At 72.6% G+C, this 56,540-nt stretch carries 53 protein-coding genes (1 of these 53 cut by a window edge); 25 read left to right on the top strand and 28 right to left on the bottom strand.

The genetic code is table 11. The features are described 5' to 3' along the window. On the top strand, positions 1-338 hold the 3' end of the coding sequence (locus BLU95_RS40210; protein WP_093864391.1) for a helix-turn-helix domain-containing protein. Its footprint begins 502 nt before the window's first position; 338 of the gene's 840 nt are visible here — the last part of the coding sequence; its start codon lies beyond the left edge, outside the window; it ends in the stop codon at positions 336-338. Between the two features lie 231 nt (positions 339-569). Here the strand turns inward: BLU95_RS40210 and BLU95_RS40205 are convergent, their stop codons facing one another. Then, a complete protein-coding gene (locus BLU95_RS40205) occupies positions 570-1,124 on the bottom strand; it encodes a hypothetical protein (RefSeq protein ID WP_159425251.1) in 555 nt (184 codons plus the stop codon). Positions 1,125-1,536: 412 nt separating this feature from the next. Next, positions 1,537-2,187 (bottom strand): helix-turn-helix domain-containing protein, encoded by a 651-nt coding sequence (locus tag BLU95_RS40200; RefSeq protein ID WP_093865472.1) that lies wholly within the window; start codon positions 2,185-2,187, stop codon positions 1,537-1,539. A 121-nt stretch (positions 2,188-2,308) separates the two neighbouring features. Between BLU95_RS40200 and BLU95_RS40195 the strand changes: the two genes are divergently transcribed. The 3 genes from BLU95_RS40195 (at position 2,309) to BLU95_RS40185 (ending at position 5,145) form a co-directional block, all read left to right on the top strand. Continuing rightward, the gene (locus tag BLU95_RS40195; protein ID WP_093864389.1) at positions 2,309-3,298 is read left to right on the top strand and encodes an alpha/beta hydrolase; all 990 of its coding nucleotides are present in this window, start codon (positions 2,309-2,311) and stop codon (positions 3,296-3,298) included. 219 nt (positions 3,299-3,517) lie between these two features. Beyond that, positions 3,518-4,066: a zinc metalloprotease gene (locus tag BLU95_RS40190; RefSeq protein ID WP_093864388.1), complete on the top strand. Its 549-nt coding sequence runs from the start codon at positions 3,518-3,520 to the stop codon at positions 4,064-4,066. A 20-nt stretch (positions 4,067-4,086) separates the two neighbouring features. Next, positions 4,087-5,145, top strand: a complete 1,059-nt coding sequence (locus tag BLU95_RS40185) for a hypothetical protein (protein ID WP_093864387.1) — start codon at positions 4,087-4,089, stop codon at positions 5,143-5,145. A gap of 612 nt (positions 5,146-5,757) precedes the next feature. Here BLU95_RS40185 and BLU95_RS40175 read toward each other — a convergent pair. After that, positions 5,758-6,066 (bottom strand): hypothetical protein, encoded by a 309-nt coding sequence (locus BLU95_RS40175; protein ID WP_093864386.1) that lies wholly within the window; start codon positions 6,064-6,066, stop codon positions 5,758-5,760. Here BLU95_RS40175 and BLU95_RS40170 point away from each other — a divergent pair. The 4 genes from BLU95_RS40170 to BLU95_RS40155 all read left to right on the top strand — a co-directional run bounded on the left by BLU95_RS40170 (position 6,065) and on the right by BLU95_RS40155 (position 9,653). After that, entirely contained in the window at positions 6,065-6,568 is a 504-nt protein-coding gene (locus tag BLU95_RS40170; protein ID WP_093864385.1) for a GNAT family N-acetyltransferase, read from the top strand. The genes BLU95_RS40175 and BLU95_RS40170 overlap by 2 nt on opposite strands. A 535-nt stretch (positions 6,569-7,103) precedes the next feature. After that, entirely contained in the window at positions 7,104-7,625 is a 522-nt protein-coding gene (locus tag BLU95_RS40165; protein ID WP_093864384.1) for a SigE family RNA polymerase sigma factor, read from the top strand. Continuing rightward, positions 7,622-8,572 (top strand): hypothetical protein, encoded by a 951-nt coding sequence (locus BLU95_RS40160; RefSeq protein ID WP_093864383.1) that lies wholly within the window; start codon positions 7,622-7,624, stop codon positions 8,570-8,572. The genes BLU95_RS40165 and BLU95_RS40160 overlap by 4 nt, the downstream gene beginning before the upstream one ends. A 133-nt stretch (positions 8,573-8,705) precedes the next feature. Continuing rightward, a complete protein-coding gene (locus BLU95_RS40155; protein ID WP_231978138.1) occupies positions 8,706-9,653 on the top strand; it encodes a serine hydrolase in 948 nt (315 codons plus the stop codon). Positions 9,654-9,949: 296 nt separating this feature from the next. Here the strand turns inward: BLU95_RS40155 and BLU95_RS40150 are convergent, their stop codons facing one another. Further along, positions 9,950-10,528, bottom strand: a complete 579-nt coding sequence (locus BLU95_RS40150; protein ID WP_286158668.1) for a TetR/AcrR family transcriptional regulator C-terminal domain-containing protein — start codon at positions 10,526-10,528, stop codon at positions 9,950-9,952. Between the two features lie 79 nt (positions 10,529-10,607). Between BLU95_RS40150 and BLU95_RS40145 the strand changes: the two genes are divergently transcribed. Continuing rightward, positions 10,608-11,849 carry an FAD-dependent monooxygenase gene (locus BLU95_RS40145; RefSeq protein ID WP_093865470.1) on the top strand — a complete coding sequence of 414 codons (1,242 nt, stop codon included), beginning with the start codon at positions 10,608-10,610 and terminating at the stop codon, positions 11,847-11,849. A gap of 148 nt (positions 11,850-11,997) precedes the next feature. On the opposite strand, the gene BLU95_RS40140 is transcribed toward BLU95_RS40145, so the two are convergent. The 3 genes from BLU95_RS40140 to BLU95_RS40130 all read right to left on the bottom strand — a co-directional run bounded on the left by BLU95_RS40140 (position 11,998) and on the right by BLU95_RS40130 (position 14,111). After that, positions 11,998-12,264, bottom strand: a complete 267-nt coding sequence (locus tag BLU95_RS40140) for a YxzC family protein (protein WP_093864381.1) — start codon at positions 12,262-12,264, stop codon at positions 11,998-12,000. A 251-nt stretch (positions 12,265-12,515) separates the two neighbouring features. Further along, positions 12,516-12,938 carry a hypothetical protein gene (locus BLU95_RS42805; protein WP_159425250.1) on the bottom strand — a complete coding sequence of 141 codons (423 nt, stop codon included), beginning with the start codon at positions 12,936-12,938 and terminating at the stop codon, positions 12,516-12,518. A 459-nt stretch (positions 12,939-13,397) separates the two neighbouring features. Beyond that, on the bottom strand, positions 13,398-14,111 hold the full coding sequence (locus BLU95_RS40130; RefSeq protein ID WP_159425249.1) for a hypothetical protein: 714 nt from the start codon (positions 14,109-14,111) through the stop codon (positions 13,398-13,400). A gap of 509 nt (positions 14,112-14,620) precedes the next feature. Between BLU95_RS40130 and BLU95_RS40125 the strand changes: the two genes are divergently transcribed. Next, positions 14,621-15,052, top strand: a complete 432-nt coding sequence (locus BLU95_RS40125) for an SRPBCC family protein (RefSeq protein ID WP_093864378.1) — start codon at positions 14,621-14,623, stop codon at positions 15,050-15,052. Between the two features lie 41 nt (positions 15,053-15,093). Then, positions 15,094-15,828 carry an SDR family NAD(P)-dependent oxidoreductase gene (locus tag BLU95_RS40120; RefSeq protein ID WP_159425248.1) on the top strand — a complete coding sequence of 245 codons (735 nt, stop codon included), beginning with the start codon at positions 15,094-15,096 and terminating at the stop codon, positions 15,826-15,828. Here BLU95_RS40120 and BLU95_RS40115 read toward each other — a convergent pair. From BLU95_RS40115 to BLU95_RS40105, 3 genes are all read right to left on the bottom strand, one after another. Beyond that, positions 15,818-16,981, bottom strand: coding sequence for an oxygenase MpaB family protein (locus BLU95_RS40115; protein WP_093864376.1), 1,164 nt, complete (start codon positions 16,979-16,981; stop codon positions 15,818-15,820). The two genes, BLU95_RS40120 and BLU95_RS40115, sit on opposite strands and share 11 nt — an antisense overlap. 120 nt (positions 16,982-17,101) lie before the next feature. Further along, complete coding sequence (locus BLU95_RS40110) at positions 17,102-18,157, bottom strand: polyprenyl synthetase family protein (protein ID WP_093864375.1); 1,056 nt, start codon at positions 18,155-18,157, stop codon at positions 17,102-17,104. Beyond that, positions 18,147-18,440 (bottom strand): polyprenyl synthetase, encoded by a 294-nt coding sequence (locus BLU95_RS40105; protein ID WP_093864374.1) that lies wholly within the window; start codon positions 18,438-18,440, stop codon positions 18,147-18,149. Before BLU95_RS40105 ends, BLU95_RS40110 begins: the two co-directional genes overlap by 11 nt. Before the next feature lie 474 nt (positions 18,441-18,914). Between BLU95_RS40105 and BLU95_RS40100 the strand changes: the two genes are divergently transcribed. Beyond that, positions 18,915-20,234, top strand: coding sequence for a hypothetical protein (locus BLU95_RS40100; protein ID WP_093864373.1), 1,320 nt, complete (start codon positions 18,915-18,917; stop codon positions 20,232-20,234). A 103-nt stretch (positions 20,235-20,337) separates the two neighbouring features. Here BLU95_RS40100 and BLU95_RS42800 read toward each other — a convergent pair whose 3' ends face one another. From BLU95_RS42800 to BLU95_RS45710, 11 genes are all read right to left on the bottom strand, one after another. After that, positions 20,338-20,481 carry a hypothetical protein gene (locus tag BLU95_RS42800; RefSeq protein WP_159425247.1) on the bottom strand — a complete coding sequence of 48 codons (144 nt, stop codon included), beginning with the start codon at positions 20,479-20,481 and terminating at the stop codon, positions 20,338-20,340. 116 nt (positions 20,482-20,597) lie between these two features. Then, positions 20,598-21,341 (bottom strand): hypothetical protein, encoded by a 744-nt coding sequence (locus BLU95_RS40095; protein ID WP_093864372.1) that lies wholly within the window; start codon positions 21,339-21,341, stop codon positions 20,598-20,600. Positions 21,342-21,418: 77 nt separating this feature from the next. Continuing rightward, the gene (locus BLU95_RS40090) at positions 21,419-21,925 is read right to left on the bottom strand and encodes an acyl-CoA thioesterase (RefSeq protein ID WP_093864371.1); all 507 of its coding nucleotides are present in this window, start codon (positions 21,923-21,925) and stop codon (positions 21,419-21,421) included. Between the two features lie 52 nt (positions 21,926-21,977). Continuing rightward, positions 21,978-27,224, bottom strand: coding sequence for a type I polyketide synthase (locus BLU95_RS40085; RefSeq protein WP_093864370.1), 5,247 nt, complete (start codon positions 27,222-27,224; stop codon positions 21,978-21,980). A 514-nt stretch (positions 27,225-27,738) separates the two neighbouring features. Beyond that, positions 27,739-28,107 carry a hypothetical protein gene (locus BLU95_RS40080; protein ID WP_093864369.1) on the bottom strand — a complete coding sequence of 123 codons (369 nt, stop codon included), beginning with the start codon at positions 28,105-28,107 and terminating at the stop codon, positions 27,739-27,741. A gap of 38 nt (positions 28,108-28,145) precedes the next feature. Beyond that, entirely contained in the window at positions 28,146-28,325 is a 180-nt protein-coding gene (locus BLU95_RS40075; protein WP_093864368.1) for a hypothetical protein, read from the bottom strand. Positions 28,326-28,334: 9 nt separating this feature from the next. Further along, positions 28,335-28,688: a hypothetical protein gene (locus BLU95_RS40070; RefSeq protein WP_159425246.1), complete on the bottom strand. Its 354-nt coding sequence runs from the start codon at positions 28,686-28,688 to the stop codon at positions 28,335-28,337. Between the two features lie 634 nt (positions 28,689-29,322). Next, positions 29,323-30,165 carry an NAD(P)H-binding protein gene (locus tag BLU95_RS40065; protein WP_093864366.1) on the bottom strand — a complete coding sequence of 281 codons (843 nt, stop codon included), beginning with the start codon at positions 30,163-30,165 and terminating at the stop codon, positions 29,323-29,325. A 17-nt stretch (positions 30,166-30,182) separates the two neighbouring features. Next, positions 30,183-31,127, bottom strand: a complete 945-nt coding sequence (locus BLU95_RS40060) for a ScbA/BarX family gamma-butyrolactone biosynthesis protein (protein ID WP_093864365.1) — start codon at positions 31,125-31,127, stop codon at positions 30,183-30,185. A gap of 236 nt (positions 31,128-31,363) precedes the next feature. Continuing rightward, on the bottom strand, positions 31,364-32,839 hold the full coding sequence (locus BLU95_RS40055) for an FAD-dependent monooxygenase (RefSeq protein WP_093864364.1): 1,476 nt from the start codon (positions 32,837-32,839) through the stop codon (positions 31,364-31,366). A gap of 118 nt (positions 32,840-32,957) precedes the next feature. After that, positions 32,958-33,380, bottom strand: coding sequence for a CGNR zinc finger domain-containing protein (locus tag BLU95_RS45710; protein ID WP_197698681.1), 423 nt, complete (start codon positions 33,378-33,380; stop codon positions 32,958-32,960). A 137-nt stretch (positions 33,381-33,517) separates the two neighbouring features. On the opposite strand from BLU95_RS45710, the gene BLU95_RS40050 reads away from it, so the two are divergent. The 4 genes from BLU95_RS40050 (at position 33,518) to BLU95_RS40035 (ending at position 36,190) form a co-directional block, all read left to right on the top strand. Beyond that, the gene (locus tag BLU95_RS40050; RefSeq protein WP_093864363.1) at positions 33,518-34,198 is read left to right on the top strand and encodes an HAD family hydrolase; all 681 of its coding nucleotides are present in this window, start codon (positions 33,518-33,520) and stop codon (positions 34,196-34,198) included. An 88-nt stretch (positions 34,199-34,286) separates the two neighbouring features. Further along, positions 34,287-34,799, top strand: a complete 513-nt coding sequence (locus BLU95_RS44820) for a hypothetical protein (protein ID WP_231978137.1) — start codon at positions 34,287-34,289, stop codon at positions 34,797-34,799. 5 nt (positions 34,800-34,804) lie between these two features. After that, on the top strand, positions 34,805-35,332 hold the full coding sequence (locus BLU95_RS40040; protein WP_231978136.1) for a hypothetical protein: 528 nt from the start codon (positions 34,805-34,807) through the stop codon (positions 35,330-35,332). A gap of 396 nt (positions 35,333-35,728) precedes the next feature. Further along, positions 35,729-36,190, top strand: coding sequence for a hypothetical protein (locus BLU95_RS40035; protein ID WP_502689774.1), 462 nt, complete (start codon positions 35,729-35,731; stop codon positions 36,188-36,190). Positions 36,191-36,291: 101 nt separating this feature from the next. On the opposite strand, the gene BLU95_RS40030 is transcribed toward BLU95_RS40035, so the two are convergent. The 3 genes from BLU95_RS40030 to BLU95_RS40020 are packed head-to-tail and all read right to left on the bottom strand — an operon-like array spanning position 36,292 to position 38,233. Continuing rightward, on the bottom strand, positions 36,292-36,753 hold the full coding sequence (locus BLU95_RS40030; protein WP_093864362.1) for a hypothetical protein: 462 nt from the start codon (positions 36,751-36,753) through the stop codon (positions 36,292-36,294). Further along, entirely contained in the window at positions 36,753-37,916 is a 1,164-nt protein-coding gene (locus BLU95_RS40025; protein ID WP_159425245.1) for a DUF6973 domain-containing protein, read from the bottom strand. Before BLU95_RS40025 ends, BLU95_RS40030 begins: the two co-directional genes overlap by 1 nt. 5 nt (positions 37,917-37,921) lie before the next feature. Then, positions 37,922-38,233, bottom strand: a complete 312-nt coding sequence (locus BLU95_RS40020) for a hypothetical protein (RefSeq protein WP_159425244.1) — start codon at positions 38,231-38,233, stop codon at positions 37,922-37,924. Positions 38,234-38,638: 405 nt separating this feature from the next. On the opposite strand from BLU95_RS40020, the gene BLU95_RS40015 reads away from it, so the two are divergent. The 3 genes from BLU95_RS40015 to BLU95_RS40005 all read left to right on the top strand — a co-directional run bounded on the left by BLU95_RS40015 (position 38,639) and on the right by BLU95_RS40005 (position 43,485). Further along, a complete protein-coding gene (locus tag BLU95_RS40015; RefSeq protein ID WP_159425243.1) occupies positions 38,639-41,788 on the top strand; it encodes a non-ribosomal peptide synthetase in 3,150 nt (1,049 codons plus the stop codon). A 135-nt stretch (positions 41,789-41,923) separates the two neighbouring features. Further along, positions 41,924-42,346 (top strand): hypothetical protein, encoded by a 423-nt coding sequence (locus tag BLU95_RS40010; RefSeq protein WP_093864358.1) that lies wholly within the window; start codon positions 41,924-41,926, stop codon positions 42,344-42,346. Positions 42,347-42,459: 113 nt separating this feature from the next. Further along, positions 42,460-43,485 (top strand): hypothetical protein, encoded by a 1,026-nt coding sequence (locus BLU95_RS40005; protein ID WP_159425242.1) that lies wholly within the window; start codon positions 42,460-42,462, stop codon positions 43,483-43,485. 567 nt (positions 43,486-44,052) lie between these two features. On the opposite strand, the gene BLU95_RS43515 is transcribed toward BLU95_RS40005, so the two are convergent. Then, on the bottom strand, positions 44,053-44,745 hold the full coding sequence (locus BLU95_RS43515; protein ID WP_107452656.1) for a chaplin: 693 nt from the start codon (positions 44,743-44,745) through the stop codon (positions 44,053-44,055). Between the two features lie 1,080 nt (positions 44,746-45,825). Here BLU95_RS43515 and BLU95_RS39980 point away from each other — a divergent pair. From BLU95_RS39980 to BLU95_RS39965, 3 genes are all read left to right on the top strand, one after another. Then, on the top strand, positions 45,826-46,407 hold the full coding sequence (locus BLU95_RS39980; protein WP_093864352.1) for a hypothetical protein: 582 nt from the start codon (positions 45,826-45,828) through the stop codon (positions 46,405-46,407). Continuing rightward, a complete protein-coding gene (locus BLU95_RS39975; RefSeq protein WP_159425241.1) occupies positions 46,400-47,524 on the top strand; it encodes a DNA glycosylase AlkZ-like family protein in 1,125 nt (374 codons plus the stop codon). The genes BLU95_RS39980 and BLU95_RS39975 overlap by 8 nt, the downstream gene beginning before the upstream one ends. 962 nt (positions 47,525-48,486) lie before the next feature. Then, positions 48,487-49,518: a hypothetical protein gene (locus BLU95_RS39965; protein WP_159425240.1), complete on the top strand. Its 1,032-nt coding sequence runs from the start codon at positions 48,487-48,489 to the stop codon at positions 49,516-49,518. A gap of 225 nt (positions 49,519-49,743) precedes the next feature. On the opposite strand, the gene BLU95_RS39960 is transcribed toward BLU95_RS39965, so the two are convergent. Next, entirely contained in the window at positions 49,744-50,067 is a 324-nt protein-coding gene (locus BLU95_RS39960) for a hypothetical protein (RefSeq protein WP_093864348.1), read from the bottom strand. A 211-nt stretch (positions 50,068-50,278) separates the two neighbouring features. Then, a complete protein-coding gene (locus BLU95_RS39955) occupies positions 50,279-51,178 on the bottom strand; it encodes a ligand-gated ion channel (RefSeq protein WP_159425239.1) in 900 nt (299 codons plus the stop codon). A 989-nt stretch (positions 51,179-52,167) separates the two neighbouring features. Between BLU95_RS39955 and BLU95_RS39950 the strand changes: the two genes are divergently transcribed. From BLU95_RS39950 to BLU95_RS39940, 3 genes are all read left to right on the top strand, one after another. Continuing rightward, positions 52,168-53,157, top strand: a complete 990-nt coding sequence (locus BLU95_RS39950) for a family 2 encapsulin nanocompartment cargo protein terpene cyclase (RefSeq protein ID WP_231978135.1) — start codon at positions 52,168-52,170, stop codon at positions 53,155-53,157. A gap of 434 nt (positions 53,158-53,591) precedes the next feature. Beyond that, positions 53,592-54,632, top strand: coding sequence for a hypothetical protein (locus tag BLU95_RS39945; RefSeq protein WP_093864346.1), 1,041 nt, complete (start codon positions 53,592-53,594; stop codon positions 54,630-54,632). Positions 54,633-54,684: 52 nt separating this feature from the next. Further along, on the top strand, positions 54,685-54,897 hold the full coding sequence (locus BLU95_RS39940) for a hypothetical protein (RefSeq protein WP_159425238.1): 213 nt from the start codon (positions 54,685-54,687) through the stop codon (positions 54,895-54,897). A 134-nt stretch (positions 54,898-55,031) separates the two neighbouring features. On the opposite strand, the gene BLU95_RS39935 is transcribed toward BLU95_RS39940, so the two are convergent. Beyond that, the gene (locus BLU95_RS39935) at positions 55,032-55,925 is read right to left on the bottom strand and encodes a geranyl diphosphate 2-C-methyltransferase (protein ID WP_231978134.1); all 894 of its coding nucleotides are present in this window, start codon (positions 55,923-55,925) and stop codon (positions 55,032-55,034) included. Positions 55,926-56,540: the final 615 nt, after the last annotated feature.

Genomic DNA, 56,540 nt, shown 5'->3' with positions numbered 1-56,540 from the left:
CGCCGATGCGCGGCTTCTACGCCGACCGCGAGTCCGTGCTGCGGGACGGTGTCGCCCACCTGCGCGCGGCCTGGGCCGCCCACCCGCAGGACCGGGCACTGGCCGGCCTGATAGCCGAATTCACCGCGCAGGACGCGGACTTCGCGCGCCTGTGGGCCGAGCGGGAGGTCAGTGTGAACGGCCGCGGCCGCAAGCTGCTGCGGCACCCGGCGCTCGGGGTGATCGCCGTCGACTTCGAGGTCCTGCTCCCGCTGGAGGACCCGGGGCTGCGGCTGCTGGTCTACCGCGCCGCGGACCAGGAGAGCCGTGCGGCCCTGAACCGGCTGTGCGCGCGATGACCGGCCCTCGGCCCACGGCCCACGGCCCCGGTCGTCGGTGGCAGGAAGCGTGACCCGTCGGTGCCGACAGGCCTGTCCCCGGGTCAGGAATCGCAGCTCACCGACGACCACTGGTTCCGACCGGCATGTCCGGGCTCACCGGCCGAGCCGCTGCGCAACCTGGGCCGCTGCGGGCCGTCGTAGTCGGGTGACACCCTCGAGCACCACCGAGGAGGCGCGACCGGCCGGGGCTCAGGTCCGCTCCGGGAGAGACCCGAGCGGAAAGGCGTCCCGGATCAGGTCGCGCAGTTGTCGGCGTGCACCGCGCAAGGCGTCGAGGGTCTGCTCCAGCTCGACAGCCAGCTCTTCCACGGTCTCGGTCGGCGTGTCCGGATCGGACAGGATCAGGGGCAGACTCTCCCGGTGTTCCCGGATCCATGCGGATCGCCCGGCGACAGCCGCCTCGAAGGATTCCAGAACCTCGGGGCAGTAGAGCTTCATCATGTTGCGCAGGCTGCGCCGGGCGGCGAGCCGACGCTGCGGAGCGAGCCACCGCTTCGACCAGTGAGCCCTGCCTTCGAGCAGGAGCAGGATCTCCGCCTGCCTTCGCTCCACGAATCGAGGCCCCGTGTTGTCGCCACCACCCGCGCCGCTCCCCGGGTCCGCCTCGAATCCCGCGCGCGCGAACGGATTGGACCAACTGCGGCGGGTCACCGCGGGTCGGTCGCCTTCGAGGGTCTCCCAGGCATAGCGGCCGGTCGCCTCCGCGGCCTCGCACCACTCGTCCAGGACGACGTGCAGTTCCATGAGGGCCTCCTGCGCGTTCGGCCAGGCTGCAGCGGGTCCGGACAGGCCGCGGAGCGCGGAGACGACTCCACCGCTCGCCTTCACCACAGCACCGACCTCGACGCCTGAGACCATAACCCCACCCTCATCGCTGGTCCGGACGCGTCAAGAGTGCCGCACCGCCGCGCTTCCCACCGGACGTTTCCGTAATCCGGCACATCCGAACAGTCCCTGGCGCTCCTCGCACAGGGGACCCGGCGACAGGCCCACGAGCCGATCACTGCGGTGGTCCGGCTGATGCGGAGTCGATGCGCCTACCGCTGCTCGGCCCGGGGTCATCGCAGTGCTGTCAGCACAGACGAGGACGGTGCGGGCGAGGACGGTGCCGACGAGGACGGTGCGGGCGGCGTGCTCCGGGGTGTCGTGCGGCGGATCACCGGTTCGGTCCGGGCGAGCTCGGTCCGGGCCCACGGCCTGATCCGGGGAGGCCGGTGCCCGGTCGCAGGCGCTCCCCCTGCGGGCCGAACATGATCAGGTATTCGACCGGTCCGCCGGGTCCGGCGTTCGCGACTCCATGGGCGGTACGGGTGTCGAACTCGGCCACCTCCCCGGCGCCCAGGACGAGGTCCTGGTCGCCGAGCGCCAGCCACAGCCGCCCGTACAGGACGCACAGCCATTCGTACCCGTCGTGGGAGACCTGCCGCGGCCGCGTCGGGGGCGCGTCGACGGCGGGCAGGACGTGCTTGTGGGCGTGCAGGCCCCCCACGTACCGGGTCAACGGCAGCACGGCCTTGTCGTCACCGGGGCGCAGCACCGTCCGGTTGCGCGGTCCGGGCGTGGTGCCGGCCAACTCGTCCAGGGAGACGTCGTACACCTTCGCGAGCTGCAGCAGCACCTCCAGGGTCGGCTTGCGCCGACCGGTCTCGATCCGCGACAGCGTGCTCACCGAGATGCCGGTCGTGCGGCTGATGCCGGTGAGGGTGACGCCGCGCCGCTCGCGCGCGGCCCGCAGCCGAGGACCGATGGCCGCCAGGGTGTCGGCCGTGCCGTCGTCCGTCACCGTCGCCCCGCTCTCTCCGGACATGCCCGCCTCCACCGCCCTGTCCTGCCAGTTTGCCAGAATGGCAACGATGCTCGCGCCGGGTGGCCGCCCCGCCGCAGGATCAGTGCGTAACCGCAGCCGCCCGTGATCCGAGGAGTTGCCCATGCACCCGCCCGTACCGTCCGCAGACCTGCGCCACCGCACCGTCGAGGCACCCGCCGGGCGCCTGCACCTGGTCGAGCAGGGCACCGGGCCGCTGGTCCTGCTCGTCCACGGCTTCCCCGAGTCCTGGTACTCCTGGCGTCACCAGCTCCCGGCCCTCGCGGCGGCGGGCTACCGGGCCGTGGCGCTCGACGTGCGCGGCTACGGCCGCTCCTCGAAGCCGGCCGCGACGGACGCCTACCGGATGCTCGACCTCGTGGCGGACAACGTCGCCCTCGTGCGCGCCCTGGGCGAGGAGTCGGCGGTGATCGTCGGACACGACTGGGGTTCCGGCATCGCCGCGGCCTCCGCCCTCCTCCGTCCGGAGGTGTTCCGCGCCGTCGCGCTGCTGAGCGTCCCCTACGCGCCGCCCGGCGGCCCCCGCCCCAGCGACGTCTTCGCGCAGATGGGCGGCGACCAGGAGTTCTACGTCTCGTACTTCCAGGAGCCCGGCCGGGCCGAGGCGGAGATGGAGCCCGACCTGCGCGGCTGGCTCGCCGGCTTCTACGCCGCCATGTCCGGCGACACCATGCCCACGCGGGGCGAGCCCGACCCCCATTTCGTGGCCCGCTCCGGCGGCCGGCTGCGCGACCGCTTCCCCGGCGGCAGGCTGCCCGCCTGGCTGTCCGAGGACGACCTCGACGTCTACGCGGCGGAGTTCGAGCGCACCGGCATGACCGGGGCCCTCAACCGCTACCGCAACATGGACCGCGACTGGGAGGACCTCGCCCCGTACGACGGCGCGCCGATCAAACAGCCGTCCCTGTTCATCGGCGGCGCCCTGGACGCGTCCACCACCTGGATGGCCGACGCGATCGACGCCTACCCGGTCACCCTCCCCGGGCTGGACGCCGCTCACATCCTGGACGGCTGCGGGCACTGGATCCAGCAGGAGCGTCCCGAGGAGGTGAACCGCCTCCTGACCTCCTGGCTCGCCTCCCTCCAGGGCTGACCTTCCGGACGTGCGTTCCTCCTCCCGGAGGGGTGGAACCCGTCCGGGAGCAGTACGCCGAGCGCGCGTCCAGGGCCGGTCCGCCGTGCCCGCCGGCGGATCGCGGCCTCCGGCGAAGCGGGCCTATGATGAAGGAACAGGGCGGCGCACAGCGCGTCTTGAGAACATCCGACGCTCTCGCGCGCGGCCGGGCCCAGCAGCTGGCGATCGGAGTCCGCGATGGCGCCACACCTGGACCTCAATGTCATCGTCGTCGGCCGGGACGGCTTCACACCCGACAAGCTGCAACAGGTCGAGGACTCGCTGGCGATCATGAAAGGGATCTTCGCGACCCACGGGCCCGAGATCGGGACCGTCCTGCGGTTCCACATCGACGTCAGGGACGCCGGCCACCTGGTCGTGATCCGGAGCCGGTCCGACGTGACGGAACTGACCAACAGGTGGGCGGTGCCCAACGCCGCGCTCGACCTGTTCGTCGTCGACCAGATCACGGCGGAGTTCTCGGGGACCTCGCCGCTCCCGGGCAGGTGCCCGAAGCGGGCGACGAAGGGGAAGCGGGCGCCGGTCGTCTCGCTGCGCGGCGACAAGGCCTTCAGCGGCAACACCTTCGCCCACGAGGTCGCCCACTGCCTGGGCCTGAAGCACTGCGAGCTCATTCCGTCGATCTGCGGCCCGGCCAACTTCATGGCGACCGATCCCGGGGCCAACACCGGTGTGACGGAGGCACAGGCCACCAGGATGAAGACCCACTGCTTCGTCAGCCCCTAGCCGGGGAGTGCGACACCACCATGACCGTGAACCTCGATCGGCTGCTGGCCGCCAAGGAAGGCGGCCTGGATTCCGAGCTCCTGGTCGTCCTCGACGACGCCGACCGCGCCGGCCTGCTCGACCGGGCACTCACCGCGGGCGGCCCCGACCGCGTCCGGGCGATGACCCTTCTCGCCCGGCTCGACCCGGGCCCGGACGGTCCGCTGGCCCGGGCCGTCAGCCTGGCGCTGGAGGAGGGCGACCCCGATCCCTTCGTGGTCGCCGCGGCGGTCTCGCTGGCCGCCTGCCTCGGCAACGACGCGGTGCCCGTCGTCCAGGCCGTCGCGGCCTCCGCCGATCCCGTGGTCGCGCTCGCCGCCTGGCAGACGCTCCAGCAGATCGCCAAGTCGGAATCCCTGGACGCACTGAGCGCCCTCGCGCCGCCGCCCGGGGACGTCGTCGGCGACCAGGCCGCCTTCGCCCTGTCGGTGATCGCCTACCGGGCCGGGAGCACCGGATTCGAACTCGCCCCGCCCGACGAGACGGAACTCCGGGCGATCGAACAGAACGAGCAGGCCGTGACCGTGATCAGCACGACGCCACCGACGGCCGTGGACTTCGAACTCCTCACCCGGCTGACCCACGGCGAGCTCTACCTGATGAGCCCCGAGCCCTCGGCGACGCTGGCGATCGACTGCGGCGGCGACCACATGCTGCTCTGCATCGACCCCGACATCCAGTCCTCGCTGCCGGACACCCTGTTCCAGGGCCCGGCGCTGGCCGGCCTGGTCGCACTGCTCGACGAGGACGGGCCGAGCTACTCGGTGCGCTACCTGGCCCTCACGGCGGCGGACGGGAGCGACGGCGTCCACGTCCTGCTCTGCACACCCGGCGGCGCCCCGGTCTACTACGGGCACCCCGACGGAGGCGAGATCGCCGACGGCACCGTCACTTTCCCGCTCTTCGCGGTCGAGCGCCCGGGCGTCGGCCCGATCGCCCTCTCGGTGGTCTCCACCACGGCCGGCACCAGTCTCGTCGGCGACCTCCTCGCGATGGAGGAGATCGCCACCGACCGACTGGTCCCCGACCCGGATTCCTGACCGGCCCGCACCGGCCTGCTCGGCCGGACCGGCCTGGTGCCCGAGGGCGGCCGGGTGGCGGAGGCCGAGGTGCGTCGCGCGCTCGCCGCGCTGGGCCTGCCCCCGGCGATACGTACCGAGGGGAAGGCGGACGGCGCACGGGTCGGTGTCCTCCGGCGTTGGAGGGCAACGGCTTCGACCCGTGGGACTGCCTCTTCGCCCCGGGTGAGTCCGGGGCGCACCGACGTCTGGACGCCGTCCGGGACACAGCGGACGCCCGGAGAGGGCGGCTGCACCGTGAGCAGCGCGCTCGACCCGAAACCCGCGCCGCACTGCCGTCCGGCCGACCGCCTCCCGACGGCCTCCCGACGGCCGACCTTCTCGAACAGGAAATTCTTCGGCGCGTACCGGGCGCTGATGAGCCACTTCGCGCGTCGTTGGCCGCAAGATTTCCTGTCTCCTGGACGGCAACACATCGTCCGCCCCGGAAGCTGCCGGCCACCGCGGCGACCGTCGGCACGGCGCCGCCCGCGCGCTGCTCGCGGACCGGGAACGTCGACCAGGGTGCGGGCCGGCCGCTCTCTCCGCCGGGGGGTGCGGCCCCGGCGGAGAGAGCCACCGTCGTGCGTGTCGTCAGTTGATCATCATCGAGGACGCCCGGTTGTTGAAGGTCAGGGGCACGTCGGTAATGAAGGTGGTGCCCTGGTGGGCGAGCTGCGCGTAGAGGGTGATGGAGGTGCCGGTGCGGTTGCAGACGGAGCTGACGACGTTGTCGAAGTTGTAGTCGCTGAGCCAGTCGATGTACTCGTGGGCCAGCAGGGCCCGGCCGCCCAGCAGCTGGACGCCGGCGGCAAGCCCGTCGGCGGCATGAGCCGAACCGCGTATGACCGGACCGCCCCTCGGAGACGCGGGCAGCCGGGCGCTGCTACGGTCGGACGCCATGAGCTGGCTTCCCGACGACTTCGTCCACCCCGTCCTGGTACCGCTGCCCGGCGGTGGCCATCACCTGCGGCCGATCCGGGAGGCGGACACCCCGCTCGACTACCCGGCGGTGATGGGTTCTCGCGAGCGGCTGTGGACCATCTTCGGCCCGGCCTGGGGCTGGCCCGCGGAGACCATGACCTACGAGGCCGACCAGGCCGACCTCCTGCGGCACGAGAAGGAGATCGCCGCCCACCAGTCCTTCAACTACGCGCTGTTCGACGCGGCGGAGAGGGTCCTGCTCGGCTGCGTCTACATCGACCCGCCGGAGAAGGCCGGCGCGGACGGCGAGATCTCCTGGTGGGTCGTCGACGACCTGGTGGGCAGCACGGTCGAGCAGGCCCTCGACACGCTCGTGCCGCAGTGGATCGCCGCCGACTGGCCGTTCCGGCAGCCGCGGTTCCTCGGCCGCGGGATCTCCTGGTCGGACTGGCTCGCCCTGCCGGAGCACCCCGACGCGTAGGCGTTCGTCACCCGTACCGGTCTCGAAGGCTTCCGGCCGAACGGGAGCCCCGGTCGGGTGACCGCGACGCTCTCCGCACGTGCACGCGCGGCCTCCCTGGGCCGGGGCACGATCCGCGCGCAGAGCGGTTCCGACGGGCCCGGTCGTCCTTGGTCGTCCGCGCCCGGGCCCGTCGATCTCGAATCGGCCGACCGCCGATTTCCGCGACCGGCCGCGCGCAACGGTCCGTCAGCACGATGGCCGCGCAGTCGGCGTCGCGGAGGGGCCGCCGTCGACGCGAGGTCGGTGACCGCCGCGGCCCCGGCGGCGGCCGTCCCCGTCCGCGTCCGCGTCGCCGGACCCCGCACGCCCGCACGCCCGCACGCCCGCACGCCCGCACGCCCGCACGCCCGCACGCCGTGGAATGTAACGCTTCTGTCACCGCCAGGGATCACGTGCAGCAGCCGCGCCTCACGCACCGTCAGGTAGGGCGGGGGAGCCAGGGGGGCTTCGGGAGGGGACGAAGAGATGCTCAACACACACGAGCCGGGTGACCATGCGGGCCGCTGACGTCCCCGCCTTCACGGCCTTCGTCCACGCCCGGTCGGCGTCCCTCTTCAGGACCGCACTGCTCCTCACCGGCGAGCGTCATACCGCCGACGACCTGGTGCAGTCCACGCTGGAACAGGTCTGCCGGAACTGGCGCCGGGTGCGCGCCGCCGACGCGCCGGAGGCCTACGCGCGCCGGATCCTGGTGAACCTCGCCAACGACCGCTGGCGCAGACTGCGCGGGCACGAGGAAGTCCCGCTGGACGACGGCATCGGGGACGGGCACGTCGATCCCTACCGGGGCGTCGTGGTGCGCGACGCGTTGATGCGCGAGCTGCAGTCCCTGCCGATCGGCATGCGCACCGTCCTGGTGCTGCGCTACTTCGAGGACCTCGACGACGCGGAGATCGGCCGGCTGATGAACATCTCGCCCGGCACGGTCCGCTCCCAGGCGGCCCGTGCCCTGTCGAAACTGCGGGCGACCGTCGACACCCAGGCACTGCAGGCACGTTCGGGAGGCACGGCGTGAAGGACGACCACCTGGAGCGGGAGCTGGCCGAGGCGATGTTCGAGCGTTCACGGCGGGAGGCGCCGCCGACCTACGACGTCGAGAGCCTCGTCGGGTCGGTGCGCCGAAGCCGGCGGCGCCTGCAGACGGCCGCGGCGGGGGCCGTGGTGATCGTGGCCGTGGGCGCCGGCCTCGTGTCCCGGGCGGCCGACGACCGTCTCCCGGTGCCCGTGCAGGCCGCGACCGCCACAACCACCGAGGTGCCTGCGCCGCTTCCGAGCGTCGCACCGTCCTCCCCCACGGCAGCGGCAGCCGCACCGGCACCGGGATCGACACCGGTCGTCCCGGTCGTCCAGGCCGACCCGGCCCGCACGACGAACGCCCTGCTCCTGGCCGCCCTGCGCTACCAGAACCCGGCCACCCGGTCCGCGGTGGATGCGGCCCAGGTGGAGGCGCTGTTCGCCGACGAGTCCGCGTACCGGCGGGTCTGGGGAACCGACTCCACCGGTGTGACCTGCGGCGCCGCGGTCGACGGTGTGCTGGCCGCCGGCGAGATCCTGCTCTACCGGGGCACCGAACGGCTCGACCTGGCCCCGTCGCCCGTCTTCGACGGGGCCACGGGGAAGGTGACCGGCCTGACCTGCCGATCGGTCGTCGCGGACAGCAGGAGCGGCGGCCCCGGCGACCCCACGGTCTCGGGCTTCTACGGCGGGCTGGTGGCGGCCACCAGGGCCGGGGACTCCACCGCACTGGCGAGGCTCGGGAGACAGTTCGTGACCGCGAACCTGCGCTCCGACCAGGGCCCGACCGCCGGGACCTGCTCCTTCACCGCTCCCCCGTTCTGGCTCGCCGACAACCCCTCCTCCGCGACCCTCACCCACGGATGGACCGTGAACCTCGGCGGCCAGCACGACTTCCCGATCGACATCGACGAGAACGCGAAGATCGCCGGCTCCTGCGGCAAGTGAGCCCCGCCGGCCGTAACTGAACCGAACGACACCGCACCGGACCCGCACCGCGGCACGTCCGGCGACCCCGCACACCCCTTCACCCGCCGACAGGCCATGTCGGCATGCCCGGACACCGGAGATCGAGTACCCCGTGAAGCACCGAACCGCCCTCGCCGTACCCCTGCTCGTGGGCGCCGCCATGGCCGCCCACGTCCTGCTCCCGGCCGCCGGACCGGCGAAGTCGGCCGCTTCCGCGCCGTTGCCGGCATCCACATCGTCGGCACCGTCGGCTCCGTCGGCCCTGTCTGCAGCAGGCACCCCGTCGGCGCCCGGCGCGCCCTCCGGACAGCCGTCCACCAACGCGGCTGCCACAACGCCGCAGCAGGCCCTGAAGCTGGCCCTCGACGGAATCGGGGCGCACCACGGCCGGTTCGCCCTCGCCGTCGAGGACCTCACCTCGGGCCGCTCGGCCGCCTACGGCCCGCCCTCCGAGACGTTCGCCTCCGCGAGCATCGTCAAGGTCGACATCCTGGCCGCCCTGCTGCTGCAGGCACAGGACCGGGGAGAGCAACTCGGCGCCGCCCAACGGCAACTGGCCTCCGACATGATCCGCGTCAGCGACAACGACGCCGCCCAGAAACTCTGGACCGACATCGGCCGACGCCAGGGCCTGGACGCGGCCAACGCCCGCCTCGGACTCACCCCCGCCCATGCCGGCCAGACAGCACCCTGGGGACTGACCCGCACCACCACCGGCGAACAGATCACCCTTCTCAAGGCCGTGTTCACCCAGGACTCCCCCCTCAACGCCGCCTCCCGCGCCTATGCGCGCACCCTCATGAGCACCGTCACCGACGAACAGAACTGGGGCATCAGCGCGGCGGCAACACCCGGCAACCCGCCCGCGCTCAAGAACGGCTGGCTCCCGACCGGCACAGCCCAGTCGTGGACCGTCAACAGCATCGGCACCGTCGAACACGACGGACACACTCTGCTCGTCGCCGTCCTCACCGACGGCCAACCCACCCAGCGGGCCGGCATCACCCTCGCCGAACAGGCCGCCGCGACCGCTGTCGAGGCGCTGCTGCGCATACCCTGAGCAGCCGGGGTTCCGGCCCGGAGCACCCCGCGCCCTGCGGGCGAACGCCGCACGAGGCGCAGCGCGGCCGTTCCGGCGGCGGAGCGAGCGCCGGCGGACGGGAGCGGCGACCGCTTCCGACATCACCGGGGGCTCTCCCGCTCGGCGTGCGGGACGCACGGCTCACGGATCACGGCTCACGGATCACGGCTCTCGGGCCTCGCCATTTCGTCGGAAGTGGCGAGGCCCACTGCGTTCCCCAGGTGAGGCGCGGCACCGTGTGCGGAGCGTGGCGGGGAGGCGGGCGGGTCCCGTTGTCAGGCCGTGGTGCGCGGGGTCAGGCCGTCCACGATGAGGGAGAGTCCCGCCTCGAAGGCCGATTCGGGGTCGATGGACGGCACGTCGGCCGGCAGTTCCCCGCCGACGTCGACGCCGGGGCCGACGCCGAGGCCGGAGTCCGCCTGTTCTTCCAGGACGCTGCCGACGGTGAAGCGGCTCGCCGTCAGCATCGCCGTCCGCGCGTCGTGCTCGGGCACGCCGGAGGCGACGAGGAACGCCATCTTGTGGCGGATCCGGTCAAGGTCCGCGGTGGGCGTGGAGCCGGCGTGCAGGCGTGCGCCGTCGCGGCGCAGCAGCAGGGTGCGCCGGAAGCTGCGGGTGTTCTCCAGGAACCACCCGCGCCAGTCGTCCCCGGGCGTCGGCAGCGGTGCGTTCGCGTGGGGCGCCATCGCGGCCTGGGCCATGGCGGCCAGGAGGTCCTTCTTGGTGCGGAAGTGCCAGTACAGCGACGGCTGCTCGACGCCCAGCCGCTTCGCCAGCTGCCGGGTGCTGACGCCGTCCAGGCCGACCTCGTCGAGCAGGTCGAGCGCCTCGGCGACCACGGTCTCACGGTTCATCTTCGTCACGTTGACAATCTATCGCCGATAGACAAGCCTGGAGAAGAATCATTCACCGATAGATTTTGAGGTGATGGACATGGCACAGACCTCCGGGTCGCGCTCCTTGCGCGTCCTCGTCGCCGGCGGCGGAGTCGCCGGGCAGGCCCTGGCCTTCTGGCTGACGCGGGGCGGCCACCGGGTGACCGTCGTCGAACGCTTCCCCGCCCTGCGGGCCACCGGCGCCCAGGTCGACCTCCGCGGCCAGGGCATCGAGGCCGTCCGCCGCATGGGCCTCCTCGACGAGGTTCGGGGCAGGCTCGTCGACGAGAAGGGCGTCGCCTTCGTCGACGCCCGCGGCAGGGCCAGAGCCACGATCATGGCCAACACGTCGGGACAGGGCCGCCAGACCCTGACCTCCGAGTACGAGATCATGCGTGGCGACCTGATCCGCATCCTCAACGACGCGACCGCGCACGACGCCGAGTACGTCTTCGGCAAGAGCGTGGACGGCCTCGACCAGGACGAGCACCGGGTCGTCGCCCACTTCTCCGACGGGTCGTCCGGAGAGTTCGACCTCCTCGTCGGAGCGGACGGCCAGGGATCACGCGTCCGCCGGGCGATCCTCCCGCAGGACTCCGACCCGTACCGGCGTCTCGGCATCCACACGGCCTACTGGTTCGTCCCCCGCGTCGCCTCCGACACCGACGTCCGCGACACCTACATGGTCCCGGGCGGCCGACAGATCATGCGCCGCAGCCACAACCCCACCGAGACCCAGGTCTACTTCGTGCTCCGGGAGGACTCCGCCGAGGCCTCCGCGATCCACCGGGCCCCCGTCGACCGCCAACAGGCCTTCTGGGCGAGCAGGTTCCACGATGCCGGCTGGCAGACCCGACGCTTCGTCGACGGCATGGCGGCCAGCCCCTTCTTCCACTCCCAGGAGACCGTCCAGGTGCGCACCGACACCTGGTCGAAGGGCCGCGTGGTCCTGGCCGGGGACGCCGCGCACTGCGCCTCCCCCTACAGCGGCATGGGAACGTCCGCCGCCCTGGTCGGCGCCCACGTCCTGGCCGACGCGATCGATCGCCACCCGGACGACCTGCCGACCGCGCTGGCGACCTACGACGCCGTCCTGCGACCCTTCGTCGACCGGATCCAGGCCGAGGTCAATCCGCGCCTCCTGCGCCTGGGCCTGCCGAGGACCCGCCGCGGCGTCGAGGCCTTCCAGGCCGCCACCGCGCTCGCCTGCCACCTGCACATCCCCGACCTCCTCGCACGCCGCTCGAGGACGGAGCGCGGCGGCACCTGGCGGCTCCCCCGAGCACGGCACGACGCCTGACTCGATCTTCGATCGGTGCGGCGTGGGCGAGGGGTTCCGGTGTTCGTCGTGGCCGGCGTCGTTGTCCCCGGGCTTCGGACGGTACGGACGTCGCGGACGGCGCGGACAGTACGGACGGTGCGGACGGCGTGGCGCGGGGCCGGCCGGGTCACGCCGTGCGACGCCTCCGCAGCTCGGCGAGCCAGAGCCGGACCTGCTCGTCGTCGTGGAGGTGGCCGCCGCCGGGCCCGTCGAGGAGATCGATTCCGTGCAGGAGGCACAACGCCCACCAGGAGAGGTCGTCCCAGTCCAGCCCGTCCTGCGCGACCCACCCCGCGGCCCAGCGGTCCACCTCGTCACGCGTCAGCCGGCCTTCGGCCAGCGCAACAAAACGGTCTTCGATCTCGGCGGGGGTCGGCTGCGAAACGGCACTCATACCCCTGACCGTACCGGCGCCCCGCGAAGGCTCGCCGACCGCTCCGGCTCCCACGACGTCGCCCACCGGGCCGGACGGCGGAGCGCTGCCGGCGCACTGGACGAGTCGTTCCGAATTGATCGTGATCAGCTTCTCGACAAGCCAAGAGGCTGTTCGGGACACTGCTGGTCAGTGCACATGCAGAGCTCCCGCACCAAGGCCGGCTCCGCATGTCCCGGGTCGCTCAGGACAGCTGCCGAATCGCTCCGGGTTCAACTCAGCTGGTCGCGCACGAGATCGAGGAACGCCTGTCGGCTCGGACGGATGTGCGCCCAGACCTTCTCGTCCTGCGGATCCTCCGGATCCTCGGGGCCCTTCCTGATCACCTCCTGCACTGCCCACGCGAGGTTGCGGGCCGCTTCGCCGACCTCGGACGCGCACAGTATGTGGATCGTCTTCTGCATCACCCACACCCTGTCAAGGACCTGCCGTGCCCGGGCCTGCCACTGCTCGTCAGCCAGGTTGTGGTGATACCGGTCCACCGCGACTCGTTCAGCTTCCTGCACCGCGGACAGGAATTCGACGAGGTGAGCAAGCCGTTCGCTGCGGCGCGCCTCGGCACGTTCATTAGCACTGCGGCGCGCCTCGCCGCGTTCCGAGGCGCGTCCTGCCGAGCGCTGGGCAAGCATCGACATCAGCCCGCCGAGTATGACGCCGATGAGCGGCGCAAGCGTTGTCCACACAACGTCCGACTATGACATCGATGGCGTGAAAACGGCATGGGGTTCAGGCAAGATCGGGCCGGGGCCGGGACGCGGCCAGGTCGTCGCCGCCTTCGACAACGGCGGGCAGCGGACGGCGGACGATCTGAGATCGTCGCTCTGCCCTGGGCGCTCTTGGCCACAGCGCGGACCGGGGGATCCAGCACGGACGGCCATGGCGCGACGTCCGGTCTCCCGTAGCTTGTCGGCCTGCTCGAGCGTGAAGCCGCGCGATCGGGCAGTCCCCCGCCGGCGGCCGGAGAGACAGCCGGGGCAGCCAAGATCGTTCTGTGACGAATGACCTGGACGCCTTTGCTCACCGCACTGTGTGAGGACTGACGACGAGATGACGGACGCGTGGAGTGGGCGCCCTCGGTTCGTTTCCTGGCGTCGTCAGGAGGTGGGACCGGGTACCGGTCGGTGGATCGCCTCAGGACTGCCCACGGTCAGGACCAGGTCCTGACCGTCCCGCCATGCTCTCAGCGAGTCCCCCGCCCTGCCTCCGGATTCGGCCGCGGCGCCCGCACCCTCGATTCTCACCGCCATGGCCCTCTCGGAGCATCCGAGGGCAGCGAACCTGAGCGGCGGCGACTGCGAGGTCGCCTGGGTGGATTCCCCCGCGAGAACGTCGCCGGGGAATCCCTGGTGGCTGTCCGACCGGTCACTGCCGGACGGACGCTGCGCCCCGAAGGAGCTGCGAACCGCGGGCGTCGCCCCGGCGGATCGGGCCGCCATGAACAGGACCTCACAGATGTCGTTCCTGATCGCGAGGACCACGTCGGCCCCCTCCACTTCCGCGATGCCAAGGATCTTGGCACTGCCCTCGGCGGGAAGCGCGTCGACGGTGGCCTGGAGCGGCTGGCCCGCCGGAACGGCGGCCAGCCCGCCCAAGGCCCAGGAACCGTCCGCTCCGGGGGACGCCACCCCGTCACCGGTGCATGCCGTCACCAGGACCGCGGCGACCGGAAGAACCGCCGCGCCCGCGAAGCGGAAGGAGCGCCTCATACTGAACTCCTCTGATCCAAAGCCTTGTTGCAGGAGCACACTACCGAGTCTGGACGTCTTCAACGCTCCCCGCCGCAACACCACCATGGCAAGCAATCCCACGGAATTCCCCTCCCCCGGCCCCTCGGGCCCAGCCGACCGGGGGCAGAGGAACAGCCTTCCAGGGGATTGGGTTGCGCCGGGCCCTTTGGTAGTGGAATTCCCGGCCGCTCCAAAACGGCCGGGGCAGTGCGTTTCGGCGAAACGGGTCGTCGTCGGGTGTCGGCGTGTGGCTGTGCGAGGGGCCGCAGAACCCCGATGTGGTGCTCCCACTCTCCGATCTGCACTCGGTCCGCCCGTAACGCCCGGGCCAGGGTTCCGGTGGTCCGGTCGTGGGTCGGGGCGACTCCCCCTGGAGCGGGCCGGCCGCGGCGGACGTGGCGAACGCAGTGGACGCGCCGGTCCCGGCGGCGCCACGACGGCGAAGCCGTGGTCGTCGGCACTGCGGCGGGCCACCACCGGGGCCGCCGTCCGTGCGGATTTCGCAGCGGACACATCCGCGGACGCGTCCGCGCCGAACAGGAGGACGGCGGCGCGCACACGCGGCGCCCCGCGACCGGAAGGGGAAACCGATGATCGACGTGGAGCGCCGCATCGCGGTGCAGCGGCCCGCCGACGAGGTGCTTCGGTACCTGGCGGACTTCGGGAACACGGTCGAGTGGGACCCGGGCACCGAGGACTGCGTGCGCCTGGACTCCGGGCCCGTGGCGCCGGGAGCGCACTGGCGCAACACCTCGCGCTTCCGGGGGCGGCGCACCGAGCTGGACTACCGGCTGGAGGAGTACCGGCCCGACCGGCTGGTGTTCGTCGGGCACAACCGCACCGTCACCGCCACCGACGACATCACCGTCAGCGCGTCCGCCGACCGCACTCTGCTGGTATACCGCGCCTCGCTGCGCTTCCACGGCCTCGCACGGTTCGCCGCGCCGTTCCTGCGGTCCGAGTTCGAGCGTCTCGCGGACGCGGTGGCCGACCGGCTTCCCCGCGTGCTGGCCCGACGGTGACCGGCACAGCGATGGCCGGCAAGGCAATAAGCAGCGCTGCGATGACCGGCACCACGGCACACCGGGAGGCGACGGTGGATCTCGACGGATGGCGACTGCTGGTGGCGGGTGCCACCGGGACGATCGGGGCCGAGGTGGCGGCCACCGCGGCGGCGCGAGGGGCCCGGGTCGCGGTGGCCGGACGGGACCCGGCGCGGCTGGAGCGCGTGGCACGACGGGTGGGCGCGGAGCGGGGGGAGGCGTTCGACGCCTACGACCTGGAGGGCTGCCGCGGCCTCGCCGCCCGGGCCGCGCGGCGGACCGGTGGCCTGGACGCGGTCCTGGTCACGTTCGGCGCGGTCGCGTTCGGCCGGGCCGGCGAGGTTCCGCTCGCGGTCCAGGAGCATCTGATGGCGGTGAACGCCTCGGCCCCGATGGCCGTCCTCGAAGGGGCGCTGGATGTCATCGCGCCGGACGGCGCGCTCGGGGCGCTGACCGGCGTCGTCGTCGACCTCGCCGTACCGGGGACGGCCGCCTACCGGGCGTCCAAGGCCGCGCTGGCGGCCTGGCTCGATTCGCTGCGGGCCGAGCGCCGCCGGGAGGGCCTCACGGTGCTCGACGCCCGCCTTCCGCACCTGGACACCGGCTTCGCGCAGCGTGCCCTCGCCGGGACGCCCCCGCCGCTGCCGGCCGGGGCGGACCTGGACACCTGGGTGTCGGCGGTGCTCGACGGCCTGCGCCACGGGGGCGCCGTCCTGCGGCCCGACGGTGCGGGTGCCCGCTCCTTCAGACCGTGACCGTGGGGGCGGGAGGGGTCCAGCGCCGGTTCGGGGGGACGGTGCCGCCGACACCGAAGTCCTTCTTCAGCTGCTCGGGGATGGCGTAGTGCATCACCCGACCCCGGGTGAGGGAGGACAGTTCGAGGACCGTGGTGAGGTGGCCGAGCCGGTCCAGGGCCCAGGCGCCCAGGGGCGAACGGTCCTCGATGCTCTCCAGGACCCCGAGCAGGGCGGGCGCGGCCTTCACCACGGTGTCCCAGCGGGTGCGCGGGACGCGGAGCCAGTCGGCGCAGGTGTCGCCGACGAGGTAGCGGATCAGGGCGGAGACGACGGGGTCGAAGAACGTGCCGGGGACGACCTCCTCGTAGAGGTCGATCAGCTGCCGGGTCAGGTGCGCACCCTCTTCCGAGGGCCCCATGTGGCGAAGCATGTACAGGTCCAGGAACTGCCGCGCGTCGTCCAGGGTCACGGGCACGGCGTCCTGGTCCACCCCGAGCATGGCGCCGACGACGCGCCAGGCGTAGTGGTACGCCTCGGCCCCCTCGGTGGACATGTGGATGCCGAGCCGGTGCAGGCTGTCCAGGACGAGCATGGAGAAGAACATCTGCCCGCCGATCATGTCCTCCTGGCAGATCGGCGTCCCCAGCGTCCCGGTGTCCCAGCGGTCCTCGCGCACGAGGTGGTGGCGGATCGAGGCGTGCAGCAGGCGCACCTTCTGCGCGGCGGGGATGAACCTGCTGCCCGCCTCGAAGGCGTCCGGCTGCATCAGGTGGACGGTGAACTGGCCCGTCTCCGCCATCCGCTTGGACGGGTAGTTCAGCCCGTGCGTCGCCGACAGCAGCTTCGCGACGTGCGGCACGAGGTAGCAGGCGGGCATGGACGCGAACGACAGCGCGGTGGAGATGTGCACGCTGTTGTCGATGAAGAAGAGCCGCGCCTTCTCCATCTCCCCCCAGTCGACCCAGGAGGGCGGCGCGGCGGTGACCTGGAGGTACTCGCGGGCGACGTCCGGCAGTCCCTCCGGCAGGGGCGAGCCCGCGGTGGAGACGTAGCGCATCAGGGTGTTGAACTTGCCGACCTCCCCCCGCTCGAACAGGGTGGCCACCACGGCGTCGGCGAGTTCGTCGCCGGACCCGCGCAGGGCGTTCATCGAGGCCTCGGTGTACGGCATGTCGGTGGTCCTTCCCGACGGGCCGCGCGGTGCGGTGCGCGTCCGTCGCACGGAGCGGGTCGAGGTCGGTCGGGTCGGGGACGGCGGGCAGCAGTCAGTGGCGGCGGTCGGTGGCGGCGGTCAGTGGCGGCGGTCGGTGGCGGAGGACGCGAGCGTGGTCAGGGCCCGGCGCGCCTGCGGAGGGATGCCGAGGCCGCCCAGGTGACCGACGGCGTCCCGGACCCGGGCGGCGATCATGTCCTCCACCCGCTCCGGGGCCTTCAGCGCCACCATCAGCTCGCGCACCTCCCGCAGGTGCCGCTCGTCCAGGTCACCGCGGCCCAGCACACCTGCCAGGTGCTCGCGCTGCGCGGGAACGGCGGCCTGCCAGGTCACGGCCAGCAGCGCGGTGGGCCGGTGGGTGCGGATGTCGTCCAGGCCCTCCTTTCCGGTGCGCTCCGGCTCGCCGAAGAGACCGAGCAGGTCGTCGCGCAGCTGGAACGCCTCGCCCAGCGGGAGGCCGTAGGCGGACAGGGCGCCGCGCAGGTCCGGGGAGGCGCCCGCGAGCAGGGCGCCGATGAGCAGGGGCTGCTCGACGGTGTACTTGGCCGTCTTGTGGCGGACGACCTTCAGGGACACCTCGGGGTCCGGGCAGCCCCCCGTGGCCAGGATCTCCAGGCACTCGCCGGCGACCAGGTCGCGCGCGAGGTCCCCCCACACCGGCCGGGCCCTGGCCAGATAGGCGGCGGGCAGACCGCTGTCGGCGAAGAGCTGCCCCGCCAGCGCCATCAGGTGGTCGCCGACCAGCATCGCCAGCGCGCGGGCAGCACCGTACGCCCCCCGTCGCCCCGCGAGGGGTGCCCGGAGCGAGACGTGGGCGGTGGGCAGATTGTGGCGCAGCGGGCTGTCGTCGATGAGGTCGTCGTGCACGGTGGCCGCGGCGTGGACGAGCTCCATCGAGGCGGCCGCCCGCAGCAGGGCGTCGTTGTCGGGCTGTCCACCGGCGCGCCACCCCCAGTAGCAGAAGGCCGCCCGCAGCCGCTTGCCGTGCCTCGCGGCCGCCCGCAACTGCTCGGCCACCGGCTCCAGGGCGTCGTCGATCGCGAGCAACAGCTCGGCCTCGTCGGCCAGGTAGTCGTCCAGCAGGTCGTCGACACGGTCCTTGAAGCCGCTCGGGTCCCACTCGTCAGGCGTCACCGGGCGGCGCCTCCTGTCGCGCGGCCACCTGCCGGGCCAGCAGTTCGAGGTGGGCCGGCGGAGCGGAGCCGACGCGGTCCAGCGCGATCCGGCCGCGGGCCATCAGATCCTGCTGGGCGTCCCGTGCGAGCTCGGGCCCGTCGGACCGCCGCAGCAACTGCTGCACCGTCCCGACGGCCGAACCGATGGTGCTCACGGCGGTACTGACCGCCAGGTCCGCCAGTCCCGCCACGAGCAACAGCGCCCGCTGGTCCGGGCCCTCGCTGTCCGGAGTCGATGCCATCCCGATCCCCTCGCACTGTCGACCGAAGGCGGCACCCGCCGGCACGCGGCACCGCCGACTCAAGGTAACCGCACAACTACCGCACCCAGCAGCCTTGTTACACCATCGAGTGACGGGCGAACTGGCTTGCGCCCTGCGGCGGGCGGCCGGATCCCGTGGACGTGCGGCGCCGGATCCGGGGCCGGGGCCGGGGCCGGGGCTGGGGCCGGGTCCCAGCGGCCGCACGCACGAACGACGAGCAGGCCGAGGGCGCCGGGAGCACCGAGGGACGCGGGCCCGCAGTTGCCGCCGCTTCCGCCGGCGGGGCGCCGCCGGACTCCGGCGGAGAACCGGTTGCACTCGGGAATGTCATCGCGGGGCAACGGTCAGGTGTCCGGCCGGTCGCGGTCCCCCGGAGCGGACGCGGGGCGGGCACGGCGACCGTTAGCGTGACTGCCACGGGGGCCAGGGGCGAGCGAAGAGCAGGGGTGGGACATGCGGGAATCCGTACGGTTCGGGCGGTTCGGTGCGGTCGCGGTGATGGTGGCGCTGGCCGCGACGACGGTCACGGCCTGCGGTGGGGGCGACGGTGACGCGGCGCCCGCGACGAGCACCAGCGCTGACGCGAGCACCGGCGCCGGGGCGAGCACGAGCGCCGGCGCGAGCACCGGCACTCCGGCGGTGACGGCCTCCGGCAAGCCGTCCGGCACGGCGAGCGCGACGGCCGGCGGAAGCGCGTCGTCGAGCGCGCCGGGCGTTCCCGCGCCGGTGACGGTCCCGGCCGTGGTCGACGTGGCGTCGCTGCCCACGACCACCGAGGTCAAGGGGCTGGTGATCGCACAGTCCGTCAACGCGGGCAAGAAGGAGGCCGGTTGCGTCGTCCTGGCACTGGCCCCCGACGGCCGGCTGGCCCGCCTGCGGACCTTCGTCCTCGGCGACGGCAGCGCGGTGCCGGGGAGCACGGTCGGCCCCGGCTGCTTCACTCGCTACGGGTTCACCCGGGACTACTCCGGCATGGTCGGCAGGACGGCCTTCAACTTCAGGACCCCGGTGGACAGCGGCGATCCGCACCTGTCGCTGCTCGGCCCCGGCGGGCCGACGGACCTCAAGGACATCTCCGGTGTCGGCGGGACACCCGGCGTGCGCCAGGACGGCGCCGTCGTCGACCCGGTGAGCGGCGACGTCGTGCACTGGAGCGGCACGTCCTCCTCGACCTCGTTCAAGCTGCGCGCGGTCAGGCCGGACGGGACCGGCGCCCGGTCGCTCGACGTCCCCGGGCTCCAGCCCCCGAGCGCGCCGGGCTTCGTCGGCGGCCGGATGGTGCCGCCCGGGGTGGCGAAGCAGGCCGCAGCCCGGCCGGACGGTTCACTGGCGGTCTTCGTCGACGCCTCGCGCGGTCTCCACGTCGGACCGGTCGCCACCCTGGAGACCAATCCGGTGGCCGAGGTGACGGGGAGCGGCCTCTTCCAGCCGAGGGACTTCGCCGGCCCCGACGAGCTCTTCGTCGGCAGCACCCGCCAGCCCGCCGTGGTCACCCTCGACACCGCCGACCCCGCCCACCCCAAGGCCGCCGTGCGCACGCTCGGCCCGGTGCCGAAGGAACTCGCGGGCAGCGACGACGCGCTGGAGCCGATCGCGGTCGCCCCCGACCAGCGGGCCGCGTACGCGGTGGTCTCGCAGAGCGCGGACAAACTCGGCCGCACGCCTCGGCTGCTGGTCCTCCGGTACGACTTCGGGACGGGGGCGGTGACCGCCGCCGCAGCCCTCGCGCCCGCGGGCACCGGCGGCGCGGCGGTCCTGGAGTACCGGCAGTAGCGGCCCGCAGGGCCGTCGCGGAGGCCGCACCTTGCGGATCTTGCGGATCTTGCGGACCTTGCGGGCCCCGGGCTTCGACGCCGGCTCGTAGCCGTCACCGGCCTCAGCGCTGGATCTGCAGCAGTTGCTGCCTGGTCCAGCACTCCCCGGCCGGGATGAGTGCGGTGATCCGGTCGTTCGTGAGGTCGACGAGGAGTTTCGGCTCGGCCTTCTCCTCGAGGCCAGGAACGCCTTGACGTGCATGCACAAGTTGGCAGGGGTGGGGAAGTTGCTGCCGGGGAGAGGGGGCCTTTGCGCCGCCGGGGCGCCGTGGTCCGGTGGTCCTGTGTACCTGCCCACCTGGTGAGCCCCGCCGGTTCGCTGTCAGGGGGCCGGCGGCGGAGTGGGGCGCGTCGGGGCGGACGGGTTGCGGATGCGTCGGTGGGTGTCGCGTGCCATGTGGGTGCTGGTCCAGATCGCCCATACAAGAACGGCGCCGGGGATGCCGTGGACCGCGAGGAGTGGGCCGCGACCTGCAGCTGATGTGGCGATGGCGTACAGGGTCGCGGCGGTCACGAGCAGTGCGACGGCGCGTGCGCACCACCACAGTGCCTGTCCCTGCTGTCTGGGTTCGGGGCGGGGGGTCGCGGTGACGACGGTGAGGGCGGTGATGGGGCCGGTCATGGTGGCGAGCAGGAACGTGAACCGGAGGAGGGATGCCGCAGCGGTGTCCTGGGGCGTGGCGATCGCTGTCGCGACGGCGGCCGAGCAGGCGGCCCAGGTGGCGGCGAGGGCGCCGAGTCCCGCCCGGGCGATGGCTCGCTGGACGGTAGAGCTTTGGTGGGTGAGCTGTGTCCAGGCGGGAAGTGCGCCGGCCAAAGCCGCCAGGGCCGCTGCGCAGGTGGTCGTGACGAGAGCAAGGACGGCGAGGGCGGTGTGGTGGGTGGTGAGGTAGTGGTTGAACTCGCTGTTCGGCGCGTCGATGTCGGGGGCCAGGTTGACCGTGAGGAAGCTCAGCAGTAGCGCGGCGCAGATGGTCATGGCGCCTGCGGCGGCCAGGCCCGTGGTGCGGCAGGCGGCGAGGGTGGCGGTGTCGGCGGGGGTGGGGTGGGGGGACGGGGTGGGCACGGCTGCCTCCGGGGTCGGCTGCGGGTGAGCTTGGTGGCGGGCCGGGGCGGTGTGCGCGGTGCTCGCGGGTGGCGCTTTCAGTGGGTGAGGGCGCGGGAGATGTCGGTGTTCATGCGGCGCAGGATGTCGAGGACGTCGGTGGGCCAGGGCACGGGTGTGCCCTGGAAGTCGGTGTTGGTCCAGATCTGTTCACCGCGGGCGACGAGTTCCTGGCCGTCGCGGGTGGGGCGGTAGAAGGCGTACTCGCCCATCAGGCGGTGGCCCTGGGCCCAGGGCAGGGCCATTTGCAGGGAGAGGACGTCGCCGGCGCGGATCAGTTTCAGGAATTCGCCGGAGACGGCCTGGGTGGACATGTAGAGCTTGCGGCCTGCGCTCACCGCCGTGATGTAGTCGGGGGTGAGGTCGAGGCCGAACAGCTCGCGCAGGCGGCCCTGCCATTCGATCAGGCGCAGGTAGTAGACGGGCCCGGCCATGCCGGTTTCGCCGTAGGTGACGACGTGGTCGATGGCGTACCAGAACGGTCCGCCGGGTTCGTGCGGGGGCAGGATTCTGCCGTACCTGGGGGTGAGGCCGTCTGCGTGCACTCGGGGTCCTTCCCTCGGGGCGGTGGGCCCGGTTGCGGGGCGGCCGGGCGGGTCAGTCACCGGTGGGTGCGAGGTGGTCGAGCAGCCAGTCGGCGAGGTCGGCGGGGTTGGGTTTGGTCCAGAGCACGCTCGGGGGGATGAGGACCATCAGGTCTCGTTGGAGGCGTTGGCGCAGTTGCATGGCGGTGAGGGAGTCGAGGCCGAGGCCGACCAGGGAGGTGGCCGGTTCCAGGTGGGTGTCGTGGAGGTGGAGGAGGTCCTGGACGGTGGTGATGATGTGCTGCCGCATCAGGACGGTCCGGGTGTCGGGGTGGTCGGCGTCGGCGAGTTGCTGCAGCAGTGTGCCGTCGGGTTGTTCGGTGCCCGGGTGGGTTCGGGCGAGGAGGGCGGTGGGTGCGGTGGTGGGGAAGGCGCCGAGCCAGCGGTCCAGGTCCAGGGGTGCGTAGGCGATGGGGGTGGCGCCGGGCGGGGTGTCGAGCAGGTGTGCGAGGGCGGTGAGTCCGTCCTCGGGGTCGATCAGGGGCAGGCCCCTCTCGCCCATGTGCTGTCCTCTGCCGGTGCGGGCCCAGGCGCCCCACTGCACGGAGGCGGCGGGCAGGGCCTGGGTGTGGCGCCAGCTGGCGAGGGCGTCGAGGTAAGCGTTGGCGGCGGCGTAGGCGGCCTGGCCGGGGGAGCCGAGGAGGGCGGCGGCGGAGGAGTAGAGGGTGAAGAAGTCGAGGTCTGTGCCGAGGGTGGCCTGGTGGAGGTTCCAGGCGCCGGTGGCCTTGGCGTGCCAGACGCGTTCGACGGTGGCGCGGGCGAGGGTGTCGAGGGTGGCGTCCTCGATGGTGGCGGCGGTGTGCAGGACGCCGCGCAGCGGCCGGTCGGGTGCGGCGGCCGCCACTGCGGCGTTGGCGGTGGCGGTGTCGCCGATGTCGCCGGTGATCACGGTGAGGTCGGTGCCTTCCCGGCGCAGCTGTTGCAGGGCGGCTTCGGTGGCACTGTCCGCGGGACGGTGAGCGAACAGGACGAGGTGGGTGGCTCCGTTGCGGGCCAGCCACTGTGCGGCGAGCAGGCCCAGGCCGCCGAACGCGCCGGTGACGAGGTAGGAGGCGTCGGGGCGGATCGGTACGGGGTCGGGGTGCAGGGGCGGAGGCGTGTGCCGGGTGGCGGCCTTGTGCTGGTGGAGGCGGGCGACGGTGCGGCCGGTCGGGTGCAGGCGTACTTCGCGGATGGTTGTGTCCGCGGCCAGGAGTTCCGCCGCGGTGGTTTCCGGGGCGCTGTGCGGGCCGGCTTCGATGAGCCCGGTCGGCACGTGGGGGTACTCGTAGGCGGCGGTGCGGATCACCCCGCTCGGCCCGCCAGCGTGTGCTCCGTCCTGGTGGTGGCGGATCACGGCCCAGACCTTGGGGGGCGGGGTGCGGGTGGAGGCGTGACGCAGGAGTTCGCAAAGGGCGGCGCTCCGGAGGCGGCTGGTCTCGGGGTCGGGTCCGCAGGGTTCGGCGTTGTCGAGGGCCAGGACGATTCCGCTCCAGGAACCGTCGTCGGGGGGCGCCACGTCCCGCGCGTCCAGGGGGGTCCGGAGGGTGTACGGGCGCAGGTAGGTGTCGCACCCGCGGGCGGTGAGCGCGTCGCTGAGTCCGCGGTTCCACGGGGTGTTCGCGTCGGCCAGGACGCACCATGCGCCGGCCGAGGCCGCGGGGGTGTCGGTGGGGAGGGGTTCGGGCAGGTGGACGGCCTGGGCGAGGCGGTTGCGCAAGCGTTCCTGGGGGGTGGTGAGGCTGGCGATCCGCAGACCCTCGACCTCTGCCAGGGGCTGTCCGCCCTGGCCGGTGAAGGTGGCGGACATCACGCAGTGCAGCGAGGTGGCCTCGGTGAGGCGTAGGTGGAGGGTTCGCGTCTGGTTGGTGGGGCCGAGCAGGCGCAGGGTGTCGAGGCCGGCCAGGGCGAGCGGGCCCGGTTCCACGGTGCGGCGGCGCAGCCACACCGCACCGCCGGCCTGGGCGAGGGTGTCCAGCAGCACCGGGTGCAGCGCGGTCATCCACGCGGAGGTCCGGGCCGTGCCGGGGATGCGCACGGTGGCGAGGGCCTGGTCGCCTTCGGGGCTGACTTGCAGGTGCTGCAGGCCCTGGAAGGCGGGGCCGTGGTGGACGTCGTGGTCGGTCCGGTAGGTCCGGTAGATGTCGTCGGGCGCGATCTCGGTCCAGTTCTCCGCCCGGGTGCGTGGTTGCGCTCCGGTGGTGCGGGCGACCGCGCCCGGGCTCACGCGGGCCCTGGCGTGGACGGGGGGTGCGGGCGTCGCGGCGGAGACGATGTCGACCGTCAGCCTGCCGCCGGCTTCCACGGTGGCGCGGGTGGTGACCAGCGGGTCCGCGTCGAGCAGCAGCGGCGTGTGCAGGGTGAGGCCGGTGATGGTGACCAGGTCGGTGGCAAGGGCCTGCCGGGCGGCGGACAGGACCATCTCGCACATCCCGGCGCCGGCCATCACAACGGCGTCTGCCACCTGGTGGTCGGCCAGCCACGGTATGCGGGTCGGTGACAGGTGGGTCTGCCACAGGTGTCGGCCGGGGCGGTCGGGGTCGTGGACGTGGCCGCCGAGGAGGCTGTGCTGGGTGGCGCCGGGCAGGCCCGGCGCCACCGGTTCGTGGGCCGGTTCGGGCCGGTAGTGGACGCGGTGCCAGGTCGTGGTGGGAGCGTCGACCAGTTCGCCCGGGTACCGGTGCTCCCAGTCGAGGGCCGCGCCGGCACAGTGGGCGGCGGCGAGGTTGGCGGCGATGGCGGCCCGGTCGTCGGTGTCGCGCCGCAGTGTGCCCAGTGCGACCACGCCGCGGATCCTGTCGTGGGCGGCGGTGTCGGCGATGGCCCGGGTGATCAGCGGGTGGGGGGAGCACTCCACGAACAGGCGGTGCCCGTCCTGGAGCGCCGCGGTGAACGCGGCGTGCAGGCGCACGGGTTCGCGCAGGTTCAGCGCCCAGTAGCGGGCGTCGCACCCGGCGGGCGTCCGCGGGTCCTGGTGGGCGGTGGAGTAGAGGGGAAGTGCCGGCTGCTGCGGAGTGATGTCGGCGAGGAGGGCGCGGATGTCGTCCAGGACCGGGTCCATGTGCGGGGTGTGGGAGGCCCAGCCCGCCTGGACCATCCGCGCGCCGACGTCGTGGCTCTGCCAGTGCGCGACGAGTCGTTCGACCTGCTCTGCGGAGCCGGCCACGACGCTGGTGCCCGGTGAGGTCATCACGGCGACCCACACGTCGTCCAGGCCGAGGTCCTCGATCGCGGCGCGGGCGTCGTCGGCGTTCAGCATCACCGATGCCATCACACCACCTGTCGTCCGTCCGGCCACCACGGCACGGCGGTGGCTGACGGTCAGGCCCTGGCGCACCGACAGGGCGCCGGCCACGACCGCCGCGGTGATCTCTCCGACGGACTGGCCGATCACCGCGGCGGGCTCGATGCCCCAGGAGCGCCACAGCGCGACCAGGGCGAGCTGGACGGCGACCAGAGTGGGATGGATGTGCTCGACGTCGGTGAGCAGGCCGGGCTCGGTGAGCACGCGGCGCAAGGAGAATCCGGCGATTTCCCGCAGCATCGGTTCGGTCTCGTCCACCACCGCGGTGAAGGCGCGGTCGTGGCCGAGGAGCTGGTGGCACATGCCGAAGGACTCCGAGCCCTGCCCGCTGAACACCAGGACCGGGCCGAGCCCGGCCGGCGGTAGGACGGGCCGCCCCTCGGTGACGTGGTCGTTCGCGCCGTGTGCGGCGAAGGCCCGCAGCCGGTCGGTCAGTTCGGTCCGGGTGGTGGCGTGCACCACCAGGCGCGTGCCGGTGTGGGAGCGGCGCACGGCGAGGGTGTGCGCGAGGTCGCCCAGGTCGGCGGTTGCCGACTCGACCCAGGAGGCCAGGCGCTCGGCCGCCGCGGGCAGTGCTTGCCGGGACGGCGCGGACAGCAGGAACAACCGGCCCGCACCCGCCTCCCGGACCTCGTTCGCTTCCGTGTTCCGGGCCCCTGCCCCACGGCGGCGGGTGGCGGGCGCGGGTGCCTGCTCGACGACGACGTGGGTGTTGGTGCCCGACAGACCGTAGGAGGACACCGCCGCGAGGCGGCCTGTGCCCTCCACCGGCCACGGCATCGCGCGGACGGGAACGAACAGCCTGGACGCCGGGTCCACGTCGATGGCCGGGTTCCACGATGCGAAGTTCACATTCGGCGGCACCACGCCCTCGCGCACCGCCCAGACGGCCTTGATCAGCCCGGCGATCCCCGCCGCGGCCTCCAAGTGCCCCAGGTTCGACTTGAGCGAGCCCAGCGCGCAGCGGCCCCGTCCCCGGCCGTACACGGCGTTGAGCGACGCGTACTCCGCGCTGTCGCCCGTCGGGGTGCCGGGGCCGTGCGCCTCGACGAGTCCGACGGTGCCCGGGTCGATGCCGGCCCGTTCCACGGCCTTGCGGAACGCGGTCTCCTGCATGGCCGAGGAGGGCGCGGTCAGCCGCTCGGCCTGCCCGTCGTTCGACATCGCCGAGCCGCGGATCACCGCCAGGACCCGGTCACCGTCCGCCAGTGCCCGGGACAAAGGTTTGAGGAGCACCATTCCGGCTCCCTCACCTCGCACGAATCCGTCGGCCCGCGCGTCGAAGGCGAAGCAGTGCCCGGCGTCGGAGTGGAACGTCTCGGCCTCCCAGTGCAGCGTGTGCGGGCCGGATATCGTCTGGGTCCCGCCGGCCAGCGCCATCTCGCAGTCACCGGCGGCCAGCGCCTGGCACGCCAGATGCACCGCGGTCAGGCCGGAGGAGCACAAGGTCTCCACCGCCACGGTCGGGCCCCGCAGATCCAGCGCGAAGCCGATCCGCCCCGGTGCGAAACCCGGCACAGTGAGTATCGCCCCGTGCCCGTCCAGCCGGTCCCGCACCGGCCGCGCCGTTGCCATCATGTGGTCCTGCGCGAACAGGCCCAGGTACACCCCGGTGGCGGAGCCGCGCATCCGCCGAAGCGGGACACCGGCGTGCTCGATCGCCTCCCACGCGCACTCCGCCGCCAGCTGGTGCTGGGGGTCCACCATCGGAGCCTCCCTCGGCGCCACCGCGAACGCGGTGGGCTCCCACGCCCACAGGTCCCCGTCGAGGAAACTGCCACGGCCGTAGCGTGCCGCCGTCGCCGGGTCCTGGAAGCTCATCAGCTCGACGGCGTCCCACCGGTCCGGCGGCACCGGGCCCACCGTCTCCCGGCCCTCCAACAGCAACCGCCACAGCGACCCCGGCGAGTCCACCCCGCCCGGGAACCGGCACCCCACACCGATCACCGCGATCGGTACCACCCCGTCGACCGCCATCAGCCCGACCCCATTCCCGTACGTGCCCACCGGCAACGACCGCGCTGTACCGGCGAGGGAAGCGGAGGTATGCGCCCCGGTCCGGCTGCCGCCGGAGCGGGCGCGGACAGACACCTGCTGGGCCCCGCCCCGCCCGCCGTGGAAGGTGGGCCCGTTGGGCCCGGGACGGAGGAGCCCGTCGCAACAGTCTCCTGAGCGCGCGCCGGGGCCGGAACGGCGTGAAACCGTGTCTCCGAAGCACTGCGGGGTGGCTCCGCGCCGGTGCGTGCGAGGCCCGGGACCGGCGGACGGTCCGCGCGCGGTTCCTGCCCGCGCCGAACCGCGCGCCGCGGCGCGCCCCGCAGCCGCTGGCTTCCCGGCCGAACCACAAACCGGTGCTCACCCTTGGGAGGACGTCTCGGGCGGACAGGGCAACCGCCGATGGTGTGGCGGCACTGCCCCGAGCCGTGTGTGCACCGGTCCACCCCGCCGCTGCCCGACGGGGTGGACCGGGGTTCTGGCCGACGGGTTTCCGCTACCCGGGTGGGTGCGGCCGCAGCGGGACGACACGAGGGTCGCCTGACGCCGACCGCTCGCGCAGCCGATGGTTCTCCACGGTGAGCTGGTGGACGACCCGCACCAGGGCGGGGACGTCGGCCCGGAGCCGGCCGAGCTCCTCGTTCTTGGAGGCGATCGACTTCCTCAACGTGGCGACCGTGGCCCGCAGGCGGGCTTCGGAGTCGGGGACGGCGCCGCGCCGGCGGACGTGGTCGTAGAACTCGTTGCGAAGGTCGGGGTGGCGCTGGGTCAGGGCGTTGCGGGGTACTCCGGCTTCCTGGGCGCGGGCGACGATGGTCAGCGCGCCGTTGGAGTGCTGCGGGGCGCCGGTCAGGATGCGCTGCATGGCGGCGCGGATGCGTTAGCGCTCGTCGGGGGCGGGGGTCATCGCGGTGGGGTCTCCGGCTCGGTGAGGCGGGTGCGGTCGTGTTCGTCGGCCCAGGACCGCAGCCGGGCGGCGTTGGTGAGCAGCCGGTCGGCGACGGGCTCGGGGGTGTGGCGGGCCTGCTGGTGGAGCTGGTCGGCGCGCGCACGCAGTTGGTCGGCGTGGCGGTCGGTGCGCACCGTGTTCCCTCAGCCGGGGACGCACCGGCCCAGGGCGGGGACCTCTCGGGTGCCTTCGCGGGCGCACAGGACGGTGCCGCTGCGGTGGACGCACAGGAGCAGGGCGTGCGGGTTGTCGTGGAGGACGGCGCCGTCGCGGGCGAGGAAGGTGCGGGCGAAGCGGGCGGTGATCCGGCGGCCCTCGAAGCGGGGTTCGGTAGCGGCCTGGAGGAGGGCGCGGCGGGCGATGTGCCAGGCGAGGGTGCGGCGGAAGCGGGCGAGGCCGACCTCGCCCGCCGGGCGGCGCACGAGCTCGTCCGCCACCGCCGCTCCCAGCGCGCCCGAACCGACCACGGCGACGCGCATCACGCTCTCCCCAACCATTCGTGCACCTCCTCGGCGACCATACGCATCGCACGGTGACGAAACCCGAGCGGGTGGCGGGGATCGGCACAGCCCGCCCGCATCGACCCTGCGCCCGGGCCCGGCATCGAATTGGTCGACAACCGGCGAGGTCCGGTGTTCGCGCCACGGCGGCCCGGCAGGCGGCAGCCCGGGCCCCCTGCGCGACCCGGCCGACGCAGGGAACGACCACGGACCCGACGAGCAGGAGCGCCTGCTGTGTCCGTTCCCGACTGCCCGGTGTGCCTCGGCGCCGCCGGCGCCGGAAGCCCCAACGACGGCAAAGCGATCCGGGGATTGCCGACGATGTCCTGAGCGCCCTGGCCACGGCCGGTAGGCCGGCGCGGGCGGGCGAGGCGTCCGCGGCGTTCGGCGCCGACAACACCGACCACAAGGTCCGCGCGACTCCGGAGCGGCTCGTCAAGGCGGGCCGGGCGCAGCGCGTGGGCCAGCACCCCGGCCCGGCCACGCATTCACCGGTGGCCGCAGCCCGGACGGACGGCGTGGCCGTACGGCGGGCCGAGGACCCGGCCCGCCGTGCAGCCCGCCGCACAGCCCCTCCGTGCTGCCCGCCGTACTGCCCGACGGTCCGGCCCTGCGCTGCCCCGCGGAACGGTCAGGCGAACGCCTGCGCGTGGTCCGCCGCCCAGGTCCCGAAGGGCCGTGAGGGGCGTCCCAGCAGCGCGGGCACCGCGGAGTCCACCCGTGCTTTCGCGCCGGCCTTCTGGCGCTCCGCGCTCTGCAGGAGCGCTTCGACGATCGCCTCGGGGTAGCGGTCGAGCAGTGCAGCGCGGGCCTGCTCCGGCCCGAGTTCCTCGAAGCGCAGGGGGCGCCCCAGCACCTTCGAGAGCACGGCGGTCTGTTCGCGCGCGGTGACCGCCTCCGGACCGGAGAGCGCATGCACGCGGCCTTCCTGCCCGTCCTGCGTCAGAGCGTGCACCGCTGCTTCGGCGACGTCCCGCGGGTCCACGCAGGCGTTGAGGGAGTCCCCGTGGAGCGCACGCACGACGCCCTCGGTACGGACGGCCCGGGCCCACGACAAGGTGTTGGACATGAAGGACCGGGGGCGCAGCAAGGTCCACGCGAGGCCCGATTCCCGCAGGGCCCGCTCGTTCTCGCGCTGCCAGCGGGTGATGAGGTCGTCCGCCTCCGGATCCTCCACGGCGGCCGCGGAGAGTTTGACCACATGCCGTACGCCGCAGGCCCGGGCCGCGTCGATGAACCGGGCGTCGTCCTCCTCCCCCACCCGGTTGGTGACCAGGAAGGCGGCGCGGACTCCCGTCAGTGCCCGGTGGAGGCTCTCCGGGTCCGTGAAGCCGCCGCGCACCACGGTGACGGCGGGCCCTTGGGCAGTGACGAGTTCGGGCCGCCTGGTGAGGATGCGCAGCGGGTGGCCGGGGGCCAGCAGGCGGGCGACCTCCCGCCCTGTCGTGCCGGTTGCGCCGGTGACCAGGATCATGTGTGCGTCTCCGTTCGTCAGCAGGCGGGAAGGTCCGCGGAGAGCTCGGCGCGGAACACCGCACTGCCGTCCTGGCTCCCCGTGACGGTGATGCCGGTGGTTCCGGCGCGCGAAGTGGCCAGTGCGTCGGCTTCTATCCAGCAGGGGGTGCCGAACTCCGCGTAGCGCTGGAAGGTCATGCGTCTCGAGGAGGGGACGAACGGCTGGGAGGGCGTGGCCAGTTCGGCGGCCTGCCTGGCTGCCTCGAGCAGCAGCATCCCGGGGACGTGGTCCTTCTCGCCCTGGAACAGGACCGGGTGCCCGGTGTCGACCCGCAGCTGCCACAGCCGGTCCTGCGGGGTGGACGAGAGCAGGACGTCCTCCGGGTTCGACCGGCCGACGAGCCCGGCGGTCACCGGAGGTGTCCCCGGGACCTCGAATCCCGGGACGCCTCGGTCGCCCCGTATCCGGCGGTAGGTCTCCGGGCCGACGATCCGCCCCAGGATGGAGCCCGTGGCCACGGCCGACCCGGCCCGGTGGACGACCATGTCGACCTTGAGATGGGAGACGTGCCCCTGGGCCCACTTCAGCTCCGAGCAGACCACCTGCACCTCCACCTCCGCCGGGCCGTCCTCGATGGCGAGCCGGTCCGATTGGCAGGAGAACTGCAGCTCCGTCAGGAGGAAGTGGTGGCCCAGGGGAACGCCGTACCCGGCGTGCAGTACGAGCAGGGTGGCCTGACGCATGGTCTCGGTGACGAGCAGTGGATCGAAGCGGTGCCCGTGCACCGGTACGAAGTACGGGTGCGTGTCGGGCCACCTGGCGACCACCGCGTAGTGGTCGTCCCCGGTCCGTGCCCAGCTGACCGGGAAGGCGTCGGCCTCCCTGGCGCGGTGCAGCTGAGCCAGCGATGCGGGAACCGGCGCGCTGGGCGCCCGGTCGATTCCGGTGTCGATTCCCGTGTCGGTCGTCGTCGTGTTCATGAACTCCCCCGTGGGTTCCGCCGGCGGCAGGAGAGCCGCTTCCGGAACAAGATCCAAACCAGGCAGATGATCTTATGCACTGATCAGGTCATTGCTCAATGAAGAGATCCAGCTCACAGCCGGGAAGGGGCGGCGTGACGAGGCAGGACCTGCCGGACCGAGCACGACGGAAGGACCGCGCGGGCCGCCCCGGCAGCGCCCCGACGGGCGCCGACCGGACTGCGGCCCGCCGTCGGCTATCGGGGCTCGCCGAACCACTGGCGCAGCGCGTCGGTGAGGTCACCCGCGTCCGGCGCCCAGGCGATGTGGCCGTCAGGACGCACCAGCACCGCCTCGCACGGGAGGGCGGCATCGGGTGACGCGGCAACGGTGTTCAGCACATGGGCCCAGCCTCGGGCCGACCTGCCGTGGGCCGCGGCCCGCTCGCCGGACAGGAGAAGGAGCGGACGGCCGTCGGACAGCAGCCCCGTGACGTCCTGCGGGTCCGCGCCCTCCCGCACCGGGACGTTCTCCAGGAACCGCCCCTCCCACCGGGAGGCGAAGCCCGAGCGGACCGGGTACACCGTCTCCTGTGCGCTGATCAAGTCCCCCATGTGCCCACGGGCCTGTTCCAGCGTCAGCAGCTCGGCGACCATCGCGCGCAGCGGGTCGAGTCCGGGGTCGGGTCGCATCAGCGTCAGCTGGACGCGGGTGTTGTCGATGACCCGCTGCGCGGCCGGCCTGCGCTCGTCGTCGTACGTGTCGAGCAGCCCCTCGCCCGCCGTTCCGCGCACGGCGTGGGCCAGCTTCCAGCCCAGGTTGAGCGCGTCGACGAGTCCGGTGCTCAACCCCTGCCCCCCGATCGGGAAGTGGACGTGCGCGGCGTCCCCCGCCAGGAACACCCGGTCCTTGCGGTAGTGGCGCACCAGCCGGGTGAAGTCGCTGAACCGGGTCAGAGCGAGCGGGTCCTCCATCGGGATGTCGTACCCGGCGATCCTGGACGCCTCGTCCTGCAGTTCCCGCACGGTCACCTTCGTGCGCCGGTGGGGATGGGGCCCGCTGCAGTCGAGTGTGCGGACGAGGGTGTGCCCGTCGTGAACGGGCTTCGCGACGACCCAACCGCGCTCGGTGCGCGACCAGCCCCGCGGTGCCTTGTCGGGCTCGGTCAGCCGGACCAGACCCATGATCGCCGAGGCCGTCGCGGGGTGGGTGTCCTCGGCGAAGCCGGCCTCCCGCCGTACGATGCTGCGCGCGCCGTCGGCCCCCACCACGAAGCCGGCACTGTACGTGTGCGTGCCCCCCGGCCCCTCGGCCACCACCTCGACCCCGTCCTGCCCCTGGCGCAGCGCGGTCACCCGGTGGCCGCGCAGCACGGTCACTCCGCGATCGCGGGCCCGTTCCTCGAACTCCCGCTCCAGATCGGCCTGTGCGCGCTTGAGGACGGGTTCCGGCTCGCGGGCGGGAACCGTGATCGTCAGGCCGGGCATTCCGGCGAAGTGGAACTGCTCGGTCACCGGGGCGTCGGAGAGCCGGGGCAGTCCGAGGTAGCCGCGCCGGGCCAGTGCCTGCACGGCCCTGGCGTGGACGGTCCCGGCCTTGGGCTGGACGGGTGTCGCACTCTGCTCCTCCAGCACCACGACGTCGATCCCGTACGCCCCCAGCTCGGCGGCTGTCAGCATGCCGACCGGCCCGCCTCCGACGACGACTATGTCGGTGTGCGTAGTAGTGCGCATGGCAGTCCAGGTCCTCCGCCGGTCGATGGGTGCGGCGGTTCCGGTCCGTTCCCTCGTGGGGCTCCGGCCGGTCCGCCCGGCTTTCTCCGGGAGTCCCGTTCTGCCGTCATGATCGAATCTAGTACAGCAGTACCGTAGTACGGCCGTGCGCGGGGGTGGGACCATGCGTGACCTGGGGGGCTGGGCTTCGGGATGGTTCCCGCCGGCCGGGCCTGCCGGCCGTTGGGCCAAGTGCCCCCGGGCGCGAACTGCGACGCGACCCACCGCCCCTCCGCTCCTCGCCTCCGGCGGGTTGGGCTGACGCTTCCCCATCGCTCGCGGCGGTCGGCGCGAGCGACGGTGTGCGGTGCGGGCCCGGTGGGCGGCGGCCGCGGTGGGCGGCGGACTTGACGCGGTGCCGGCAGGCGGTGGAGCAGTACCTGAGGGTGCCGTTGCGGGAGAGGTCGCCGTAGGCGCGCGGTGGGCGAAAAGGAGTTCGGTCGACGATGAAGCGGCCGGCCGGCCGGGGCTGGGCTGGGCTGGGCTGGGCTGACGAGCCCACCCCGGGACGGTTCACGCTCGCCGCCGCGTCGGCCGGCGCCTCATGAGCATCGTCATCGACCGCACTAGCATCTGCTCGTGCACGGCGGGGCAGCGAATCGTCTCGTCCTCGCGTGATCGCCAACGAAAGAGCAACCGATGCAACCGATTGTCCTGTTCGACCTGGACGGCCTTCTGATCGACTCCGAGCCGATCTGGGACGCGGCAAAGCGTGAAGTGTTCGGTCCGCTCGGCCTGCACCTCACAACGGAGATGCAGGCGGCCACGCGCGGGCTTCGGCAAAGGGACATGGTGGCCTACTGGTTCGATCGGGCCACCCTTCAAGCCGACCCCTACGACGTCGAGCAGCAGATCGTGGCCGCCGTGTGCCGTGGGTTGGAGGGAGTGGCGCTGAAACCCGGCGCCGAACACGCCGTCGCGGCGTGTGCGCGTGCATCGAGGGCGATGGCCGTCGTGTCGTCCTCGCCGGAGTCGGTGATTCGGGCCGCGCTCGCGAGCACCGGCCTTGTCCGATCCTTCGATGCCGTGTTCTCGGCCGAGGACGACGAACACGGCAAACCCCACCCGGGCGCCTATCTCCGCGCAGCCGCCGCCCTCGGCGCCTCACCCGGCGAATGCATTGTGATCGAGGTCTCCCTCAACGGCGTCCTCGCCGGCGTGTCGGCCCGGATGACGGTCGTCGCCGTTCCCGAGGCCGCTGATCGCTGCGATCCCCGCTTTGCGATTGCCACTCTGGTGCTGGAGTCCCTCAAGGATCTCGATCTCTCTGTCTTCGGCGCGTATGTGTCCAGGGGGAGCCGGGACGCCACGTGCGCATAGCGTGCCGCGGATCCTCAACCGTTCCGCGCAGCAGACCGCGCTGTATGACGCCCTCCAGACTTGCGCAGCCGGGCGCGAGCATCGGCGGGTGATCGACGATTCGCCGGATGTTCCGCTGACCGATTCGTCGGACAGCCGAGCCGATCGGTGCGGGAGATCGACTACAACGACGGCGGTCGGCTTCACAGCCGGCCTCACGCTCCAGTTCCCAGGCGGCAGCGTCCGCCTGCTCGGTCTCGTGGACGATCTCCTCGTCGCCCACGACCGGCATCCGGGCGCTGTCGAGGCCCACCTGCACGAGGATGTGACTCTCACGCGCGTGGTGCAGACCTCTGGGGGTTGCCCGTCGCAGTGGGCCGCTTGGACGGCCAGGGGCCACTACCTGTACCTGCGGTACCGTCACGGCAAAGGGACTGTCGAGCAGCATCCGAGCGAGGACGTCGGCTCCTGGGACGGCGAGGAGTCGAGGCTCTGGACCAGCTGGGACGACGGAACCGACGGCGGCCGGATCGACCTCACCGACTACGTCGCCACGGCCGGCCTGCGGCCGGCCCCGGACACCGAGGTCCGCACCACACCGCCGATCGACCGGAAGGCCTGAGAACGATGGTCGTACACCCCAGCCGCGACTACGCGATCACCGCGATGTACTCCGTGTCCGAGGACGCCTGGCACCTGGAGCTGGACCTCGTCCGGGAGCAACGGGCCGCGATGACCGCGGTCATCCCCGACGAGGACCCGACGCGCGAGCCGACGGTGTGCTTCGATCCCCGAGGACAGCACCTGGACATCCCGTACCAGGTCATGCGCTGGTTCATGGACCAGGTCGCGGAGGAGATCCGGACGTCCCGCGCCTGGATGCGGCTGAGGCCCGAGCTGGTGGAGGTCATCCACCGCTTGCGCCAGGAGTATCTGGGCTTCATCGAGGACGTCGACTTTCCCGATGTCCTCGCCGAGCTGCGCGCCGCTGTCCCCGAAGCCGATCTCCCAACCGTTCTGGCGGCAGCCTTCGGGCTGCATCCCGATGGCACCCCCATGGACGGCATGCAGGCGTTCCAGCTCGTCGCTGCGGGTGCGGTAGGAAGTGATCGCTGTCCCGCCGCACCCGTGGCCGAGGCCGGCGGCCCGTGTTGAGCCGACTGATCAGGGGACGGCCTGGAGTTCTTCGTCGCGCTCCGCGAGTTCACCGGTGAGATCGGCCGCGCGCTGTTCGGGCGCGGCGATGCGGCACTGACGATCCGGTGCGGCGCGCCCCGGTCCCGGTGGCCGGTGCCCGTGGCGGGCACTCCGTCGGCTTTCCGGCCACGACTGCCGCCGCGCTCCGGACCGAGCTGTGCCCCGTACGGAGGACGGCGCGAACTCCGGGCGACAGGAGGGCTGCCTTCCTGGACGATGACGGTCGAGAAGAGCAGGACGAGGCACTGGCGGACGGGACGACGACGGTGGGAATGTCGCTGGAAGCGTTGGACGCAGTGGTCTGGGACGGGCTTGAGACCTCCCACCCGAGCTGGCCGGTGGAGGACGTTCCGCGTGCGCTGCGCCGGATCGCCCTTGCGGGCCCGGCCGCGAGGGAGGACGACTTCGCCGGGCCTCCTGCCCGAGGACCTGTGCACCCGGATCGATGCCTGGGAGAGAGCACTTGAGGAGGAGGCCGAGCGGTCCGCGGACGACGACGGAGCCGAGCCGGTCCGCTACCAGTACGACCTGTCGATCCCGCCGGGCTGGCGGGTCGGCGGCTTCGCCTCCCGGCACGCCACCGACCCGTACCCCATGAACTGCCACACCTGCCGGACGCCGATGCACCTGCTGCTGACCGTCGACAGCTCGGAGTGGGACGGCGGCAGCGGCAGCTGGCGGCCGCTGGAGGACCGGGACCTGCCCGCCCGTCAGCACGCCACACCCACCGAGGTCGTCGTGGGCCGACACGGCGAGCTCAACCTCTTCGCCTGCCCCACCGACCCGGACCACCCGCACCGCTGGAGCATCCAGTAGTGGCCGGTCCGAGCCGGCCCCGACCGAAGGGCGCCGGCCCGCCCCCACCGGCCGGCCCCCCACCGGCCGATCCCCCGCTGCCGATCCCCCGCCGTCGATCCCTACTGACCGACCACGCGGACCGCGGCGTCGGTCCCGGTGGCGGTCGCCAGCCGCACCTCCCGGTGCAGCGGCCGCCGGTAGTCGACCCGGCCGAACCCGACCGCGATCTCGTAGGCACCGACGGCCTCACCCCCGGCCACGAAGACCATCAGCTCGGACGACGACCGACTGACGTCCTGTTCCTCCCAGTGCACCGGGTCGCCGACCACCTTCGAGATCTCCTCGTCCCGGGTGCCGCGACCGAACACGTACACCGTGTCCCAGTCGAGGCCACCCGGTGACGTCAGCGTCACCTCACCCGGGCCGGACGGCCCCAACGCCTCCAGCTCCCGGTCCAGTTCCGCACTGATCACGGCCCGCACCGGCTCCTCGCCCGCGGCGCACCCGGCCACCGGCGCCCCGGCGAGCACGGCTGAGAGCAGTCCGGTGAGCACCGGGGCCGGAACGCGGCGGGCCGCCATCAGGACTTCAGCCCCGACGGCACTCCGCCCGGGTCCTGACCCTTGCCCTCGAACGGTTTGTTGTTGCTCTTTCCGGTCCGGCCGTCCTCGACCTGGTCGCTGTAGGCCAGGGCGCCGCCCTCCGGCTTGATCACCACCGTGTCACCGCGCCGCACGGCCTCCTCCACCAGACGCTCGAGCTCCTGGTCCGAGGCGTGCGGATTCGCCGCGGCGATCCGGCGGCCGACCTCGTTGTTGAAGAGGTCCATGGCTTCCCGGTCACCGGGATTCCCCGGCAACTGCTCGTGCGCGCTCGCATAGCGCTTGGCCCAGTCCTCGCCGAAGCGCTTCGTCATCAGCGCGTTCCAGTACGCGTGCCGGAACGCGTCCCGATGGCTGTCGTTCTCGCCGTTGACGGGGGAGAACTTCTCGCCGGAGACGTCGAAGGCCTTGTCCTTGATGTCCGAGAAATCCATCCGGGCGAAGACGGTGAGCCCGTCCAGCATGAGCGCCTCGCTCGCGGTGATCTTCTGCCGGTCGATGCCGAGCACCCAGGCGGTGATCGCGTCCGGGTACTTGACCGTGCCGTGCGGATCGTCCTTGACCTGGTAGCCGGCCAGGATGGTGCCCGGGTCGGCCCGGCGGCCGTCGTGAGCGGTGGCGTTGAACGCGTCCTCGTGGATGCCCAGGTCGTCGGTGATGTCCTGGCAGGCCGCCTGGTCGGCCGCGGTGGCCCTCCGCAGGGCGTCGTTGATCCGCCCGTGCACCTCGCGGGCCTTCTCCGGGAGCTCGCCGGACCGCGTGTCGGGATCGTTGCGCATGGACTCCGGCCAGTTCACCCCGCCGTCCGGAGTCACGTTCACGCCCAGGCGGGCGGCGTCGTCCAGAGCCTGGACCAGGGCCTGCTGCGCGGCCTCGAACTCGGCCGCGGCGGTGGTCAGTGCGGTGGCGAGCGCCGCCGCCTCCCGCTGGGCCGCGTCCAACTGCCGCTGGTCGTCGGCCATCGCGGCCCGCGCGGCATCGGCCGCCGGCCCCGCCCAGCCGCTCCGGGCCGTCGCGTCGGCGACCTCCGTGCGGTAGCGGGCGGCCAGTGCGGCGAGGAAGCGGGACTGGGTGAACCAGCCCTGCCCGGCCGACCGCAGCGGGCCGGTCCTGGCGTCACGGACCTGATCGACGGTCAGCATCGCGCTCACTGCCCCTCAAAGGCGGTCTGGTTGGCGGCCTCGGTCGAACGGTACTGCTGGGCGGTGGCCTCCAGGTTCCCGCCGGTCCGGCCGAGCCGCTCCGCGAGCGCGTCCGACTGCTTCTCCCACACCTGGGCCAACCGGGTCAGCACGGAGGCGGTCTGCCAGCCCGACAAGCCGCCGGCGGCGCTGTTGGCCGCAGTCTCCAGCGTTCCCGAGGTCGCCAGCACGATCTGCCGGAAGTCCAGTGCGATCTTGCCCGCCCCCGCCAACGCCTGCGGGTCGACGCGGACGGTACTCCCGTTCAGGTCGGTCACGCCCACTGTTACTCCTCGTGTCGAGTCGTTCTGCGGAGTGTGCGCCAGAGGAGACGAACGACGCAACATCGCGGTTCCCACGAAACGGCTACCCGCCAACGTGCTTGACGCTCCATCAGCACGGGCCGCCTCGGTGGCGGCGTCGAAGGACAGTTGACGCCCAAGGGAAGTCGAGACGGCCGGCGGGCACACCGGGCGGGCGGAGCGCCGAGTCGGCCGAGAGCCGCCGGAGCGACGCCGGGTTCGGCGCCGGAGAGCATGTGCCGGACCGGAGCGTCGGGCGCGCAGACAGCCGGCCCCTCCCCCGCCTCCCGCTCGTCCGGAGCCGCCGCCGGAACTTCGGCCGCGAAGGAGGCGGCGGGTGTACTGTTTCACATGTCATATGCCGTGACGGGTGGGGGAAATGTGACCGGTATCGACGAGGACGACGTGGTGGCGCTGATCGAGGCGCTGGCCCGGACCAGGGGCGCCGAACCGGCGCTGGTGCTGGCGGATGCCCGGGGGGTGCGGGAGGAGATCGACTACCGGGAGCTCGACCGGCGGGCCGAGGAGTGGGCCGCGCGGTTGCACCGCGCCGGGGTGCGGCCGGGCGACCTCGTCGCCGTGGCGGCCGCCCGCGGGCCGGGGCTGGTGGTGGCGCTGCTCGCCGTCCTCAAGGCCGGCGCGGCCTACCTGCCGCTGGACCCGCGTTACCCGGCCGACCGGCTCACCGGGATCCTCACCGAGTCGGCGCCCGTCCTGCTGCTGAGCACGGCGGGGACCGAACTGCCGTGGAGCGGGCCCGTCCTGCGGCTCGACGACGCGAGTACCGGGTGCGACGCCCCCACCACGAGCGGCGATCCCGCCGGACCCGCCGCGAGTGACGAGGCCGCCGCGCCCGGCGCCCCGGAACAGCACCGCCCGGACGCCCACCCGCGGACGCCCGCCTACGTGCTCTACACCTCCGGCTCCACCGGGCGCCCCAAGGGCGTGGTGATCTCCCGCGGCGCCTACGGCACGGCGCTGCGCACCCTGGTCCGGCGGCTCGGCATCGGCCCCGGCGACCGGGTGCTCGCCGCCACCACGATCGCCTTCGACATCGCCGGGCTGGAGCTGTTCGGCGCCCTCACCGCCGGCGCCTGTGTCGTGCTCGCCGACGACCGGCAGGTGGGCGACCCGGCCGCCCTCGCCGAGCTGATCGCCGCCGCCGGAGTGACCGTGGTGCAGGGCACCCCGGCCCTCTGGTACGGGCTGCTGAACGAACGCCCGGCCCGGCTGCACGGTCTGCGGGCACTGGTCGGCGGCGAGGCGCTGCCGCGCGACCTGGCCGACCGGCTGATGGCGGCCGGCACCTCACCGGTCAACCTCTACGGGCCCACCGAGACCACCATCTGGTCCCTCACCGCCCCCGTCACCCCCGGCGACGGCCCGCCCCCGATCGGCACGCCGCTGCCCGGCACCACCGCCCAGGTGCTGGACGCACGGCTCCGCCCGGTGCCGCCGGGCGAGGACGGCGAGCTGTACCTGAGCGGCCCCACGCTCGCCACCGGCTACCTGGCCCGCCCCGGGCTGACCGCCGAGCGGTTCCTGCCCGATCCCGCCGGACCGCCCGGCGCGAGGATGTACCGCACCGGGGACCTCGCCCGGCTGCGCCCCGACGGCGACCTGGAGTACCGCGGGCGATGCGACGACCAGGTGAAGGTGCGCGGCTTCCGGATCGAACTGGGCGAGGTCGAGGCCGCGTTGCTGGCCGATCCCGCCGTGAGCCGGGCCGCGGCGGCCGTGCGCGGGGACGGCCCCGAACGACAGCGGCTGGTCGGCTACCTGGTGGCCGCGCCCGGCTCCGGGCCGGCCGACACCGACCGGGTCAGGGCCACCGTGTCGGCCCGGCTGCCCGGCTACATGGTGCCCGCCGCCCTGCTCTGGCTGGACCGGCTGCCCCTGGCCCCCAACGGCAAGCTCGACCGGCGGGCGCTGCCCGAGCCGCCCCGCCCCGGCGCGGCCCCGCTCGGCCGGGCCCCGGCCGACCGGAACGAGGCGGCGCTCTGCGCGCTGTTCGCCGAACTGCTGGACCTGCCGGCGGTCGGACCGGAGCAGAGCTTCTTCGACCTGGGCGGCACCTCGCTGCTCGCGGCCCGGCTGACCGGCGAGGCCCGCGTCCGGTTCGGCCGCCGGCTCGGCCCGCGCGACCTCTTCGAGCACCCCTCCCCCGCCGCCCTCGCGGCCCTGCTCGGCGACGCCCGGCCCGCCGGACCACCACTGACCGCCCGCCCGCGGCCGGACCGGATTCCGCTCACCCCCGCCCAGCACGGCCTGTGGTACCTCGACCAGTTGAACGGACCCGGCCCGCTCTACAACCTGCCGCTGCTGCTGCGCTTCGAGGGCCCGCTCGACCGGGAGGCGCTGCAGGCCGCGCTCGACGACCTGACGGAGCGCCACGAAGCACTGCGCACCACACTCCCCGACGACCTGGGCATCCCCCACCAACGGGTGCACCGGCCCGGTGAACTGCCGCTGGAGCCGGTCCTTCGCACCGTACCGGAGCACGGGCTGGCGCAGGCACTGGACGAAGCCGTGCTGGCGGTCTTCGACCTGGCCGCGGACGCCCCGCTGCGCGCCGAGCTGCTGGCGCACGGCCCGCACCGGCACACCCTGGTGCTGCTGCTCCACCACAGCGCCGCCGACGGCTGGTCGGTGGACCTGCTGGCCCGTGACCTGCTCTCCGCCTACCGGGACCGGCTGGCCGGCCGGGCCCCGACGTGGCCGCCGCTGCCCGTCCAGTACGCGGACTTCGCGCTCTGGCAGCAGCACGGCGCACCCGAGGGCGAGGAGGAGTTCTGGCGCCGGACCCTGGACGGCGCACCCGCCCTGGTGACGGTGCCGGGCGACCGGCCGCGCCCCGGCGCGGACTCCGGCCCCGGCGCCGTGCTGCCGTTCGCGGTGGACGCCGCCGACCACGCCGAGCTGGTGGCGGCCGCCCGACGGCACGAGGCCACACCGTTCATGCTGGTGCACACCGCGCTGGCCGCCCTGCTGACCCGCCGGGGCGCCGGGACCGACATCGTGGTGGGCACCGTGGTCGCCGGACGGCCCGACCCGGCGCTCGCCGAGGTGGTCGGGCACTTCGTCAACACCGTGCCGCTGCGCACCGACACCGGCGGGGACCCGGACTTCGCGGAGCTGCTCTCCCGGGTCAGACAGGCCGACCTGGCGGCACTGGACCACCAGGACACCCCGTTCGAGCGGCTGGTCGGCCTGGTCAATCCGCCCCGGACCACGGACCGTCAGCCGGTCTTCCAGGTGCTGCTGGCCTTCCAGGTCGAACCAGCGCCACTGCCCGCGGTACCCGGACTGACGGTGACGGCCTCGGGACGGAGCACCGGCACCGCCAAGTTCGACCTGACCTTCTCCCTCACCGAACACCTCGGCCCCGGGCGCGAGCCGCTGGGCCTGGCCGGTGAGCTGGAGTACCGCGCCGACCTGTTCGACCCGGCGACGGCCGACGGGCTGGCCGCGGAACTGGTGGAGCTGCTCCGCGCCGCCGTCCAGGAGCCGCAGCGCCGGATCGGGGCGTGAGGCGGGCCGGGGCGTGAGGCGGGCCCCCGTTCGACCGCGCGTTGGTGCTGCGGGCCGACAAGGACAGCAAGCGCGCCTTCCTGCCGGTGTCCGAGGCCGGCGACCTGGACGGGATCGGCCACCCCGACCTCCCGCGTGGACTGGTCCCGCTGGAGCGTGGTGCTGCTCAAGCCGGACTGCGTGCGCCGCTGCCCGGCCGATCAGGTTCTGGTCCGGCTGGAGCCCACCGCGCGGATCGTCCACCGGCAGCGGGTCCTCGTGGAGGACCGGCAGATCCACGTCCACTACCGGGACCTGGTGGTCGAGCGGGACCTGTTCGAAGTGGACGTGCCCGCCTGCCTGCGCACCACCTACGTCGGGCAGGAGGTGGAAGTTGCACTCGTCCACGCCGATCCGGGCGCCCCGGAGCGGCTGCGCGACCTGTACTGCGTGCGGCCAGGTCGCCCGGTTCGCGCTCCTCCACAGCGGGGCGGCGGCGGTCCGGGCCGGATGCCTGCCGGTTCGAAGCATCTGAGTGAGGCGACAGGTCCGGGTGCGTGTCGACCACGAACTGTCTGACGTGAGGTCGAATACTCGAACGGCCACTGGCACGCCACCATGAGCGCTCACTTTGACCACGCAGGTGCCCGCGCGGTGTCGGCCTCAAATATCTGAAAGAAATGGACAGTCCCATGTCGAACACGCCTGCTCCGGTGCGCCGAGCATGCAGGGTCCTGCTTTCGGCCCTTCCGGTCGTCGTGTCGGTGACCGCGGTCACCACGACGCCCGCGTTCGCCGCCGAGGCGGTCTGTACGGTCGACGGTCAATCGGTCCATGGCTCAACCATCAACGGCACGGACGGCGACAACGAATTCATCTGCAGCGAGATCCCCCGCGGCGCTGTGATCAATGCTCGAGGCGGGAACGACAGGATCACCGTCACAGCCCGGCCGGGCAAGATCGGCAACCGGGGCGAGATCAACGGCGGGACCGGTAACGACACCATCATCGTGCGGGGCGGTGACGGAAACCGTCCCGGCGCCGCCGGCGCTGCCGGTAATACCGGCGAGATCTACGGCGGCAGTGACAGCAGCGACACCATCGTCGTGACGGGGGGCGAAGGAAGGGCCGGGGCGCCCGGCAGTGGCCTCACCTGTCAGAGCGGCGGAAAGGGCGGAGCCGGCAACGACGGGCGCATCAGCGCCCACGGCAGCATCTCCGTGACCGGAGGCGCGGGCGCCCGGGGCGCGGACCGGACGGGGAAGAAGGAGGACTGTGACGGTGGCGACGGCGGCGACGGCAACGCTGACCGCATCATCGGCACAGGCCCCGGCAGCGTCGTGGAAGCCCTCGGGGGAGCCGGCGGACTCGGCATCCAATCCGGAGAGGGCGGCGACGGCGGCAACGGGAACAACGGCCACATCACCATCGAGAACGGCGCCCAGAACAGCATCGCGGTCCGCGCCACCGGCGGACACGGCGGCAACGGCGGCAGCCGCGGGGACACCGGCTACCTCGGCGGCGGAGGCAACGGCGGCAACGGCAACAACAGCAAGATCGACATCGACAAAGCCGGGAAGGGCTACGTGAAGGGCGGCGACGGCGGCAACGGCCAGCCCGCCGGAAAGGGCGGGAAGGGCAACACCCACAAGGGCAGCATCACGGCCCCCGAAGGCTACGAAGCCCCCGGCGGCAACGACGGCGCAAGCACCACCTGACCTCGCAGCGCCCCGACAATCCCGAACCGACCCGGCTGACCCGCTCATCGGGACGGGTGCCGTCACGCTCTGAGACGCCGTTGTCGTAGCGGTCTTGCTGGACGTGGGTCCGACCGGTGCGGATCGGTCGGGTGATTCTGCCGCGTGCCGGACGTGAAGACAGGGCCCCTGGTTCAGCTCGAGGTCGTCGAGACCGTGAGCGCGCCAGGAGGCCCTGTTGCCGCAGTTGTACGCTCTCGCGCCCGTGGGTTCCGACTCGGTTGCTCGTGAGTGCGTGTCTCGCTCACCGGTCCGGGAACGCGGCGGACCGACCGCACAGGCGGCCGAAGCGCCCGTCGGACATGACGGATGCCGAACGGGCCGTGGTCCTCGATGTGTTGCCGGTGCCTCGTGGACACCTGCGGGCTGCTGCTGTCGGTGCTGGTCACCGCGGCTTCTGCCACCGACCGCGACGCGGCCCGGACGCTGCCGGCCCGGCTTCGCGCACGGCACTGGCGCATCACCCCGGTCCGGGCCGACGGCGGCCGCACCGGACCGCTGATCGGCACCCGCGCGGGGCGAGTCGGCTCAGTCGCCGAGGCAGCTGGTGCCGGTTGCCGGGTTCAGCGTGGCCACGAAGTTGAGCGGGCTTCCGCAGACGTTGAGCGGGATGTGGACGGGGATCTGTACCCGGTTGCCGCTGAGAATGTCTCTCCCGCTGTAGACGAGCGCGCCGTGCGTGGAGCCCGCGCGGTTGGCCTTGCCCGAGGCCGCGTGGGGATCGGGCAGGTTCTCTGCGGCGTGGTGGTCCTCGGCGACGTTCAGGTGGCCGGTGTTGTAGTCGTAGACGACGACCTCCTCGTCGGACTCGTTGCTCACCGATCGGATGGCGACGCCGGATCCGGGCGTGAGTCCGACGAACGGTGAGCCATTCGTCCCCCGGAACAGCACGTAGCCTTCGCCCATTTGGTCCAGCTCGGTGAACATCGCCACGGGGTTCTCGTCGGCGAACTGGGCGACAGCCGCATTGACGATGTCGGCGGGACCCCAGGCCGCGATCATGCCCGCCCTGGTCCGCACCTGCAGCCCCATGGCAGCCAACTCGGAGGCGACGCTGCTCACCCGGGCGAGGGCGGCGGCGCTGGGGGCCTGGTCGGCCGCGCGGGCCGGGCCGAGGGCGGCGAGCGGGAGTGAAGCCACGACGAGAGCGGCGATGCCGAGGCGCACGCGGCGGCGTCCCGGCGTCCTGGTGGTGTTGCGGACCTGTGCGGGGTCGGTCATCTTCGACTCCATCCGTGGGAGCGGATGCGACAGAGCCGAAACCGTCACATCCTGTCATTTTATCGACACTTTCCGTGTCTGCGATCGAATGTAACCGGGCCCGCGTGGGGCGGCCACGCGGATGCGAACTGCTGTCCACCGAACAGCCCCCGGGGGGGTTCGCATCCGTCGAGTCCTGCGAGGGCCCCTGCCGAAGCCGTGGGTGCCGACACCCGGGCACAGGGCCACGGCGGTCGCCGAGGCCACAGCGTCGGCGAGGGAGGCGATGGCGACCGGCAGGCTGGCGCCGGTCGGCACGACCGCAGCTGAGTTCGCCTTCCCCTCCGGCGCATTGTCCGGATAGTGGACGTGCCTCCGGGGGTGCCCAAGACCGTTTTTGATCAGCGGTCTTGTTGATTCGTGTGCATGTCAAGGGTCGTATTGAGACGAAGGGGTCGACTGAGTGTGGACCTCTTCCTGTGGTGCCGCTTAGCGTCGCTCAGCAACCCCGCCTGTCGCAGATGGTGACGGGCAGCCCACGGTTGGCGGCAGCGACGTGAGTGTGGAGATCTACTCGACCGACACCGACTCCGGTCAGATCTCGGTCGTCCGAATGAACGGTTCGTCCGAGTACGAGGTGGTGAAGGAGACAGCCGTCGGCAATGCGCGGTGCGGGAGCGTGAAGTTCACCCACGGCGGGCGCGGCTCCGTTTCCACCACGGTGCCCGTGGTGGACCTGGAGTCCCGTACCGGGCCGACCCGGGTCGCCGTCGGACGGGACCCGCGGCACATGGGAATCAGCAAGGACCGCGGCTTCGCCTACGCGTGCGTCCGGGGCTCGGGCTGCATCGCTCGGGGTTCCGGGAGCCGGCGGCCGCGCGATCGCTCAAGGTCAGCTACGGCCCGTGCGGCGCCTCGGTGTTCGACTCGACGAAGGTCGAGTTCGACGCGGGCGAGCTGAACGAGGCGGCCGCCCGGCTCGGCCGGGCCCCGACGGCCGCGAAGTAGACACAGCACACCGATCCGGTGTCCGGCTCCCGGCAGGCCTCCGTCGGCAACGGCCGACGCAGGCCTGCCCACCTGGTGAAAGGTTGAGGGCTCTTGCCCGTCGAGGTTCGTTTCCACCGGCTCCACCCGTGGGCGCTCCCCCCGCGCCGGTTCGAGGTCGACCGGCGGGAGACCCGCGAGCACGCCGAGGTCCTGCGCGAAAGCTTCCGCTTCGTACGCGCGGACCGTCGGCCCGAGCACTGCGCGCCGTGGGTCATGGGACAGGAACCGGGATGGCGGGTGCAAAGCCCCGTCGACGTCTCGCTCACCCCGCTCGACCGGACCGAGCCGAACGGCGCCGACGCACCGGAGGCGGCCGGGCGGGCGGTGAACCGGACCGAGCTGTGGCAGCGGGAGAAGTCGCACCCGGCGGTGGAGAAGACCTCCTGGCTGCACCTGTACCGGTTCAGGACAGAACGCGGCTGGGAGAACACCCTCTTGGCAAACGGAGTCGGCACCGTCGAGTGGTGCCTGGGCTGGTCGGCCCAGGTCCCGCTGCGGCCCACCGCACCCCTCACGCTGAGCCACGGCCGCGAGACCGCCCGCATCGTGCTCCCGCACGCCGACTCCCTCCAGGCCCGCAGCCCCTACGGGGAGCCGGCCCAACCAGGTACCGAGGGGGAGCCGCGTGCTTGAACTGTCCTTGTCCCAGGCCCGGATGATCGCCGTGACGACGCAGGGCCTGCACAGCGGGTCGGCGCCGCCGACCGCCGAGGAGACACTGCGCCGGCTGGGCCGCATCCAGCTCGACACGATCAGCGTGGTCCGACGCTCCCACGAACTCGTTCAGCTGGGGCGAGGCGTCCCGGCCGCGGAGGCCCGTCGGCTCATCGGCGGGGCGGGCGCTCCCGTGCTCTTCGAGTACTGGGCACACGCCGCGTCCCTGATCCCGATCGGCCTGTGGCCGCTGTTCGCCTTCCGGCGTCGGGGCTACGCGGACGACGGATGGACCGGCCCCGTGGTCGACCCCAGCGCCGTCGACCACGTCCGGGCCGTGCTGGCCGAGCGCGACGCGGTCACCATCACCGACCTGGGCGGCGCCCAGGGCAGCGGCAGGGAGCGCTCCTCGGCCGACAAGTGGGCCCTGGAATGGCTCCTGGCCACCGGCGAGGCAGCCGTCGTACGCCGCAGCCGCTGGCAGCGCGTCTACCAGCGGGCCGAACTGGTCGTCCCCGCAGCACTCCTGCACGCCGAGCCGGACGACGCGCACTGCCTGCGCGCACTGGCCGGCCTTGCTCTGCGGGCACTCGGCGTCGCCACCGCAAACGACGTCGCCGACTACTTCCGGCTGCCGCCCCGCAAGGTCACCGCGTGCCTGGCCACGCTGGAGGACGCCGAACCCGTACGCGTGGAAGGCTGGGAAGAGCCCACCTGGATGTCCCGCGAGGCGGCCGGCGCCCCGCCGGCCGACCCGGACCTGTGCACGCCCCTGTCCCCGTTCGACTCCCTCCTCTGGCACCGCCCCCGCATGCGGCGCCTCTTCGGCGTCGAGTACCTGCTGGAGGCGCACAAGCCCGCCGCCAAGCGGGAGTGCGGCTACTTCGGCATGCCGGTCCTCGCCGGGACCACGATCGCCGGACGCATCGCGGTACGCGTCAGCAAGGGCACCGCCGTCGTCGAAGGGCACCAGCTCGCCGACGGCCACGACCCCGCCCACCTGGAACGGGCCCTCGCCATCGCCTGCCGGTGGGGCGGCGCCGACCAAGTGCCCGCCCTCGACCAGCCGCAGCCACCCGGCGGAGCAACCCCGTGAATCCAATGACCCTGTCAAGCCGGGCCGGTGACCTGCTGTGACCGGTTCAGATCCCGGTGGAACCGGCGCGGGCCGAGCGACTCGGCCGCGCCGGAGGGAGCGGGAGCCGGCAGCACCAGGCGCTCGGGGCGAAGCCGGGCCCTGCCCCGGGCCCGGGCAACGCATGGTCACCTCACGGCGGCTCTGCTGCCTGCGCGGTCGCACATCATGTCGCGCGCGACTTTCAGTGATGCGATCATCACGCTGGGCGGCCAGTCAGATACACTCCGACACCGCCTTCCCGACACAGGAGGTTCAGATGCTTTCCATCCGCAAAGCTGCGGCGACGGCCGCCACCCTCGCACTGTGCGGCGCGAGCGCTCTCATTGCCGCCACCCCCGCTCAGGCAGACACCACCATCAGCTGTGACCGGCTCGAGTTGCTGGGGCCACTCCCCGACGGCTCAATTGCTGAGATCACGGGGCGAGGGAACTGCGAGCCCGGCGTCCCGGCCTCCCTGATGCCCGTCAACCTCAAAGACCGACGCACCGGCGCTCGGTTCAGCTGCTCCAGCGCGACCTCCGAACTCGGCGTCGTGATCGGGACACAATGCAGGAGAATCGAAGGATAACGGGCAGCGCGGCATCCGAGTGGGCCTTGCCCTTCCCCGTCCGGAGCTCCAGCGTTGCGGCAGGCGTCACCGCTCGTGCCGCCGACCTGCGCAGCGAACTGTCGGACACCACCACGGCGTCCTGCGCACGATGCACCACCGCCGCGGCGGGTCGCAGTGGGAATTGGCAGGGTCTTTCGGGTGATACGAGGTGCAGGTGGGGGCCTGTCGCCCCGGAAGGGACCGGTCGTGTCCGATACTGCGGGCGCCGGGACCGCGTCCGCTCCCCGGCACCGTCCACACGGAGCCCGGCCGGTGCGGGAAGCCCTGCTTCCGTCCGGAGGCTCCGCAGTCTCCCCGGAAAGGGTTTCCCATGTCGCGCAGAGCAGTGTTCCCCAGCCGTCTCCGCCTCACCGCGATCCTCCCGCTGCTGTCGGCCGTGGCCGCGACGGGCCTCGTCGGCGCGACGCCGGCTCACGCGGCGACCATCACCTGCACGGTCAACGGAGTCCCCGTCAGCGGCTCGACGATCAACGGCACCGAGGGCGACAGCGAGATCATCTGCCCCGCGATCCCCCGTGGGGTCACCGTCAACGGCGGCGGTGGCAACAACACCATCAAGGTCAACGTGGGCGGGGCCCAGTACGAGGTCGGCAACCGGGGCACCATCAACGCCGGACGCGGCGACGACGTGATCATCGTGGTGGGGGGTTCGGGGGCCGCCGACGGTGCCCCGGGCCTGGCCGGGAACACCGGGGAGATCTACGGCGGGGGCGGCAACGAGACCGTGACCGTCATCGGCGGCAACGGCGCGAAGGGCCAGGACTCCCGCCACAGCACCTGGGGCAACTGCGGTGACGGCGGACGGGGGGGCATCGGCAACGACGGGCACATCAGTGCCCACGGCACCATTGCCGTGACCGGCGGCAACGGCGGCAAGGGCGGCGACGCCTCGGGATTCCAGGACTGCGACGGAGGCCACGGCGGCGACGGCAACAACGACCGCATCATCGGCAGCGGCACCGGCAGCACCGTCCGGACGGTCGGGGGCGACGGCGGCGACGGGCAGTCCACCGGCGAGGGCGGCAACGGCGGCCACGGCAACGACGGCCACATCACCATCGACAAGGGCGTCGCCGGCACCGAGGCCGTCCGGGCCCTCGGCGGAAACGGCGGAACCGGCGGACGGACCGGCAACACCTACGGCGGGGGCGGCGGCGAGGGCGCCGACGGCAACAACCGCACGATCGACATCCACACCGCCGGCACCGCCTACGTGCGGGGCGGCAACGGCGGCGACGGCCACCCCGGCGGCACGGGCGGGAAGGGCAACGACGGGACCGTCACCACCGTACCCGCCGGCAACTACCAGGCCCCCGGCGGGACCGACGGCCGCTCCTACTGATTCCGAGCCCGACGCCGGGCTCCGCGCGCACCCTGCCGCCCCGGGCCGCCGACTCCACCGCCCACGGCCGATTCACAGGCGGCAGGGCCGCGCCGGACCCTCAGGGGGCGGGAGGCCGTCCCCGCCTGCTCGATCCTGACGGCGAAGACCGTGTCGTCCGGACGGCCACCCCACCTCGCCCGACCGGACTCGGCCGGCCCTTCACCCGGCAGGGTGGCACAGGAGTCAGTACTGGGTCCTGAAGCTGCCGACGTTCTCGTCCGGCTTGGACATGTGCGGCGGCAGGGGATTGAAGGTGTCCGTCCGACAGTTGCCGTCGGGGAACAGATCGATGGTCCTGTCGGTCCGGTTGATGATCAGGGTGTGGGCACCGAGGCCGCGGTAGCACTGCCGGGGTGCCAGGTTCCGAACATTCTCGATTTCGCCGTTCTTGTTCTCCATGATCACGACGCCGACGACCGCCGAGGCGGACGTGGCGTTGACGAAGGACAGGCCGAGGACACCGGCGGTGACCGCGAGGGCGGCGCGGGAACTGAGGCGCGTGCGCATGACGACTCCCGTAGGCGGTTGGAGGTGGCCGTGTCGAGGGGAGCCCCGCAGGCTTCCCTCGATCCGTTCCCAGGCTCAAGGCCGACGCTCACGGCACAGCCCGGGGATTCACTCGGGGAGCACAGACCGTCGCATCACCCTCCGCCGTCCGTGCGTGGCGGTGAGTCCGTGCCCGCCGGCGCCGAGCCGGCGAAAATCTGCGGTCACCGCACTATCCCGCCCGTGCGGCGAAGTTCCAGACCGTCACCAGGGTGATCACCGTGTATCCCGCCAGCCCGGCCACCGCGACGATGCGGTGCCACCGCTCCGCCTGCGCGGGGCTGCCGCCGTGCACGGTCCAGCGCCAGGAGAGCACCGTGGCGACGACCGCGAGCAGGACGAAAGCGAGCGTGAGCAGATGGAGCCAGTCGATCAGGGTCAGGCCGACCGTGCTGGTCACCACGGTGTTGACCTGCTGCATGTTCAGCATCACCACGAACAGCCCGCCACCGAGGATGCCCATGCGGCTCTGCAGCGAGTCCAGCCGCTCCGCCATTCCCAGCCCCTCCGCGTGGGCGGGCAGCATGAAGGTCGCGGTGACCACGAGCACCATGAGGAACAGGGGCCCGGTGAGCTTCCAGAACACCGTGGGATCGTCCCTCGCCAGATCGATCTCCACCCGGATCCGGCTGTAGGTGCTGGTGGCACCCTGCGACAGCGTGGCGTCACCGAAGTTGGTGGGGAAGTCCTGCTGCGCGGGTGTCACCCGGAAGCCGGTGATGCGCCAGCCGGCCGGGCGGATCTCCTTGTTGTAGGCGGAGTTGGCCGTGTCCGGCAGCATCTCGAACTGCCGGCTCTCCACCGCCGCCGTGACCACGACCTCGATCCGCTGCCGGTCGAAGGGAAACGCCCGCACGTCCCAGGGCTGCCGGAAGGTGCCCTGGAGCAGCATCAGGTCCCGGAACCTCCCCGCTTCCGAGGTCAGCGCGGGATCGCCCTTCTCCGGACTGCTCGCGTTCGTGAACGCGGCCGCGGGCAGCGGGTCCAGCTTCGGATCCGGACAGACGGACCACAGGTACAGCCGCGCGGAGAAGACGCGCTTCGCGGGATCCAGATCATACAGATCCGCCATATACGCGCCGATCTCACAGCTGGGCACGGACGCCGCCTCCGTCGGCGCAGCGTGCGCCGTGGACCGCCCGCCCGATACGGCGCACGAGAACAGCGCGCCCAGACCGGCGATCACCACGACGACGACCGCGGCGACGCGCCGGGGCACGGGCCGCTCCCGGCGCCCCGTCCTCGACCGCCCCGTCCGCGACCGCGCTGCCCGTCCCGCACACTCCTCACCCATATGTCCATTGTTCTTGCCGACGCCCCACGCTCCTTGACGACGCCCCGACGCCCCGACGCCGGCCACGATCCAGGCGCGACGAGGAACGACGTCGCGCCGGCGCTAACGGCGGTGACGGCGGTGACGGCGTAACGACAGCCTCGGGGGGGGAAGGCCCTACAACTCCTCTCTCGGAGGCGGTGGCCAGGGCGGCGAGCAGTCCCACGACGCTGATTCTGTTGTTCCTCCTCCTGCGTTCGGGTGAACCGAGGTCCCGTGCGGGGCTGCCGTACCGTCGACTCGGACGGCTTGAATTCCAGGAAAAAGGATTCGTTCCGAACCCCGGGCCTCGCCGGACCGTTATCGCTCGTCATGTCGGCGACGTGGTACTACTGTGCCCGTCCGATGCCTGCGCGGGTTGCACCTGTGCCGCCTTTTCCATCGCTTTCCCGCAAGGCTATTCATCGCATCGTCCTTGCAGAGTGCCTCGACCAGGGTGCCGACAGTTTCGTTGTTCTGAAGATCGGGATATGACCATGCCTTCTCTCATGACCCGTTGCGTTGCACGGAATCCGGTGCGAGAACTGGCCGATACCGCTGTGGCCCGGGACGCCGCGATCGGTTTCGTCGCCGCCGCAGGGCAGTCCGTGTCAGGCACGCCGGCGGATTTCCCCCCGGCGACGCCGCTGAAGATCAGCCGCAATCCCGTCGGCCCGTCCGGAATCGGACTTTCCGCGTTCACCCCGCCCGGCGCGGCCCGGCGCGGTGCCGACCACCGGACGGGAGGCGTGGGCACCCGGGACGAACGCGGCAGCCGGCCCGCTCTGAAACTGCACTGTCCGCCCGCGCTGCGCGACGATCCCGCCCTCGGCGAGGAGGTCAATGACCGCCTGGTCGCGTGGGCCGAGGAAACCGGGATCTACCGGGGAAGACTGGACGAACTGTGCGCCGCCGGCTTCGGGCGGCTGCTCATGCTCACCCACCCCGACACCGACGACCCCGACCGGCTCCTCGCCGCCGCGAAGTGCGCGCTGGCGGAGTGGGCGACCGACGACTACTACTGCGCCGACGGTGTCGCCGAGTCCGGGGCGACCCCCGAACGGCTGCCGGCCCGGCTCATGGTCGCCGACGCCACCGTCGCACCGGCCCACCTCCCCACCCGGTACGCACCCGGCCTGAACGCGGCGATCGACGACGACCCGGTGCTCACCGCACTCCGCTCCGCCGTCGGCCACATCTCCCGGTACGCCAGCGGGCAGCAGGTCGCTCGGCTGCGCCAGGAACTCGTCCTGCTGTTCTCCGGCTACAACGCCGAAGCCTCCTGGCTGGCGCAGCACCGGCGGCCGCCGGTCTGGGAGTACCTGGCCGGCCGCCAGGTGAACAGCTTCCTACCGTGCATCACCCTGACCGACGCGGTGGGCGGCTACGAACTCCCCATCGCCGAGTACAGCGAGCCCAGGGTGCGGCGGGCGACGGTCATCGCCGCCACCGCCGCGACGCTGGTCAACGACCTGTACTCGATGGGCAAGGAGCAGCAGGCCTCCGGACTCGACCTCAACCTTCCCGCCCTGATCGCCGTGGAGGAGCGGTGCGGTCCGGCCGAGGCCCTGGAGCGCGCCGTCGCCGTCCACGACGAGCTGACCCTCACCTTCGAGGCCGAGGCGGCCGCTCTCAGCGCCACCGGAAGCCCCGCGCTCGGCCGGTACCTGGGCGGCGTGTGGGCCTGGCTCGGCGGGAACCACGCCTGGCACGCGGACAGCCCCCGCTACACGAGCTGACGTCCCCTGCCGGTCCACCACGGATGTCTCCGGCCCGTTACCGTCGACGGTGACTGCCGGCGGTCGGTGCGCGCCGCCGGGATCGCCCGCCCCGCCGGGTGGTGGCTCGGGTTCGGTCCTCGCGGACATGGTCCCAGCGCCCGGCGAGGGCGGGCGTGCGGGGTCGGGGCGGTCAGGCGTGGTGGACCTGGAGTGCGTGGACGTTGTCGTCGCAGCCGTTGAACCCGCGCATGGACGAGACTGCATAGTGAACCGCGTGGCCTTTCCGTGTGATTCCGCGGGCGGGCGGGCGGGTGTCGACCCGGTGGGGGTCCGTGGTGTCCGACACTTCGGGCAACGGGGTCGTCCGGCCCCGGCATCACCGCACGGATCCGGGCCGGCACTGGACCGGCACGGTTCGGCGAGTTCCGGCGCGTCCATCGAGAGGGTTCTTCATGCCGCGCAAGCAAGTGCTCGCGGGCCGTTTTCGGCTCGGGACGGCGATCTCACTGCTGTCGGTGGTCGCGGCGACGAGCGTCGTCGTGGCGACTCCCGCCCACGCCGCCACCGTCACCTGCAGGATCAACGGGTCCGCCGTGACCGGGGCGACGATCAACGGAACCGAGGGCGACGACGAGATCGACTGCCCCGCGATCCCGTACGGCGTCACCGTCCACGGGCGTGGGGGGAACGACACCATCCGCGTCAACGTGGTCGACTCCCGGTTCGAGATCGGCAACCAGGGAGAGGTCAACGGCGGGACCGGAGACGACTTCATCTACGTGCGGGGAGGCTGGGACGGCCTGTTCGGCAGGGCAGGCGCCGACGGGAAGGCCGGGAACACCGGGGAGATCTACGGCGGGGGCGGCAACGACGAGGTGACCGTCGTGGGCGGTGACGGGACGCAGGGCGCGGACGCCGCGGACTCCTTCTTCCGCCGCTGTGGCGACGGCGGGAACGGGGGCATCGGCAACGGCGGGCGCATCAGCGCACACGGCACGATCACCACGCTCGGTGGCGCCGGAGGCAGGGGCGGCAACCCCCAGGGCAGCAACGACTGCGACGGCGGTGACGGGGGCGACGGCAACAACGACCGCGTCATCGGCAGCGGCACCGGCAGCACCGTCCGGGCCGTCGGCGGCGATGGAGCCGACGGGACGTCGACGGGTGAGGGCGGTAACGGCGGGATCGGCAACGACGGCCACATCACCGTCGAACAGGGCGTCGCCGCCACCGAGGCCGTGCGTGCTCTGGGCGGAAACGGAGGCCTCGGCGGCAAGATCGGCACGTCGTACCGCGGCGGTGGCGGCAACGGCGGCGACGGCAACAACCGCCGGATCGACATCCTCGTGGCCGGAACCGGGTACGTGCACGGCGGCAACGGCCGCGACGGACACCCCGGCGGCACGGGCGGCAAGGGCAACGACGGCACCGTCACGACCGTACCCGCAGGACAGTACGAGGCCCCCGGCGGAACCGACGGCCACTCGTCCTGACCCACCCGCGATCCGGCCGGCCGTGGTGGGCCCCCGCGCCGTGGTGCTCGAGGTGAGCGGAAGGACGGAGCTGGTCGCGGTCGCTTCCCGCTCCTGGCGTGGCGGCTGCCTCGGCGAGACCGAGACCCGCACCGGCGCCGCCACCAGCCGCACCGACGACGTGGCCGGCTGGATCCAGCAGGTCCGGGCCGCGGCCCCGAGCTGGAGGACCCAGGCCCCGGGTCCGCTCCGGCGCACGCCTGTTCCCCGGCGTCAAGGGCCGTGAGCACAACCGGGATCAACGTGACACCCGCGTCGTCGTCCTCCCGCGCCTGGGGCGGGGACATTGAGCCGGGGGCGGTGGTCTCCGCAGCTGCGGAGACCACCGTCCGAGGTCACTGCCGGAACGGAATCCTCTGGTCAGATGCGGTCGGCCGCGATGAGCACGTACTGGAAGGAGCCGTCCTTGTGGGACTTGATGAACGCCTCCTCGATGCCGGTCACCAGCGAGGTGGTGTTGCGCAGTTCCCAGTAGGGCAGGGTGTCCGGGGTGAGGTCGATGACGGCGTTCGGCACCAGGCGGTTGTCGGCCATCGCCCGCAGGTACTCGCGGCGGGAGTGGATGTTGCACTCGAAGTGGGCGTTGATCCGGGAGACCCACTTCGACGGCCGGCCGTAGCGGGGGTTCCAGCAGCCGGTGACGGTGACGTAGCGGCCGCCGACGCTGAGCACCCGGGAGTGCTCGGCGAACAGGTCGTGCAGGTCGACGTACATGCTGGACTCGTTGTTCCAGGAGCCCGCGACCGTGCCGGTCCCGACCGGCACGTTCAGCATGTTGGCGACCCGGGAGCGCACGAAGTCGGCGATGCCCAGCTCGGCGGCGCGCTTGTTGCCGAAGTCGGCCTGCTGGGTGGAGAGGGTCATGCCCTCGACCCGGCAGCCGAAGCGCCGGTGGGCCATCACCATCGAGCCGCCGCGGCCGCAGCCCGCGTCGACCAGGGTGCCCGTGGAGGGAATGTCCCCGAGGTGGTCGAGCAGCACGTCGGCCTGGGCGGGCTCCAGACGGTGCAGCTCGGCGATCACCTTCCTCTCCCGCTCGCTGTCGGCCGGGCCGCCGATCGCGGCCAGGTCGATCTCGCCGATGCCGTAGTGGTGGTGGTAGAGGCCGTCGACATCGCCCAGGCGAAGGTTGACCGGGCGCGCCTCGTGGTCCCAGTAGCGGGCGATGTCGCTCTGGTAGGCGGTCGCCGGGCCGGGGATGGCGCTGCTGGGGGTGATGAGGTCGTCGGTCAGGGACATGTGGGTCAACTCCATTGCCTTCAGCGTTGGTTGTCGCGAAGTGGGGATCGCACATCGGTGCGTCACCAGAAGTCGGGCACGGGTGCAGCGGTGGATGTAGCCCGGTGCCAGTAGTCGCCTGGCGGGCAGAGCTCGATCCCGTCCATCGTCCAGGCCTTGATTCCTCAGGTTGAGCGCCTCCCCCGGACCGGTGTCCGGCTCGGCGATCGAGTGGTGGTACGGCCCCGGGACCGGGTCGCCGGCCCCGGGCCTGTCACTCAGTACCGCCGCGGCCGGCGGGTGTTGCTCGGTCGACGTGGTCGCAGGAGGCCGGAGACGGGCGGTGGACGACCGAAGGTCGGGGGTCGTGGACAGTGCGGAATCGAGCTCCTCAGCGCCCATGTTCGGAGTCTGCGGCGTGACCGTGTCCGGATTCGTGGCCTGCGACGTGATCGCAACCCGGAGGCGCCAAGTCCGTTGGGTCCGCCAAGAACCTGATCCGCCGTCGATACGTTCACGAGGTCGTGGTTCGGACCCCGGCGCACCCGGGCCGGGTGTGCGATCTGGGGCGCTGGGGCATGAGGGTTCCTCGGCGGGCGTGAATTGATGACCAGTCATATGCTTTGCGGTGTCGCCGTCTTACCGTCGATC

The organism is Streptomyces sp. TLI_053, assembly GCF_900105395.1.
In the GTDB taxonomy this organism is placed as follows: domain Bacteria; phylum Actinomycetota; class Actinomycetes; order Streptomycetales; family Streptomycetaceae; genus Kitasatospora.
Note: the sequence above shows the minus strand (reverse complement) of the source record. Positions and strands in the feature narration are given on the sequence as shown.

Excerpts from the sequence above, each read along its gene's own strand:
- BLU95_RS40195 (WP_093864389.1), top strand. The coding sequence starts at position 2,309 with ATGCACCCGCCCGTACCGTCCGCAGACCTGCGCCACCGCACCGTCGAG.
- BLU95_RS39960 (WP_093864348.1), bottom strand. The coding sequence starts at position 50,067 with ATGCGCACGCGCCTCAGTTCCCGCGCCGCCCTCGCGGTCACCGCCGGT.
- BLU95_RS40145 (WP_093865470.1), top strand. The coding sequence starts at position 10,608 with ATGGCACAGACCTCCGGGTCGCGCTCCTTGCGCGTCCTCGTCGCCGGC.
- BLU95_RS40025 (WP_159425245.1), bottom strand. The coding sequence starts at position 37,916 with ATGCTGACCGTCGATCAGGTCCGTGACGCCAGGACCGGCCCGCTGCGG.
- BLU95_RS40170 (WP_093864385.1), top strand. The coding sequence starts at position 6,065 with ATGAGCTGGCTTCCCGACGACTTCGTCCACCCCGTCCTGGTACCGCTG.
- BLU95_RS40120 (WP_159425248.1), top strand. The coding sequence starts at position 15,094 with ATGACCGGCACCACGGCACACCGGGAGGCGACGGTGGATCTCGACGGA.
- BLU95_RS39965 (WP_159425240.1), top strand. The coding sequence starts at position 48,487 with ATGTCGCGCAGAGCAGTGTTCCCCAGCCGTCTCCGCCTCACCGCGATC.
- BLU95_RS40185 (WP_093864387.1), top strand. The coding sequence starts at position 4,087 with ATGACCGTGAACCTCGATCGGCTGCTGGCCGCCAAGGAAGGCGGCCTG.
- BLU95_RS40030 (WP_093864362.1), bottom strand. The coding sequence starts at position 36,753 with ATGGCGGCCCGCCGCGTTCCGGCCCCGGTGCTCACCGGACTGCTCTCA.
- BLU95_RS40065 (WP_093864366.1), bottom strand. The coding sequence starts at position 30,165 with ATGATCCTGGTCACCGGCGCAACCGGCACGACAGGGCGGGAGGTCGCC.
- BLU95_RS40140 (WP_093864381.1), bottom strand. The coding sequence starts at position 12,264 with ATGAGTGCCGTTTCGCAGCCGACCCCCGCCGAGATCGAAGACCGTTTT.
- BLU95_RS39935 (WP_231978134.1), bottom strand. The coding sequence starts at position 55,925 with ATGGAGTTGACCCACATGTCCCTGACCGACGACCTCATCACCCCCAGC.
- BLU95_RS40105 (WP_093864374.1), bottom strand. The coding sequence starts at position 18,440 with ATGGCATCGACTCCGGACAGCGAGGGCCCGGACCAGCGGGCGCTGTTG.
- BLU95_RS40055 (WP_093864364.1), bottom strand. The coding sequence starts at position 32,839 with ATGCGCACTACTACGCACACCGACATAGTCGTCGTCGGAGGCGGGCCG.
- BLU95_RS40190 (WP_093864388.1), top strand. The coding sequence starts at position 3,518 with ATGGCGCCACACCTGGACCTCAATGTCATCGTCGTCGGCCGGGACGGC.
- BLU95_RS40100 (WP_093864373.1), top strand. The coding sequence starts at position 18,915 with ATGCGGGAATCCGTACGGTTCGGGCGGTTCGGTGCGGTCGCGGTGATG.
- BLU95_RS40040 (WP_231978136.1), top strand. The coding sequence starts at position 34,805 with ATGGTCGTACACCCCAGCCGCGACTACGCGATCACCGCGATGTACTCC.
- BLU95_RS43515 (WP_107452656.1), bottom strand. The coding sequence starts at position 44,745 with ATGACCGACCCCGCACAGGTCCGCAACACCACCAGGACGCCGGGACGC.
- BLU95_RS40125 (WP_093864378.1), top strand. The coding sequence starts at position 14,621 with ATGATCGACGTGGAGCGCCGCATCGCGGTGCAGCGGCCCGCCGACGAG.
- BLU95_RS40070 (WP_159425246.1), bottom strand. The coding sequence starts at position 28,688 with ATGGTTGGGGAGAGCGTGATGCGCGTCGCCGTGGTCGGTTCGGGCGCG.
- BLU95_RS40200 (WP_093865472.1), bottom strand. The coding sequence starts at position 2,187 with ATGTCCGGAGAGAGCGGGGCGACGGTGACGGACGACGGCACGGCCGAC.
- BLU95_RS40060 (WP_093864365.1), bottom strand. The coding sequence starts at position 31,127 with ATGAACACGACGACGACCGACACGGGAATCGACACCGGAATCGACCGG.
- BLU95_RS40150 (WP_286158668.1), bottom strand. The coding sequence starts at position 10,528 with ATGAACCGTGAGACCGTGGTCGCCGAGGCGCTCGACCTGCTCGACGAG.
- BLU95_RS40050 (WP_093864363.1), top strand. The coding sequence starts at position 33,518 with ATGCAACCGATTGTCCTGTTCGACCTGGACGGCCTTCTGATCGACTCC.
- BLU95_RS40165 (WP_093864384.1), top strand. The coding sequence starts at position 7,104 with ATGCGGGCCGCTGACGTCCCCGCCTTCACGGCCTTCGTCCACGCCCGG.
- BLU95_RS39945 (WP_093864346.1), top strand. The coding sequence starts at position 53,592 with ATGCCGCGCAAGCAAGTGCTCGCGGGCCGTTTTCGGCTCGGGACGGCG.
- BLU95_RS40115 (WP_093864376.1), bottom strand. The coding sequence starts at position 16,981 with ATGCCGTACACCGAGGCCTCGATGAACGCCCTGCGCGGGTCCGGCGAC.
- BLU95_RS40175 (WP_093864386.1), bottom strand. The coding sequence starts at position 6,066 with ATGGCGTCCGACCGTAGCAGCGCCCGGCTGCCCGCGTCTCCGAGGGGC.
- BLU95_RS40205 (WP_159425251.1), bottom strand. The coding sequence starts at position 1,124 with ATGGAACTGCACGTCGTCCTGGACGAGTGGTGCGAGGCCGCGGAGGCG.
- BLU95_RS42805 (WP_159425250.1), bottom strand. The coding sequence starts at position 12,938 with ATGTCGATGCTTGCCCAGCGCTCGGCAGGACGCGCCTCGGAACGCGGC.
- BLU95_RS39955 (WP_159425239.1), bottom strand. The coding sequence starts at position 51,178 with ATGGCGGATCTGTATGATCTGGATCCCGCGAAGCGCGTCTTCTCCGCG.
- BLU95_RS40085 (WP_093864370.1), bottom strand. The coding sequence starts at position 27,224 with ATGGCGGTCGACGGGGTGGTACCGATCGCGGTGATCGGTGTGGGGTGC.
- BLU95_RS40005 (WP_159425242.1), top strand. The coding sequence starts at position 42,460 with ATGTCGAACACGCCTGCTCCGGTGCGCCGAGCATGCAGGGTCCTGCTT.
- BLU95_RS40080 (WP_093864369.1), bottom strand. The coding sequence starts at position 28,107 with ATGCAGCGCATCCTGACCGGCGCCCCGCAGCACTCCAACGGCGCGCTG.